The sequence below is a fragment of the Endobacterium cereale genome, from assembly GCF_009617585.1.
In the GTDB taxonomy this organism is placed as follows: Bacteria; Pseudomonadota; Alphaproteobacteria; order Rhizobiales; family Rhizobiaceae; genus Neorhizobium; species Neorhizobium cereale.
This window is the reverse complement of sequence record NZ_WIXI01000045.1, coordinates 55,133-109,292: the sequence shown is the minus strand read 5'-3', so window position 1 is coordinate 109,292 and position 54,160 is coordinate 55,133. Positions and strand designations below refer to the sequence as shown.

Genomic DNA, 54,160 nt, shown 5'->3' with positions numbered 1-54,160 from the left:
ACGACGGCCGGATGGCGGAAGGTGGCGTAGGCTTCATCGATCATCGCTTGCAGCTTGTCGGCCGCGATCTCGTCACCGACGAAACGGCTGATCACCGCGAAGGCGACCTCCTGATAGGTCTTGCCGCGCAGGGCCTTGATGTCTTTTTTGGAGAAGGTCGGCCATTCGCGCGGAACGTAAAGGCCACCGTCGCGGGCAAGGCCGGCCATGAGTGCGTCGCGAAAGCTGAGCGCGGGTGCTTCGCCGCGTGTCGAGATGTATTCCACGAAGTTCATTCCCCAGAAGAAAGTAAGGCGTATAAAAGTTCGGCCTTCAATACAGAAAGCTGTTGGGGATTGCGAGCCCGGATTGCACGCCAGCGGTTCGACTGCGCGAATTTCGCCGCATTCACATGTGTTTCAACGTGCAGATGATTTTCGTCTCATAACGGATCGATTTTTGATTTTGCCGCTGCTATAGACCTTGGCTTGAAGAGGTGCCGGAGGGTTCCGGGCGCGCCAGAGATCAAGTCAGGATCGGCCATGCGGCAGATCAGATATGCAAAAGGGTTGAGTAACGTGTTTGGAAAAACATCCCTGACCACGGCATCTTTCAAGACGGTTTTGCGCGCCTCCGCCGGCGTTGCCATCGTCGCCGCTCTCGTCGGCTGCAACACGCCCGACCTTGGCGCTGCCGGTCGCGCCGAGGCGCAGGCCAATGTGACGCCTGTCGTGCAGGCCTATTGCCCGCAGGTGGTGATCCGCACCGATACCGGCTTCCACCGCGCTTATGCCGGCAAGGCGGCCGAAGGCGACGACAGCAAGCTGATCTATCAGGCCTCCTTCGCCGACGTGACCCGCTCCTGCACGGCGAACGAATCCACACTCACCATCAACGTGATGGCTCAAGGGCGCATCGTGGCTGGCGCTGCCGGTAAGACCGGCGACGTGACGCTGCCGGTTCTGGTGGAAGTGGTGGATGGCAACGATGTCATCTATTCGCAGAAGGTCGCCTTCAACGCCGCCATCCCGCCGGAAGGCAGCGGCCAGTTCATCTTCCAAAAGCCTGACGTTTCGATCCCCAACGCAGCCGGTGGCGCTTCGCGCTTCACCACGGTGCGCATTGGGTTTGACACAGGCAAGGCTGCACCGAAAAAGCCTGCGCGCAGGGGTTAAGGTTAAAAAAATCAGGAAAAAGCCCGGCCTCACGCAAGCGAGGCTGGGCTTTTTTGTTTTTCAAGCCATTTCAACGACCTGATATTTTGCGTGGAGCCTGAAATATGTCCGACGCCGACCGCGTGAAAAAAGTGCTGCAAGCCAATTTTCGCGAGCAGCGAGATCATGTCGCTGAATGGATGTCCGAGCCGGCCAATCGCGCGCGAATGCATGACAGACGAGTTGAAAAAATTCTCGAACCCTTTCTGGCGGATGGTTCTCAGAGAAAGCTTGTTCCGGCTGCGATGCGCGATATCCGATACTGGCATCTGATGCAGGCAATGCAGCAAAGCTTCAATCATGGCCCGTATCCGGCTGAACAGATCGCGCTCGCGGGCCTGCATGCCTTCTGGCACCTCGAATGTGCTCATGCGATCATGGAATCCAACGATCCTGCCGGTTACACACTCTATCTCGAAGATTTCGACACCGTGTCGCTGATGCTGGCGCTGGGCTGGCCGGATCATGCCATTCGCCTTGCCGATACGCTGCTCGACCGATGGGACGAACAGGAGGGCGGGGCCGGCAACATCGCCTGGGAGGCCTTGCCGCAATATGTGCCCTGGCTGTCGATCAAACTCTACCGGGCGTGGAGCGGTGATGAGATCGACCTTTACGCCGAACCCGAGGACGACCAGCTTGACGGGTTTTCCGGGCTTGCCAAACATGTGCTGCACGAGGACCCGGCGGTGTTTGCTCAAGCGCTGCGGAATGCCGCCGATTTCCACGTTCTCGGCAGCGGTGTCAATGATGACGATCCGGTGCGTGAGTATAATCACTGGTTCCTGCCGGTGGAACTGCTGGCGGCATGCCGTATTCGCGAGCTGAAAGGGCTGGCACTGCCGGATCTAGCGCATCCGCTATTCGAAGCCAGCGCGTTGTGCCGGCTGCACCCGCCTGTCGCTGTGCCGGAGGATGCGCTTTTGGCGAAGGTTCTGCCTGCCTTCGCGAAGGTGACCGGTACGCTCGATCTGGAGGTGTAGAACACGATGCGGCACTACGATGACGAAGCCCATCCGCCATTCGAACTGCCCGTAAGCTTTTATTATGAAGGCAATCCGGTCGGTGCTTTCGAAGACGGTGTTATGCCGACCGTGCCCGGCACTTACAGGTATATGCCTTTTCGAGGTGTCGGAAACTTCTGGATGGGGCAGGCGCTGGGCGAGGGCCGGACGGTGTTCTGCACCTATCCGCAAGGGGCCTCGACCATCCGTTTCCAATTGATCGCCCGTCATGCAGATCGCACGCTCGTCCTCGACAACTTTTCCGCTGTGGATGGCGAATAGCGCCTTTTGCATCCGAACAGTTTCCTTCACCGCATTCCGGACCATATGTCGTCTTTATCAACCGACCATGTCGTTTTCGCAGGCGTTCGAATGCGCCCTCGCATGGTCTCATGAAAGAGCAGAACGCATGGAAGGTAGCGCGCCCGTCCGAGGAGGGATGGCCGTGCAAAAGGTTCAACCAGGGAGGAAATGGTATGAGCAGGAACCGAGGCGTCGTTTATCTGAAACCCGGCAAGGTGGAAGTCCGCGATATCGATGATCCGAAGCTGGAGGCGCCGGATGGTCGGCGCATCGAGCACGGTGTCATCCTCAAAGTCATTTCCACAAACATCTGCGGTTCCGACCAGCACATGGTACGCGGTCGCACCACCGCCATGCCCGGCCTCGTGCTCGGCCATGAAATCACCGGCGAGGTGATCGAAAAGGGCGTCGATGTCGAGATGCTGGAAATCGGCGATATCGTCTCGGTCCCCTTCAACGTCGCCTGCGGCCGCTGCCGTTGCTGCAAGAGCCAGGACACAGGTGTGTGCCTGACGGTGAACCCGTCGCGTGCCGGTGGTGCCTATGGTTATGTCGACATGGGCGGCTGGATCGGCGGGCAGGCGAAATACGTCACCATCCCTTACGCCGATTTCAACCTGCTAAAGTTCCCGGATCGCGACCGGGCGATGTCAAAGATCCGCGACCTCACCATGCTCTCCGACATTTTGCCGACCGGTTTTCACGGCGCGGTGAAGGCGGGCGTCGGTGTAGGCTCGACGGTGTATGTTGCGGGTGCCGGCCCGGTCGGCATGGCAGCTGCGGCGTCGGCGCGCATTCTCGGGGCTGCCGTCGTCATGGTCGGCGATTTCAACAAGGAGCGTCTGGAGCATGCCAGAAAGGTCGGGTTCGAGCCGATCGATCTCTCACAGTCTGACCGCCTCGGCGACATGATTGCGCAGGTCGTCGGCACCGATGAGGTGGACAGCGCTATCGATGCGGTCGGTTTCGAGGCGCGCGGCCATGCGGGCGGCGAACAGCCGGCGATCGTCCTCAACCAGATGATGGAGATTACCCGCGCCGCCGGCTCCATCGGTATTCCGGGGCTTTATGTGACGGAAGATCCGGGCGCCGTGGATGCGGCGGCCAAGCAGGGCAGTCTGTCACTGCGGTTTGGTCTCGGCTGGGCGAAGGCGCAGTCTTTCCACACCGGCCAGACGCCGGTCTTGAAATACAACCGCCAGCTCATGCAGGCCATCCTGCACGACCGCCTGCCGATCGCCGATATCGTCAATGCCAAGGTGATTTCGCTGGAGGATGCCGCGCAGGGTTATGAGAGTTTTGACCAGGGTGCGGCGACAAAGTTTGTGCTCGACCCACATGGGGCGCTGGGCAAGGTGGCTTGATCGCCGGAAACGCATAAGACCAGCCGCGCCGCTTGCGCGGCTGGTCTTTTCCTCGGCAGGTTATGCCTGTTTTCGAAGAGCGAATGCGCCGGTCGAAATGGGCGCGTAACAAATCCTTTACATTGCGAGTGCTTGACGCTTTGCCGCCAGCCGGATCAAAGGCGCCTCATGGTGGCCCTGACGCTCGACGTCGCGGCAAGGTGATTCTGCCTCAAAGGCCAGAGCGTGTTCAGGAGACGATAATGAAGGCATTTCAGCTCGGTGACCGTAAAGGTCTAGGTTCATTGACGGCCACGACCCGGCCAGATCCCGTTGCCGCACCCGGCGTCGCCATTGTTGCCCCGCGCCTTGTCAGCCTGATCAGCCGCGATCTGCAAATCCTGCGTGGTACTTATGGCGGCGACCAGCCTCAGGAGCGCATTCCAGTGTCGGAAGGGGTCGGCGAAGTGGTCGCGGTCGGCGAAGGCGTTACAGAGGTTCAGCCCGGCGACCGGGTGATCTGCGGCCATTTCGCCAAGTGGCTGGATGGCAAGTTTCGGCCCGACATCGTGTTCGGGTACGATATCGGCGTCAATCAGGATGGCTGGTTGGCCGAAAAGGTGGCATTGCCGGCCGCCTCCTTGATCAAGGTGCCCGATGCTCTGGCCGACAAGGATGTGGCGGCGCTTGCTTCCGCGGCGCTGACGGCATGGAACGCACTTGTTGAAATGTGCCATGTAAAGGCTGGTGATACTGTGCTCTGCCTCGGCACTGGCGGTGTTTCGATGGCCGGGCTGAAGATCGCCAAACTGCATGGCGCGCGGGTGGCGATCACCTCTTCGAGTGATGACAAGCTGGCCATCGCCCGCGAGCTGGGTGCGGATATCACCATCAATTACCGCAGGCATCCTGACTGGGCGGCCGAGCTGATGGCGCAGACCGGCGATGCCGGCGCCGATATCATCCTCGAAACGGGTGGCGAAGACACGATGGGCCAGTCGATTGCCGCCGCCGCAGTCAATGGACGTATCGTCGTCATCGGCGTGACGCCGGGCAAGGGCCCGGCCATTCCTGATTATGTCGCCTTCATCGCCAAGAACATCACGATCAGGGGCATCGCCAATGGCAGCCGCGCCATGTTTGTCGATCTTCTACGCGCCATCGAGGCGAATGGCATGGAAACGCCTGTCAGCAAGGTGTTCAAATTCGATGACGCGCCACAAGCCTATGCCTATTTTGCAGCAGCAGAACATGTCGGCAAGGTGATGATCGAATTCTGATCCGTAACGAAATCAGGCACAGCCCCATCTCGATGTCGGGGCCGTGCCGCCCTTCAGTCGCTCATCGGCCGTCGGGCATCATCCGTTCGGAATAATTTCACACCACTTCCCACTCGGCCAGTGCCGCCACCATGGCGGGCAGTTCGCTCATGCGGGAAATCACTGTTTCCGCGCCGGCATCGGTCAGCTTGTCGGCATGGCTCGGATAGGTGTGCGAGGCACCGGTAAAACCGATCACCCGCATGCCGGCCGCACGTGCGCCATGCACGCCATGCGACGAATCCTCGATGACAAGGCAGCGTTCCGGCGCGACGCCGAACTGTTTTGCGCCGTGCAGAAAGATGTCCGGCTTGGGTTTGACCCGATCCGGCCCGAGATCTTTCGCAGAGTAGATATGGTTCTCGAAATAGGGTTTCAGACCGACCTTGGTCAGCATCATGTCCAGTCGTGCCGACGACGAATTGGAGCAGATGCAGCGCTGTGTGGTCAGCCGCGCAAGCGCGAATTTCACACCCTCGATTACCTTCACGTCACGCGCCAGGCGAGCGTCGAGCAGCTTTTCCGACTTGTCGAGCAGCGAGGCCGACAGCGGGATATCGGCTTCCTTTTCCACCTGCAGAAGAATGTCGCGCCAGGTCAGGCCGGCAAAACGTTCGCCCATCTCTTCGGCGCTGATCGGGTAACCGGCTTCGGTCAGAAGCCGGGATTCCACCTGTGCTGCGATGATTTCCGAATCGACCAGAACGCCGTCGCAGTCGAAGATGATGAGGTCGAAACCGCTCATGAGCAAAATTCTCTCAAGGTGTGTTTGGGTAAGGCGGCTCTACACGAGGCAGGCCGGACGAACAATGCGAAACGGCTCAATCGACCGGAAAAACGGCCATAAAACGGCGTTCGCCCTCCGGCGTGAAGTCGATGATGCGGCTATCCGCCACTCTTCGCGCCCAACCATTGTCGATGAAATGGCCAAGCAGTGCCCTGCCGAGCGAGCCGGCCAGATGCGAGCGCCTTTCGCTCCAGTCGAGGCAGGATTTGCACAATGGGCGACGGGGCGAGTGCAGGCTTTCGACATCGATGCCGAGTGCGGACACGCGAGCGTGGCCGGCCTTGGTCAGCGTCAGTTTCTCGCCCTCGGCCGCAATCACGCCCTCGCACAAAAAACTGTCGAGCATGCGCACGCCAAAATCGCCGGCCAGATGATCATAGCAGATACGCGCCTTGCGCAGAGCCGGGTCTTTGGGGCCGGGCTTGTGGCGCAAATGGCCACGGCTGGCGGCAAAACCCATGAGGCTTTCCAGCATCGCACCTGTCGCCGTGTCGGCCAGCGCGAAATAGCGATGCCGGCCCTGCTTGCGTTGAGACAAGAGCCCGCCATCCTCCAGCTTGGAGAGGTGCGAACTGGCAGTCGGCAGCGACACGCCGGCGGCCTGTGCAAGCTCGCTCGCGGTCAAGGCCTGCCCGCCCATCAGCGCGGTCAGCATGTTGGCGCGGGCGGGGTCGCCGATCAGCGTGCCCAGGCGGGCGATATCCGGTCCTTCTTTCATGACGAGACTTCTAGCACACAATTTCCTTTCATGCTTCGATCTGGACCGAAGCATTGACGGAAATCGACATGGCAGAAGGAGGCGTGCCAACAGAAGGAAATGCCCGATGATTACTTGTTTCATCCGCTACGAGATCGATCCGTTCAAACGCGAAGAGTTTGCCGAATATTCGCGCAACTGGGGTCAATGCATCCCGCGCAACGGCGCCGACCTGATCGGTTATTTTGGCCCGCACGAAGGATCTGCGACGACGGCCTACGGCGTCTACAACATCGAAAACCTCGCCGCCTATGAGGCTTATCGTCAAAACCTTGCGGCTGACCCGCTGGGGCGGCAGAATTACGAATTCGCCAAACGCGAACGGTTCATCCTCAAGGAGGATCGCATCTTTCTGAAGAACCTGTCGCTGCCGCATGGATTGGGAGGAAAACCATGATCGCCGTCATCTTTGAAGTTTTGCCCTTCATGGGCGAACGCCATCATTATCTCGATATCGCGGGGGAACTGCGCAAGGAACTGGAGACGATCGACGGCTTTGTGTCGATCGAACGGTTCGAGAGCCTCACCAACCGCGGCAAGATCCTGTCCCTGTCCTTCTGGCGCGACGAGGCGGCGGTGAAACAATGGCGCAATCTCGAAAGCCACCGCGCCGCCCAGAAGGCGGGAAGGGGCGGGATTTTCGCCGACTACCGGCTGAGGGTGGCGCATGTGCTGCGCGATTACGGCATGAACGAGCGGGAGGAGGTGCCGGAGGATAGCAACGCGGTGCATGCGGGGTGATCAGGCAGGTCCGGCGCTCTGTTGAATCGCTTCGATGGCAATGCGCAATCTTGGTAGTTCGTCCTCGATTACCGCCCAGATGATTCTGTCCGACAGCCCATGGTATTCGTGCCGAAGCACATTGCCGATACCACGGACCTTGGGCCACGGGATTTCCGGCCGGGTGGAACGGAGATGCTCGGGAATGTGACGGCTGGCTTCCGAGATGATTTCAACGGCGCGCTCCAGTCCCAGCTTTAGCATCGTGTCGTTCTGATAATCCTCAAACGACTTGCCGGCAATTGCTGTCTCGATGGCGGTGATTGCGTAGATAATGTCGTGAAGGAAATGTCGAAACTCCCGCGCCATCAAAACACCTGAGTGGCGGAAGCTTCTATCCGGTCTCTCAGGAGCGGGTGAAGGCTATCACGTGTCGTTATGTCGACATCAAGTGCGAGTTCTTCCTCAAGAAAAAGCTTGATCCCAACCAGATCGAAAGCGCTGAAACGGCTCTGCGGATCATAATCGATAAACAGGTCCAGATCGCTCGCAGGCCCGGCTTCGTTGCGGGCCACCGAACCGAAAAGGTAAAGAGAAGTGGCTCCGAGCGCGCGGATTGCGTCGGATTGGCTTTTCAGCTTCTCGATGGCCTCATTACGCTTCATGGGAGGTATTCTACCGCATTTCGTTATCCGCCACCACGCCAATTCTTTTCCCGAAATCATCCGCCCGTTCAGTGTTTGGTAACCAAAATCAGTAACCATACCAGTCACTAAACACGTATTCGAGTAAGCGTAGAGGCGAGTATCAAAATGGCGTTTGTATTCCCGCTGGCCGACATCACATCGACCCGGCAGCAGCCAAAGAACTGGCTCAACTCCATCATCAAGGGCGATTGCGTCGCTGCTCTGAACGCTCTGCCGGATCATTCGGTTGACGCGATCTTCGCCGACCCGCCGTATAACCTGCAGCTCGGCGGCGTGCTTCACCGTCCCGACCATTCCGTCGTCGATGCCGTCGATGACGAATGGGACCAGTTCGCCTCCTTCGAAATGTACGACGCCTTTACCCGCGCCTGGCTGCTCGCCTGCCGCCGCGTGTTGAAGCCGAATGGCACGATCTGGGTCATCGGCTCCTACCACAACATCTTTCGCGTCGGCGCGATCATGCAGGACCTGAATTTCTGGCTCCTCAACGACATCGTCTGGCGCAAGACCAACCCGATGCCCAACTTCAAAGGCCGCCGGTTCCAGAATGCCCATGAAACGATGATCTGGGCCAGCCGCGACGCCAAGTCCAAGGGCTATACGTTCAATTACGATGCGCTCAAGGCATCCAACGACGACGTGCAGATGCGCTCCGATTGGCTGTTTCCGATCTGCTCGGGTGGCGAACGCCTGAAGGGCGATGACGGCAAGAAGGTGCATCCGACCCAGAAGCCGGAAGCGCTCTTGGCCCGCATCATCATGTCCTGCACCAAGCCGGGCGATATCATCCTCGATCCGTTCTTCGGTTCGGGCACGACCGGCGCCGTCGCAAAGCGTCTCGGCCGCAACTTTGTCGGCATCGAACGCGAGCAGGATTACATCGATGCGGCCTCCGCCCGTATCGAAGCCGTCGAGCCGCTCGGTGGCGCAGAACTGACCGTCATGACCGGCAAGAAGGCCGAACCACGCGTTGCCTTCAACACGCTGGTCGAAAGCGGCCTCATCCGTCCCGGCCAGGTTTTGACCGATGCCAAGCGCAAATGGAGCGCCATCGTGCGTGCCGATGGCACGCTGGCATCCGGCGGATCCGCCGGCTCCATCCACCGCCTTGGCGCCAAGGTGCAGGGGTTTGATGCCTGCAACGGCTGGACCTTCTGGCACTACGAGGAAGACGGCGTTTTGAAACCCATCGACGATCTTCGGACCGTCATCAGAAACGATATGGCAAAGGCAGGCTGATCCACCAGCGGCACAAGGCCACCGGATGAACCGGCGGCTGCCAGATCGCGAGATTCCTCTCCGGTTTTGTACCTCTAGTCCCGGAAGAGGATCCTTGACGCCCGGTTTCGTCCGAGACCGGGCGTCTTTTATTTGTGATTTCTACCCTCGATTTCAGAGCGTTGGCCGGATAGTTGCGAACGGCATGCGGATTTCGGCGAAAGCCGGCTGCAACGCTGCCGCAAATCTGTGATGGCGGCTTATGTTCTGATCGTTCATCCTTCTGGGATGTGGGGGAAATATGCGTTTTGTTTCGACTGTTCCAACCTTGATTTTCGGCGCCGTTGCCATTGTCGCGCTCGGCATCGTATTCGGCTCCTGGTGCACGATCGATCAGGGTGAACGTGGCGTCGTGCTGCGTTACGGCGCGATTGCCGGCACGGCCGAGCCGGGCCTCGGTTTCAAACTGCCGGTCATCGACAGCATTGTGCGCATTTCCGTGCAGTCGCAGGCCGTGGTTTATGACCGCATGGACGCCTATAGCCGCGACCAGCAGCCGGCGACGATGAAGCTTTCCGTCAATTACCGCATCCCGGTCGATCAGGTCGCCACCGTTTACGAACAGTTCGGTTCGGAAGCCGGTCTGTTGAGCCGTCTGGTCGAGCGTCGCGTTTTTGAGGAAACCAAAACCGTGTTTGGCCGCTTCAACGCCGTCACCGCCATTCAGGAGCGCGGCCGCCTCAACCAGGAAATCGCCGATGCCATTCAGGCCGGCGTCAAGGGGCCGGTGATCGTTGACAGCGTGCAGATCGAAAACATCGATTTTTCCGACGCTTACGAAGCGAGCATCGAGCAGCGCATGCTGGCCGAGGTCGAGGTGCAGCGCCTGCGCCAGAATGCCGAGCGTGAAAAAGTGCAGGCGGAAATCACCGTGACGCGCGCCAATGCAAACGCCGATGCCCGCCGCGCCGATGCGCAGGCGCAGGCAGATGCGGTGCGCCTGCAGGCTCAGGCCGATGCCGAGGCGATCCGTGTGCGCGGCGAGGCGGAAGCCGATGCCATCAAGGCGCGCGGTGATGCGCTGAAGGACAATCCCGGCCTCGTGTCGCTGACGCAGGCCGAACGCTGGAACGGCCAATTGCCCTATACGATGGTGCCGAATGGCGCCGTGCCGATGATCGATGTGTTGGGCGGCGCCGGTCGCGCCAACGCTGCAGTGGAGCAGTGACGATGACGCGGCAAACGGTTTTTTCGCTTGCGCTGCTGATTGGCTTTTTCTCGGCGGCAACCATGGCACATTCGGCGGAAGATGGCTGTAGCGCGCGGCTGGCGGCGATCGCCGCCAAGGTCTATCCGGGGGCCAAGGCGTTGCCGGATAATGCTTTCGAGGTCGATGGCAAGACGCTGACCCTGCCCGAACAAGGCAGTATGGGCGATGATCCCCATGCGATGCTCTGCCGTATCTGGCCCGCCCGGCCGGAACTGATGCTGGTGGCCGTGCCACTGGTGGATAATCCACGCCAGCAGGACGGCAACGAGGGAGATCTCGATATGCTCGTGCTCGATCGTCAAAGTCTCGACGTGAAGGGCAGGTATCGCGTCGAGGGGCTGATGAGCGATGATGCGATATTCATTACCGAACTTGCCTTCGATACGGCGTTCTATCAACTGGCGCCCGGAAACGTAGCGTTCGGACTGCGCAAGGCGACGCGCGGCAGTTCCAGCCCCAATCCCTATAATGATACGACCCTGTGGCTGTTCGCCATCGAGGGGCAGCAGTTGAAGCCGGTGCTTGAAAATCTTGTCGTCGCCAAATTTGGCGGCGAATGGGACATGAGCTGCAATGGTGAGTTCGACAGCGTGAACCGCACGCTGACCATGGCACCTACAAAATCACCGATGGCCGATATCATTGTGTCGGATACGCTGGTTCACCGTCTCAGCGAGGGGACGGCCGAGGTGTGCAAGGATACCGAAAAAACAACGACCGCAAAGCACCGCTTACGCTTCAAGAATGGCTCCTATGAGGTGCCGAAAGCGCTAAGCGGATTTTAAGGGGAGGGGCACCTTTGTTGGTGCCCCGATAGTCTCAGTAAGCCACGCCCAACGCGTCCAGATCCTTCTTCAGCGTCTCTACATCTACAAAATGCACCGCCTGCCAGCCGGCCTTTCGCGCACCTTCGACATTCGGAAAACTGTCGTCGATGAACAGGGTGGCTTCCGGCTTCAGGCCAAAGTCGGCAGCGTGTTTTTCATAGATCCGCACATCCGGCTTGATCATGAAAATATCGCCGGACACCGTCACGCCGCGCGGCTTTTTCAGGAACGGAAACAATTCCTGTGCATGGCGAAACGTGTCCGATGCAAAATTGGTGAGCATGGTCACGTCGCGGCCCTTGTCGATCAGGCTTTCCATGATGGCGACCGTGTCATAGGCATGCGGCACCATTTCGTGCCAATGCTTGCGGAAGGCGCGAATCTCTTCGGCATGATCGGGATGTTCGGCAATCAGCAGGTTTTCGGCCTCTTCCCAGCTACGGCCGCGATCCTGCTCCAGGTTCCATTCATGGGTGCAGACGTTGAGGAAAAACCACTGGCGCTCTTCCACGCCCGGAATGATGCGCTCGTAGGGAATGTTCGGGTCGTAATGGATCAGCACCTTGCCGATGTCGAAGACGATGTGGTCGATTTGAGCGGCCATGAAACCTTCCTGATATCAGTATTACAGTTTTGAAAACGCAAGCGGTATCGCCTGCACGATTGCCTTTTTCATGACGGTCGGCAATGCCTGAGCTTCGAGATTGGTGACCGGTTCCCACCAGTCGCCGCCCTCGGTGTCGATCTTTTCGTGGCTCAATCGGTAGACCGCAAGCCGCAGTTCGAAATGGGTGAAGACGTGGACGATCTGGCCGCAAGCCTGCCAGTCTCCGGGGAAGGGGGCGTGGTCCGGCGTCGTGCCGCCGTCGATGCGCGCCGTCCATGCCGTGGTCGGCACTTCCGTCATGCCGCCCAGCAGGCCGGTCTCGATGCGGCGACGTAGCAGGATTTCGCCATCCGGTGTTACCGCCACAAAAGCGGCTCCGACGCGCACGGGTTTTGTCTTTTTCGGCGCCTTGACCGGAAAACGCTCGGGGTCATCTTTTGCCAGCGCCAGACAGTGGCTGTTGAACGGACAGAGCGCGCAGGCGGGGCGTTTGGGCGTGCAGATGGTCGCGCCGAGATCCATCATCGCCTGCGCGAAATCGCCGGGACGGTCTGATGGCGTCAGTTCCGCCACTTTTGCCTTCATCTGCGGCTTGGAGCCGGGAAGCGGTGCGTCGATCGTGAACAGGCGGGAAATCACCCGCTCGACATTGCCGTCCATCACGGCTGCCTGCCGGTTGAAGGCGATCGCCGCAACGGCGGCGGCCGTGTAATCACCGATGCCGGGCAGTGCCTTCAGGCCTGCTTCCGTATCGGGAAAGATGCCACCATGCTCATTTGCCACGGCTTCGGCGCATTTTTTCAGGTTGCGGGCGCGGGCGTAATAACCGAGCCCCGCCCATGCGGCCATCACATCGCCGGATGGAGCCGCGGCCAGATCTTCCACCTTTGGCCACAGTGACAGGAATTTCGCGAAATAGGGTTTGACCGCCTGAACGGTTGTCTGCTGCAGCATGACTTCCGACAACCAGACGTGATAGGGATTCGCAAAAAAGCCTGCTTTGGCTGCCACGGGCGTGATGCGCCAAGGCAGTTCGCGATGGTGGCGATCGTACCAATGCAACAATGTGACGCTGTAATAATTGGATGTTTTCATGCTGCCGTGCAAGATGCCGCTTTCCGTGGAGAATCATTCTCCTATGTCTTCCGTGTAAAATCGATCGATGAAAAGAGCTGGAATGAAACTGCCGTCGATGCAACGGAACAATGTTGCCTGTCTCGCCATCGTCAGTGGAGCCGCCGGTATCGCCGGTTCGATCATCACCATACTCCTCGGTATCTCGATGGGGTGGGCGCTGATTTCGCTGGCGCTCAAACGGTTTCCTGCACGCTTTCAACGCAGTGATCTGTATATCATCGGGCCGGCCTGGCTTTATGTGTCGGTCATTCTGCTTGCGGCGGCGATCAATTATGATCCGGCGACGGCGGACAATCTCCTAAGTCGCTGCGTCGCGCTTCTGCCGTTCATCTTTTTTCCGCTGGTCCTGCCGCGTCTGCGCGTCGCTTCCACTTCGGCGCTGATCGATGCTTTCGTCGTCGGTGCCGCAGTCTGTGGCATTCTGGCTCTGCCGGTCGCCTATGTGCAGGTGGAATTCTACGATACGCGTGCTTTCGGCGGCATGGGCAATGCCCTGCCATTCAGCATGGTCTGTTCGATGCTGGCCTCGATTTCCTTGCTCAACACCGTGTCGCCCCGGCCGCGCCGGCAGGCACTTGGCTGGCTTGGTTTCGTTGCCGGCATTCTCTGTGTCCTCCTGTCCCAGTCGCGCGGCGTGCTGCCCATTCCGGTTATCGCGATGGTCATGTTGTTCGTGCTGTTTCCGCAGAAACTGCGCCGGTTCTACAATTGGAAAGGTGCATTGCTGCTGATCGTGGCCATCGGCGTGGTCGTTGTCATCGGTTTGAAGCATTCCGACCGGCTGATCGGCATGCTGGGTTATTTCGCCAATGACAGCGCAGTCGACGAATCCTACACGGCGCGCATGCAGTTGTGGCAATATGCGAGCGGGCTTTTCATCGAAAACCCCTGGCTGGGCTATGGCGTGCAGAACCGCCAGGAATTCATCACCAAGCTGGGTTACAGTTTCACGCATTTCCACAACGGTTTCATCACCGTGACATTTGATGCCGGGCTTGCCGGGCTGAGTGCCATGCTGTTGTTGCTGGTTTCGCCGCTTCTGTGTGTGCTGCGCAATCCGACCACGGTGGCGCGCCGCAAGCGGTTGTTCATCGCGCTTCTCATCCTGTTCGGTTATGTGATTGCCGGCTCCACCAACATCCTGTTCTTTCAGGATATCTATGATAACTTCTTCCTGTGGCTTGCACTGGTTGTGGCCATGCCGCTGTCGCAGAAGGTTATCTTGCTGCCGCCCACACGGGACACCGAAGACCAGCCATGAGCGAGACCAGCAAGAAGCCATTCATCCGCCGCGGCGCGCACCAGATCGCCGAGGTGGCGAACGGTATTATTGATCCGGTTCTGGCCAAGCGTGCCGGCATTTCCACCGCTCTGCTCGGCTCCTGGGATGAAATCGCCGGTGAGGATTTTGCCGAGTGCACGCGGCCCGAAAAGATCGCCTGGCCGCGTCGCGAGCCGGGCACGGATAGTGGTTATCAGGCCGGTACGCTGACGATTGCCTGCGAAGGCGCACGCGCCCTGTTCCTTTCCCACGCGCAGGGCGAGTTGATCGGCCGCATCAACGCGTTTTTCGGCTTTCCGGCCATACGCCAGATCCGCATCGTGCAGAAGCCGGTGGTGCAGGCGCCGCGCCATCGTCCAAAACCGCCGCCGCTGAAGGGCGAGGCGGCGCGTAAACTGGACGAGATGATGGAGGGCATCGACAACGATGCGCTGAGGAATGCCGTGACACGGCTCGGCACGGCGGTGATGCAGAAGAAGCGGACAATCCGTCGCTGACGATGGCTTCGGCATGGTCGCGGTATGGCTGCGGCCTTGCGTCCTCTTGCGGCCGACGCGTATCTTGTCCATTCCTCGTCACAATTGTTTGAAAAGAGTAGTGAAAGCCGCGCTTGTCGGACGACAAACGGCAGGCTACGGAAATCTCGACAGTTTTTTACTTCCTCGCAACAGGTGTCTTCATGACCATTCAGACGATGACCAACGAGACTTTTGCCGCAGCCCTCAGCCGCCGCGCGCTTCTCGCCGGATCCGCTTCCACCGCGCTGGGCCTCACGCTCGCAGCGTCGATGACCTCCGCACAGGCGCAGGAAAAGCCGGAATCCGGTGGTAAGGTCGATATGGCCGAAGTGCTGAAGCCCGGCCCGCTGCCGGACATGCAGCTCGGCAAGGATGACGCTCCGGTCACCATCGTCGAATATATGTCGATGACCTGCCCGCATTGCGCCGCTTTCCATGCCAACACATTCGATCCGATCAAGGAAAAGTATATCGACACCGGCAAGGTGCGCTTCATCGTCCGCGAGTTCCCGTTCGACCCTGCAGCGACGGCCGCCTTCATGCTGGCCCGCTGCAACCCGTCCAAGCCGGCCGAGCTTGCAACGGCCGACCAGTATTTCCCGATGATCTCGATGCTGTTCAAGCAGCAGCGCGCCTGGGCGGCTCCGGCCGACGGCAATGTTCGCAATGGCTTGACGCAGGCAGTTAAAATTGCTGGTTTTTCACAGGAAAGCTTCAACGCCTGCTTGACCAACCAGAAGCTTCTCGATGATGTGAACGCAACGATGCAGCGCGGCGCCAAGGACTTTGGTGTCAACTCGACGCCGACCTTCATCATCAACGGCGAAAAGTATGCTGGAGACCTGTCGGTTGAGCAAATGTCGGCGGTCATCGACGCTCTGCTCTAGGACCCATCGCGAAATGATCGCGGGCGGGATTTTTGGCGCGTCCGCGATCATTGCTGCTGACAACGGGCAGGGGGCACTGAATTGAAGTTCAATCGCCTCCGCGTCGTCGGTTTCAAATCCTTTGTCGAACCCACCGAATTCATCATCGAGCCCGGCCTGACCGGCGTTGTCGGCCCGAACGGCTGCGGCAAGTCCAATCTTGTCGAGGCGCTCCGTTGGGTGATGGGCGAAAACTCCTACAAGAACATGCGCGCGTCCGGCATGGACGACGTCATCTTCTCCGGTTCCGGCAACCGCCCGGCCCGCAACACTGCCGAAGTCGGCCTTTATCTCGACAATTCCGACCGCACTGCACCGGCCGCCTTTAACGATGCTGACGAGATCCAGGTGTCGCGCCGTATCGAGCGCGAGCAGGGCTCGGTCTACCGCATCAACGGCAAGGAAGCGCGGGCCAAGGACGTGCAGCTTCTGTTCGCCGATGCTTCTACCGGCGCGCGCTCGCCCTCCATGGTGGGGCAGGGGCGTATCGGCGAGCTGATCTCGGCAAAACCGCAAGCGCGTCGGCAATTGCTGGAAGAGGCCGCCGGCATTTCCGGCCTGCATTCCCGCCGCCATGAGGCGGAACTGCGCCTGCGTGCCGCCGAAGGCAATCTCGAGCGTCTCGAAGACGTTGTCGCGCAGCTGGAAAGCCAGATCGAAAGCCTGAAACGTCAGGCGCGTCAGGCCAACCGCTTCAAGAGCCTGTCTGCCGATATCCGCGCCCGCGAAGCGATGCTTCTGCATATCCGCTGGGTGCAGGCCAAGGAGGCCGAGGGCGAGGCGATCAGCACGCTCAATCAGGCCACCGCCATCGTTGCTGAAAAAGCGCAGGCGCAGATGGAAGCGGCCAAAAATCAGGCGATCGTTGCCCACAAGTTGCCGGAACTGCGCGAGGCCGAAGCCGCCGCCGGTGCCGCCTTGCAACGCCTGCAGATCGCCCGTGGCCAGCTGGAGGAAGAGGCAGGCCGTCTGCTGCGTCGCCGCGACGAGCTGACCCGGCGCTTAGCGCAGCTGGCTGAAGATATTCGCCGTGAGGAACGGCTGGTTTCCGAAAACGCCGAGGTTTTGGCACGGCTCGATGCGGAAGAGGCGGAACTGGCCGAACTGCTGGCCGAAAGCGGTTCTGAAGCCGAGGAACTGCGCGAAGCTTTTGAAGGTGCCGCCGCCAGCCTTGCCGACAGCGAGCGCGTGTTTGCGCAAGTGACCGCCGAGCGCGCCGAAGCCGCCGCCGGTCGTCAGCAGCTGGAACGCGTCATCCGCGATCTGGCTGATCGTCGTGGGCGTCTGGAGCGTTCGCTGGGTGAGGCGCAGTCCGAACTGTCCGGCATCGATGAACGTCTGTCCGGTCTCGCCGATCCGTCCGAACGCCGCGAAGCGGTCGAGGCGGCTGAAATCGCTGTCGAGGATATCGCGGTTCTGATCGAGGACGTCGAGGAGGCGCTTGGCCTTGCCCGCCGCAGGGAGACAGACGCGCGCGCGCCGGTGGTGGCTGCCCGTTCGCATCTGGGCGGGCTGGAAACCGAGAGCAAGACGATCCGCCGCATGCTGGCGGCAGGTGATACATCCGGCACTTATCCGCCGGTTGCTGAGGTAATCCGTGTCGATCGCGGGTATGAAACGGCCGTGGGTGCCGTGCTGGGCGATGATCTCGAAAGCGCGCTGGATTCTTCAGCGCCGTCCTATTGGTCGGGTACCGGTGATGCGGCCGCCGATCCGGCGCTTCCGGATGGCGTCGAGGTGATGATCGCGCATGTGATTGCGCCGCCGCAGCTTGCCCGCCGCCTGTCGCAGATCGGCGTGACCGATCTCGACACCGCCAATCGCCTGATGCCGCAATTGAAACCCGGCCAGCGGCTGGTGACGCGCGAAGGCGCGGTTTTCCGCTGGGATGGCCATGTCACCGGCTCGGAAGCGCCAAGCGCCGCCGCTCTTCGCCTTGCCCAGAAAAATCGTCTGTCGGAACTGGAAGCCGAGATCGACGAGGCGCAGATTGCGCTGTCCGAAGCCGAAACGCTGGCCGCCGCCGCCATCGATGCGATTGCCACCGAGGAACTGCGCCTTCACGATGCGCGTGAGCGCAGCCGCATCGCCCAGCGTCAATTGGCCGAAGCGCGCGAGGCTCTGGCCGCCGCCGAACGGGCGTCCGGTGATCTGATGCGTCGCCGCGATGTTGTTTCGGCCGCTCTCGATCAGCTGCGCGAGCAGATCGAGGAAGTCTCGGAGCAGGACGAAGCCGCCCGCACCGAGCTTGAAGACGCCCCCAATGTCGACGAAGTCGATGCCCGCCTGCGCGAACAGCAGGCGACCGTTGCCACCGATCGTGGCCTGCTGGCCGAAGCCCGCGCCCGTTACGAGGGGCTTTCGCGCGAAACCGATGCGCGCCGCCGCCGTGTTGCCGCCATCGGTCAGGAACGTGGTACATGGCAGGGTCGTGCCGCCAGCGCCGAAGATCACATCGCCTCGCTGCGCGAACGCGAGGAAGAGGCGCGTGAGGAAATGGTCGACCTCGATCTTGCGCCCGAAGAATTCGACGACAAACGCCGGGCGCTGCTCAACGAATTGCAGAAGGCGGAGGAGGCCCGCAAGGCCGCATCCGACATTCTGGTCGAGGCAGAAACCCGCCAGCGCGAGGCCGACCGTATCGCCACCATCGCGCTATCGGAGCTGGCCGAAACCCGCGAGCGCCGCGGCCGCGCCGAGGAACGTCTGGTTTCCGCTGCCGAGCGTCGCAACGAAACCGAAAACCGTATCCGCGAGGCGCTGAATTGCGAACCGCACGAGGCATGGCGCCTGACGGGGCTTGGTCACGAAGCACCGCCGCCGGATATCGCGCAGGTGGAGCGTGAACTGGACCGCCTGAAGATCGAGCGCGAGCGGCTCGGCGCCGTCAACCTGCGCGCCGATGAGGAGCAGAAAGAACTTTCCGAAAAGCTCGAAGCGCTGACCCGCGAACGCGACGACGTTATCGACGCCATCAAGAAACTGCGCGGCGCCATCCAGAGTTTGAACCGCGAAGGCCGCGAACGCCTGATCGCCGCCTTCGATGTGGTCAACACCCAGTTCCAGCGGCTGTTCACCCACCTGTTCAATGGCGGCACGGCGGAACTGCAACTGATCGAAAGCGACGATCCGCTCGAAGCCGGTCTGGAAATTCTCGCCCGCCCGCCGGGCAAGAAACCGCAGACGATGACGCTGCTTTCGGGCGGCGAACAGGCGCTGACGGCGATGGCGCTGATCTTTGCCGTCTTCCTCACCAATCCGGCGCCGATCTGCGTTCTGGACGAAGTGGACGCGCCGCTCGACGACCACAATGTCGAGCGTTACTGCAACCTGATGGACGAAATGGCGGCCTCGACCGCAACCCGCTTCGTCATCATCACCCACAATCCCATCACCATGGCCCGCATGAACCGCCTCTTCGGCGTGACCATGGCGGAGCAGGGCGTGAGCCAGCTGGTGTCGGTGGATCTGCAGGTCGCCGAGCAACTGGCCGAGGCGGTGTGAGGAGCTGCTGAATTTGCGGTTTCCAACTTGGAAACCGAGACTTGTTTCCAGATTGGGAATTTGTTATATAGGGGGCAGTTGTGAACGTTATCGCAAAGTCGGCTCTGGTCAGTTTCTGGAATTCACTGCCGAAAGGCATGCCCAGAGAAACAGCTGAAGCTGCGATGACGGAATGGCATGCTGCTGCATCCAAGGCAAGCTGGGGTAATTTCAGCGAGCTGAAGAAGACCTTTAATTCGGCCGACATGGTTTCCGGCAACAAGGTGGTCTTTGATGTCGGTGGCAACAAGTATCGCATTGTCGGGCTGGTGGCATTTCGAACGAAACGGATTTTCGTTCTCTTCGTCGGAACGCATACCCAGTATGATGCGATAGATGTGGCAAAGCTCTGAAAGAAGGAGATCGACATGTTGAATCTGCAAGCGTTTCGAACCCTTCAGAACGAAGAGGAATATCAGGCCACGCTGACGGCGATACGCCCTTACTTCGAGAATGAACCGGACGAAGGCACCGATGCGGCCGCGCATTTCGATGCGCTCGCACTTCTGATCGAGGAATATGAAGCGCGGAATTATCCGATCCCGGGGGCAAGCCCGGTCGAGGTGGTGAAGTCGGTCATGGTAGCGAACAATTACAGCCGCGCCGATCTCGTGGCGGTCATAGGGTCAAAGGCGCGTGCGGCGGATCTTCTCAACGGCAAGCGCGAGATCAATCTCGATCAGATTCGCAAGCTCAGCAAGGCCTGGAATATTCCCGCGGGTTCTCTGATCGCGGATGTTGCCTGAAGGTGGTGCAGCGTCCATGACGAAACGTTTCGCAACGCTTCTTCTCGTTTCGGCCTCCATGCTCTCGCCCGCTCCGTTGGCGCTCGCAGCATCCGATGCGTCCCCGTCTGCGCAATCAACTCAGCCCGCGGCCATCGGCAATCGCGCGCTCAACCACGTTGTCGCCACCTCGCCCGAACACAAGAAGTCGCTGGTGGCGCTTCTGCGTGGCCGGCGGGACCTGCCGGATTGGGTGCGCACGCTAATCACCAGCGCGCGTTATGTCACCGGCATGTCCCGCGTCGTCACGTTGCCGGAGGGCGAGTTCGAATTGTTCGGCGCCTGCGATCCGCGCGACTGCCCGAACAGCCATATCCGCATCCTGTTCTCGCCGGATGGGAAACGGGTCTGGGCGCGGCTGATCGATCCGGCGGCTGGTCCGCAACTTTTGGGTGAGCCGAGCGCCGATCAGCTGCGGGCGCTGATAGCGCCGGGCATCTGAGCCTTTGTTATTTATGACGTTTTCGTGGCAGTGCTTAGGGCGTCAAGCGAAATCGAAAAGGTAAATCTACCCAGTTTTTCCGAATGTTACCAAATATGGTTTTTTGATTTGCGTCGTTTCACCCATTTGTGGGAGGACGAAAAGCCGTTAGAGGTTTATTAATGATTTCAACAAGGGCGGACCACCGGAGCGCGAATGAAACGCAACCGGTCTTGTCTGTAAGAACCCCCCGACCGGGTTTTCCTGTCCTGGTCGGAAGGCTTTGCGGGGCCGGAGCAGGCGGCCCCGCAAAGCCTATTTTTTGGCCGGGCCGGCCGTTTCCAACATCATTCTTGAAAAGACATAGGGTTTTCGGCGGCGGTTCTTACAGTCCCGGTCAAACGGGCACCAGCCGCAGGCCCGTGCCCCACGGGTCGGTCACCTCAAACCCCCTGCCATCGGCAATTGCCTTTGGGGCAAACCCTGCCGCTTCGAACCGGCTGCGTTGCGCCTCCAGCGTCTCATGATCGCTCACGGCCAGTGAAAACCATGCAAGCCCGGTCTGTCCGCTTCGCCGCGCGCCCGCGCCTTTGCTGTGCCACATGTTCATCGCCACGTGGTGGTGGTAACCGCCGGAGGACAGGAAGGCCGCGTCCTCGCGCCCCTTTCGCGTATGCACCAGCCCCGCCGCCGCCACGTAAAATGCGTCTCCCTTCTGAAGATCGCCGACCTTCAGATGCATGTGCCCGATGCGCAGGAGATCCGGTGCCGCCGTGAACGTGTCTTTCTTTGTGTCCGCCAGTGCCAGAATGCCGTCGATATCGAGCGGTTCGCTGCCCATCGTCACCACGCCCTCGTTCCACTGCCAGTTTTCGCGCGGGCGATCGGAATAGACCTCGATGCCGTTGCCTTCCGGGTCCATCAGATAGACAGCCTCGCTGACATTGTGATCGGCAAAACCGCTGACCGGCACTTTTGTCATGGCGATATGCACCAGCCAGCGCGCCAGCTCAGCCCGGTTCGGCATCAGATAGGCGACATGATAGAGGCCGGCGCTGGTAACGGGTTCGATCTTCGCGTCCGGGGTGGTGATGAGATGCAGCAGCGGCGTCCCGGCAACGCCAAGCGTTGCGCCATCCTTCGTGCTCGACAGTTCGGCAAGCCCGAGAACCGCGCGGTAATAGGCGACCATGTTGTCGAGATGACGCACCCGGATTGCCACTTCGCCGCAATGGATCGGTGTGGTCAGCGCAAACGGCAGGGTGGCTTTTGTGGGCGTCGTATCGGTGATGCCTTCGGCAGCCAGCGCGCCGGGAAGAGCGGCAGCGGCAGTCGTCACGCCGGCGAGGGTCAGGATGTGTCGTCTCGTCACAGGCATGGAAGGCTTCCAGTTTGATCTTGCTGCCTTTGCCTAAGGGTTTCCCCTGTAAGAAGCATATCACATCCTCGTATTTGCACTGTGGCGGGATGTTTTTTCCATTGCGGCGCAGCAATCGATGCCGCGCCCTGCGTTTCCTCTTCAAGGAAAATGCTGTAAGCCTTTGGCAAAAGACAAGAACAGGCCCGCGTCGGGTGGAGAGCAGGCATGGCGAAATGGGTATACCGCTTCGGCGGTGGCACGGCGGAGGGGAGAGCCGCCGATAGTGCGCTTCTCGGCGGCAAGGGGGCCAACCTTGCCGAGATGGCGGCGCTTGGCCTGCCGGTGCCGCCCGGCATGACCATCGTCACCGACGTCTGCGGCTGGTATTACGGCAACGGCAAGACCCTTCCGGATGATCTGCGTAAACAGGTGCTTGATGGCCTTGCCGCCATGGAGGAGGAAACCGGCCGCACCTTTGGCGGCGATACGCGCCCGCTGCTCCTGTCGGTGCGCTCCGGCGCCCGCGCTTCCATGCCGGGCATGATGGATACGGTCCTCAATCTCGGCCTCAATGACGAGACGGTTCAGGCGCTTGGCCATGATGCCGGTGATGCGCGCTTTGCCTGGGATACCTATCGTCGTTTCATCCAGATGTATGCGGATGTGGTGATGGGCGTCGATCACGAGATTTTCGAGGAAATTCTGGAAGACGAAAAGGCCCAGTGCGGCCACGAATACGATACCGAAATGAGCGCCGTCGAATGGCAGCACGTCGTGTCGCGTTACAAGGAAATGATCGAGGAGGAATTTGGCGAGGTCTTTCCGCAGGATCCGCATGAGCAGCTGTGGAAGGCGATCGGGGCGGTGTTCGCCAGCTGGATGAACCCGCGCGCCGTCACCTTTCGCACCCTGCACAATATCCCGGCGGAGTGGGGCACGGCAGTCAGCGTGCAGGCCATGGTTTTTGGCAATCTCGGCTCCACCTCGGCCACTGGCGTGGCCTTTACCCGCAATCCCTCGACCGGCGAAAAATCGCTTTACGGCGAGTTTCTGGTGAATGCGCAGGGTGAGGATGTGGTGGCCGGCATCCGCACGCCGCAGTCGATCACCGAAGAGGGGCGCATTGCCACCGGCGGCGAAAAACCCTCGATGGAAAAGCTGATGCCGGAGGCGTTTGCAGAATTCAAAGCCGTCTGCACCACGCTGGAAGCGCATTTTCGCGACATGCAGGATATCGAGTTCACGGTGGAGCGCGGCAAGCTTTTCATGCTGCAGACCCGCAATGGCAAGCGCACCACCCGCGCCGCCATGAAGATCGCCGTCGACATGGTCGATGAAGGGGTGATTACCCACGAAGACGCCATCTGTCGTATCGAGCCGCCCTCGCTCGACCAGCTTTTGCACCCGACCATCGACCCGAAGGTGCAGCGCCGTGTCATCGGTTCCGGCCTGCCGGCCTCTCCGGGGGCGGCCAGCGGCGAGATCGTGTTTTCCTCGGAAGAGGCGATTGCTGCTGAAGCCGAAGGCCGCAAGGTCATTCTGGTGCGCACCGAAACCAGCCCGGAAGACATTCACGGCATGCATGCCGCCGAAGGCGTTCTGACCACGCGCGGCGGCATGACCAGCCATGCGGCTGTCGTGGCGCGGGGCATGGGTATTCCTTGCGTGGTCGGCGCCGGTTCGATCCGTGTCGATGCCCGCAACGACAAGCTGCTCGGCGTTGGTGGCGTCGTGCTGAAGCGCGGCGATATCATCACGCTGGATGGATCGGCGGGGCAGGTTCTGGCCGGCGTGGTGCCGATGATCCAGCCGGAGCTTTCCGGCGATTTCGGCCGTCTGATGGAATGGGCGGACAAGTGTCGGCGCATGGATGTGCGCACCAATGCCGATACGCCGCAGGATGCCCGCGCCGCCCGCGCTTTCGGGGCCGAGGGCATAGGTCTTTGCCGCACCGAGCACATGTTCTTTGAAGGCGAGCGCATCCATGTCATGCGCGAGATGATTTTGGCCGAAGACGAGGCCGGTCGGCGCGCCGCTCTCGACAAGCTGCTGCCGATGCAGCGCTCCGACTTTATCGAGCTGTTCTCGATCATGTCCGGCCTACCGGTGACGATCCGCCTGCTCGACCCCCCGCTGCACGAGTTTTTGCCGAAGACCGAAGCCGAGATCGCCGATGTGGCGGAAGCCATGGGCATGGAACCGGGCTTCCTTGCCCGCCGCATCGATGCCATCCACGAATTCAACCCGATGATGGGCCATCGCGGCTGTCGCTTGGCAATCTCTTATCCCGAGATCGCCGAAATGCAGGCCCGCGCCATCTTTGAAGCAGCCGATGCTGCCGCCGCCGAGACCGGCGCGCCGGTGGCCCTGGAAATCATGGTGCCGCTGGTCGGCCTGCGCGCCGAGCTGGATTACGTCAAGGGCGTGATCGATCGCGTCGCAGCATCCGTCGCCGAGGAAACGGGCAACGCAACCGCCTATTTGGCCGGTACGATGATCGAATTGCCGCGTGCCGCCCTGCGCGCCCATGTGATTGCCGAAACGGCGGAGTTTTTCTCCTTCGGCACCAACGATCTCACACAGACCACCTTCGGCATTTCGCGAGACGACGCCGCCACCTTCATACCGACCTATCAGCGAAAGGGTATCATCGAACACGATCCGTTCGTATCTCTCGATTTCGAAGGCGTGGGCGAACTGATCCAGCTTGCAGCGGAGCGCGGCAGGCGGACCCGTAGCGACCTGAAGCTGGGCATTTGCGGCGAACACGGCGGCGACCCGGCATCGATCAGCTTCTGCGAGGATGCGGGGCTGGATTACGTCTCCTGCTCACCGTTTCGCGTGCCGATCGCACGGCTTGCGGCGGCGCAGGCGGCGATCCGGGTGCGGGCCTCAACTTAAATGTTGCGGCCAGCGGCGGGAGGTATGGAGTATCGCAAGAATTTCGATGCGACCGTTGATGCGATAAAACGCAACATACGACGTTCCGGCAATCGTCAGTTTGCGCGTCGTTCCATCCGGCATCAAGCGGCCCAGCTTTGAGTGCCATGACAGAGTGGACACCGCGCCGACAATTCTGAAAATGACGGTTGCGGCAGCTGCGGGATTTTCTCGTGCAATGTAGGTGCCGATGGTCTCCAAGTCCGTCAAGGCTGTGTCCAGCCAGACGATCTCATCCATTGGGGACGAATTTTCGAATAACGGCCTTCACCGCGTCCGAAGAGGCAAAACGGCCTTCATCTGCTTCCCTGTGTCGCTGTTTCAGCTGCTCCATCTGCCACTCAAGAACATCCGCCGTCGGTTCGTCTTGAACCAATGAGATCGCTTCATCGAGAGTGATGGCTTCAGGTCGTGTCTTCATGGCGTAACAATAACATCAGCCGGCATGATTGTCACTGAAGAAAAGCAATCATTGGTTGTGTATTCACGGATTACCTCGGTCGCACCACGACCGGCTGCTGCACAATCACCGGACCATAAAAGCGGGGGCGGTTGTTGACCTCATCCTGCCATTGGCGCAGGTCCGCGCGGCGGTCGAGGTCGAGATCCAGCAGGCAGCGCGCCATGCCTTCCGTGCGCGGCTTGAAACCGTAATCAACGCATTTGCTCTCATTGGCCGCCCGCCGTTCTTCCGGTGTCATCGTCTGGCAGGAGGCGAGCGTGCCGGCAAGGGCGGTAAGAAGAACAAGGTGGTGGGGACGCATGAGGGGCACTCCGTGATGTTGTCGCCTGGCGACACAACGCCCGAGCGGTTGGTGGAGAATAACGCAAATCAGGGCCCGATGTGCAGTATTCCCCGATCAAATTGTCGCTCAAAGGTGCAAACATCGCTGCAATTGCGAATTGTCGGCAAATTCCGTATTCTACGGAAAAATGGAGATGCCCATGTCATCCAAGGTTACGGCCGCGACGGTCTCCAAGAATTTCGGAGCTTATCAGGATGCCGCCATTCGTGAACCGGTAATCATCACCAGGAATGGCCGCCCGAAAACGGTGCTCATGGCCTACGAAGATTATGTGCGTCTGATCAAACGCGACCGCCATGTGGAGTTGACCTCCAAGCTTGGCGCCGAAGACATTGCCGCCATCGAAGCTTCACAAATGACTCCGGGCAACGAGGATTTCGATACAGAACTGACGGCCGACAAGAATGCTGCCGGCTGAACCGAAGGTAGGCTGGATCTTTCGCTATTCCTACCTCTGGCATCGGCAGCATCTGCAGGGCCGCGAAGAGGGGGACAAGGATCGCCCGACACTGGTTCTGGCCATCGTTGCCACGCTGGCCGATGGCGTCCCGGTCGTGCGCGTTTTGCCCGTAACGCATACGCCGCCGACGGATGCGGATGACGCGATCGAGATTCCTTCGGCAACCAAACGACGCCTTGGATTGGATGACGAACGCTCATGGGTCGTGTTGACCGAAAGCAACCGTTTTGCCTGGCCGGGACCGGATATCCGCACTGTCGATAGCGACAGCGGTTATTACGGACCGCTGCCGCCGGCGCTGTTCGAGCAAATCAAAACGAAGTTCGTTGCTCTGGCGCGCGGACAAAAACATCGGGCAACTCCGCGCAGCCCGTGATTCCGGCCGATCAAGACTGGCCTCTACCCCTTCGCCGCCACATACGCCGCAAACCCGGCCACGAAATCGGCAAGCCGCTTGGCGATCGCCTCGTCGGTGATCTTTCCATCGGCATCGAACACCTTGGCAGCATTGCCGACCATCAGGCGCTTTCCCGACCACGCGTCGGCGCCGAGCGTGTGCAGTACGGTGAGCCATGCGTTTTGGCTCAAGAGCGTGCCAAAATTGCCCGGGGATGCGCCGGCGATGGCGAACGGGCGGCCTTTGAAGACGTCAGCGATCTCGGGATGTGGGCGCGAAACCCAGTCGATGGCATTCTTGAAGGTGCCGGGAATGGAATTGTTGTATTCCGGCGTGAACAGGATGACGCCGTCGGCTTCCGCCATCTGCCGTTTCAGCACGGTCACCGCTTCCGGAATGCCTTCGGCTGCTTCAAGGTCGCCGTCGTAAAGCGGGATGCCGGAAATCGTACCCTTTGTCAGCATCACGCCGTCCGGCAGGTGCTCCGATGCCGCATTCAAGAGCGAAGTGTTGAACGATCTGTTTCTGAGACTGCCCGAGATTCCGACAAGTTTGACCATGCGTCTTCGCTCCGATTGGTTATAACAACCGTCAAATAGAGAGACAGGAGGCGAGGGACAATGACCAGCGGCAAAAGCGGACTGCATCACATCACGGCGATCACCCGCAGCATTCAGGCCAATATCGATTTTTACGTCGGTTTTCTGGGCCTGCGGCTGGTCAAGCGCACGGCCGGTTTCGAGGATGCCACGCAGTTGCACCTGTTTTATGGCGATGCCATCTCCTCGCCCGGCTCGCTCGTCACCTTTCTCGCCTGGGAAGATGGTTCGCCCGGTCGTGTCGGCCATGGTGCGCCCTATGAAATCGGTCTGGCTGTCTCCTGCGATGCGATCGGTTTCTGGCTGACGCGCGCCCTGCAATTCGGCATTTCCACCCAAGGCCCGGCGCAGGAATTCGGCGAGCCGGTACTGCGCCTGAAAGATCCCGACGGCATCATCATCAAACTGATCGGTGTCGAGGATCTTTCCGTTTTCGGCGGCAAACCGTGGACGGGTGAGGGGGTCCCCGAAGAATATGCAATCGTGGCGCTGCGCAACGGCACCATCCTCACCGAAAAGCCGGCGGAAACCATTGCGTTTCTGACGACAAATTTCGGGCTGGAAACCGGACCGGTCGAGGGCAGCCAGACGCGGTTGACCTCAGCGACGGGCGGCGTTGTCGATGTCCGCGATGCGACCGGCTTCTGGACCGCCGCACCCGGCACCGGCACGATCGACCATATCGCGCTCAATGCACCGGATATCGACACCGTACACAGGGTGGCCGAGCGCATCGAGGCGGCGGACGGTTCGCCGACCAATGCGCATGACCGCAAATATTTCTATTCGCTCTACGCCCGCGAGCCGGGCGGTGCGCTGATCGAATTTGCGACGGACGAGCCGGGTTTCATGCTCGATGAAAGTGAAGAAGCGCTCGGCACGACGCTGTTCATTCCGCCGCATTGGCAGGATCGCGAGGCAGATAGCCGCGCCATGCTGCCGCAGTTCAGCCTGCCGGGAGAGCCGCGCATCCGTTACCGCGAACTGCCCTTCGTGCATCGCATCGTCATGCCCGAAACGCCGGACGACCAGACGCTGGTTCTGCTGCATGGCAGCGGTGGCAACGAAACCAGCCTTCTGCCATTTGCCCGCGTGGTGGCGCCCGATACGATGTTGCTGGCGGTGCGGGGGCGCGCCACCGAAGAGGGCGTACCGCGTTTCTTCCGCCGTTTCGAGGATGGTTCCTTCGACCAGAAGGATATCGCGTCGGAAGCCGAAGCCTTTGTTGAGATGGTCGGCCAGTTGAAACAGGCCTATGGCGTGGATCCGGAAAAGACGACCTTTGTCGGCCAGTCCAATGGCGCGAACTTTCTGGCCGCCGTGATGCTGCTGCATCCGGGTGTCATCCGCCGTGCCGTGCTGATGCGGCCGGTATTGGTATTAGGTGAGGTTCCGGCGGCGGATGTGTCGAATGCCGAAGCCGACGTGCTGATCGTTGCGGGCGACAAGGATTCGTATGCGGCGGAGGCCTTGAAGCTGATGGAAATCCTGGCGGCGCGGTCTGCGGACGTGACGATGATGACGGTCGATGCAGGGCACGATATCGTGGAAGCGGATCGTGGCGTGGTGGGCAAATGGCTGCGGACTGAAAAATGACCGCAGCCGATAGGGAGGCATGTCGATCCCACGCGCCTGTTGCTCGCCTGCGATTTCCTTGAAAGCCGGGATCGCTTATAAAGCCGACATGCCCGCAACCGGAAAGCCTGCATGACCGTCCGTTTCGTCCGCCCCGTTTCCCAGTCGGCCTTTGCTTCCCGGCGCATAGGTCTGGCGGCGCTTGTGCTGTTCCTGCTGGCTGTGATGGCGCACCGTTTCGGCCCGCTGACAGGGCCGGATTTCGCGGCCATCGTTCTGTTTTCCGCCGCGATCGCCATGGTCGCCGTGCTGTTTGCGGTGGTCGGCCTCATGCGTCTGTGGCAGGTGGGTGCGCAAGGCGGCGTTGCCGCGGCGCGGGCGCTGATCTATGCGGCACCGCCGATCATTCTGGTCGGTTTTGCCGCGAGCCTCTATTTCTCAACGCCGCCGCTTTATGATGTCGCGACCGATGTCGAGGATCCGCCGGTATGGATCCGCCAGCCGAGCGCCGAGCAGCAATGGCTGCAGCGCGCTTCGATGGTGACACCGAGCGACCGGCAATTGCAGTTGAGCGCCTATCCGGAACTGACCGGTCGTCGCTATGAAGGCGCTGCCGACCGCATCTACGAAGCCGTGGCCAAGGTTGCCAAATCGGAACGTATCACGCTCGATCGCCGCCATGGCATGGAGCTGGTGGAACCGGACATTACCGAAAAACCGGCGCCGAAGACGCGTGCTGAAACCGGCGCGGTGCCGGACAATATTCCGATCCCGCTGCCGCGCCCGGACCAGTTGCGGCCCGGCAAACCCATCGAGCCGGAAATAGGCCGACCCGGTGACGTGATCCTGCAGGGGCAGACGCGCACGCTGATCCTCGGCCTGCGTTTCGATGTGGTCATCCGGCTGCGCGAGGAAGCGGAAACCACCATGGTGGACCTGCGTGTCGCTTCGCGTTACGGCGGCCATGATCTCGGTTTGAGCGCCGATATCGCCCAGAGTTTTCTGCGCTCGCTGGATTCTGAATTGCTGGGTCTGGCGGTGGATTGAGGTTTTACGCCACCCGGTATTCGCCGATCAATGACGGCGGACCATCGGTGGCAACGAGACCCTTTTCGACGAGATCTTCAAGATGTGCCAGAACCGAAAGGGCGGCTGCGCCATGCAGGCGGATATCGGTGCGGGCGTAGATCACCTTCACCATGTCCGAGATCAGCCGGTCGCCGCCGCGGATGCGTTCCAGGATCGCCCGTTCGCGCATGCGCCGATGCGTGCGAAGCCCGCGCAGAAATGATTGTGGTTCCGTGACCGGGCCGCCATGGCCGGGGAAAAAGATGCGATCATCGCGCGAGAGCAGCTTTTCGACCGAGGCCATGAAATCGCCCATCGAGCCATCCGGCGGCGCAACGATGGTGGTGGCCCAGGCCATGACGTGATCGGCGGAAAAAAGGATGCCGGTGCCGTCCAGTGCGAAGGCGGCATGGTTGGCGGTGTGGCCGGGTGTGTGGACCGCTGTCAGCGACCAGCCGTCGCCTTCGATCGTGGCGCCATCGGCAAGGGCGATGTCGGGCACGAAATCCGTATCGGAGCTTTCGGCAAACGGGTTGACCTCGCCGGCATGCAGTGGCCGCGCTGCCCGGTGCGGCCCTTCCGCTACCATCAAAGCGCCGGTTGCATCCTTCACGCGCCGGGCAAGCGGGGAATGGTCGCGGTGGGTGTGACTGACAAGGATGTGCGAGAGTTTTCGGGGGCCGAGCGCGTTCATCAGCGCGTCGAAATGCGTCTCGTCCTGCGGGCCGGGGTCGATCATCGCGACGGTGGAACCGGTGCCGACGATATAGCTGTTGGTGCCGGTAAAGGTGAAGGGCGAGACATTGCCGCAGGTGATGCGCTGCACGCCCGCTGCCACGGTGACGGCGCTGCCATGGGCGGGCACGAATTCGCGGTCGAAGCTGACGTCGCCGGTATCTGCAGAGGTCTTGCCGTCCGTCCGGTTATCGTCCGCCATGGTTTTCTCCTTCATGCCTGATCTGCGGTCTAGCATGGCGGGATGGGGAGGGCGAGATGGTCAGGGCGAGGGTTGGGCGCGTGGCATCGGAACGCACAGGGCGTTGCAAAGAGGGAAGTTTTCCCCTGTCGACGCGGCGGACGCGCACGCTATCTACGCAGAGCCCGATCATCCATGAGGTCTTTTGATGCCGCCTGCCATTGCCAGTCATCCCTTCTTCGGCGAGGTGGTTTGCGAAGACTGGAACTTGCTTTTTCATCCGGCCGAGCTTCGCTCCGGTATGATTTGCAAGGCCATATTCGGTTGCGAACCATCCGCGCAGCATTTTCAGGCGCTGACACCGATCCTGCCGGCTTTTGAAGCGTTTTGCCGCAAGCTCGATGCCCATGACGCCACGGTTCGCCGTCATTTCCAAGCATGGCCGGCCTCCGCAGGCAAGTTTGCGCTTGTTGGCGCCATCATGGCCGGGGAAGGAGATTTGCCCTGGTCGGTGACCCCGGACTTTACGCAGGGTCAGCCCTTTGCCCTGCAATATCGCGCGCTCGACGAGGCGGCCTGGAACTATGCCGGTATCATGTTTTTTCCGCCGGTCTTTGCGGCGCTGTTCGATGCCGACGGGACGTTTCGCGGCATTGCGTATGAGGTCGAGAAGGGGCTGGGCAAGTTGCCAAAGAGCATTCCACAGCCAAAGGGCGGCAGTTGTCGCCATGCGTATTTCGGTCGCTTCAAGCCGGACGAGATAGCCCGACTTGCCACCACCACATCGGGCGGCCGAAAGATCCCGTTCGATCTCTTCATGGATGCGGCCGTTCTGGCCGAGTTCGAGCCGTCGATGCTGGACGGTTTCGTGCCGCTGGCCGAAACGCTGGAAGATCTGGATCGGACGGTGCGCCGGAGTTTTCCACCTGAACTGCGCGAGCAATGGCTGGAGGAGCGGCTCGAATATGGCAGCCCGACCTTGATGCTGGCGTTGGCCAAGGTTTTCCCGGATGCGACCCGGCCGGCGGATATTCCTCTCGAACGCTTTGCGGCGGCCCTCGTTCTCAGGCGAGGATGTTTCTCACTTTCCCCTGACCTGAGCGGCGGCGCGGCTTTGACGCTGGATTATACGATCCTGCCACCACGCATGGATGACGAACTGTTTGCTGCGAAATTCGCGTCTGATAGCACTCTTCTGTCGGTCGATATCGAGAGCTGAGCGGTGGTCTCGAAGGCCGGTCTCTTGGACGTCTGCCGCGGAATCAGCTAGGTCGTGATGGTCTTAAGATAAAAATGACAGGAAACGCCATGACCGCCAAGCATTCCACACTCGGCGTCAGTGATCGCGACCTTTCAGCCGATGACATGCGGGCCTGGTCACGCGATGGCCTGGCCGTTACGCTTAAAAACTGCACGCTGGATGGCGCCGATCTCGCCAGTCTCGATATGCCCGGCTGGAGTTTCGAAGACTGCCGGCTGGCGTCCACGGATTTTCGCAGTGCCGGTCTGGAAGGCGCAAGGTTTACCGGTTGCCGTGGCGCGAATGCGGATTTTGCCGGCGCCGACCTGACGGACGCAATATTTTCCGGCTGCGATTTCAACAATGCTTCCTTTGTCGAAGCGAAGGCCAATGACACGCGTTTCGAGGGCTGCAAGCTGACCGGCGCGGATTTTTCGCGCATCCGTCAACTCGGCCTGTCGTTTCGGGAAACCCTTCTTTCGGCAGCGCGCCTGCGCGGGCTTTCCTTCAACAACGAGCGGCTGGAAAAGCTCGATTTCGGCATGGCCGATCTGACCGGCTGCGATTTTCGCAAGGCGGTTTTTTCCGGTTGCAGTTTGCGGGATGCCGGGCTGGTGGATGCCCGTTTCGACGGCGCGGACCTGCGCGGTGCCGACCTCGGCGGCCTGCGGCTGATCGATGCCAAAAAGTTCAAGGGCGCGACGATTTCAAAGGATCAGGCGGGGCTGCTGCTGGCCGAACTGGGCTTGAAAGTGCGGTAAGGGCGGCGCCTGTCAGGCTGCGGCGCGTGGATCTGCGGGTCTGGCGAAACGCGTCATGGTTTTCGCCAGATGTTTTCCGTAGTCGCGAGCAGGTTTTTCGACGGCGATATGGATAAGCCATGCACACAGGATGGAGGCAAGAACAGTGCTGCCGGTGGCCAGCATGGCTGGCATGCCGACGTCAACGAGTGCCCGCATTAGAACATATCCCGCGATCGAATGAACGACATAAAGCGGATAGCTGATATCGGCGAGAAAACCGGTCAGTGCACCCGCTCTGAAACTTCGCCTGTAGCGGAAAGCCAAGGCGAAAATCAGGATCGCTATCGCGTAATTTATGAATGACGCGAATTCGCTGACCGCCGTATGTCTTAACGTTACTCCAGACAGCGCCAGCAGGCCGATCATGGGGATGACTGCGGCGTTTCGCGATATGCTGCCGACATGGACGTAATAGAACAACACGCCGCAGAACATGTAGGCAATATAGGCAAAACAGCGCGGCAAGCCCAGAAACAGAAAATAAAGGCTTCCGGCCGGCTTCACTGCTTCAGGAATGTTCCAGATCGCCATTCCGGCAAGGCACAGCACCACCGGCACGATGAAGATCGCCGGCGACAGACGGCGCAGAGGCCATGCACAGATGGCGAGGACGATGTAGAATTTCACCTCAATTTCCAGCGTCCATGAAATGCCGTCTATGGATCGCGACCACAGCAGGTCGCGCAGACCGGGGACATAGTGGATCGCAACTTCTGCGAAGGTGAACGGCCAGGGTTTGCCGAATGTACTTCCCGACCAGAAGATGGCGAGCAAGGTGATCGAGAAACCAACCATATAGACGGGCAGGATACGAAAAATGCGGCCCGTCAGAAACGCCGGAACACTATTCGAGCGCAGCGAAACCGGAATGACAAACCCGCTGATCAGGAAAAAGATGGCGACCCCCAGGGCGCCGGGCGCGATACCGGTATAGGCCATGGCTCGATTGACGAGCGAAATGACGAAGGGGGCCGAGTGCGTTTCGACCGGAAGGGGGATCGCATTGGTGAGAAAGGCAACAAAGGCGCGGTCTTTTTTATCCCAGAACATCAGAACGGTATGGGCTATCACGACCAGAAGAGCGGCAAGGCCGCGCAACGTGTTGGCAAATTCCAGTCTTTCCTGATTGGCTGCCATGCCGTCCACCTCGTGGGAGATGGCGGATTATTGACAAATGCTCGGAAAAATCAAACTTGCGCAGCAGGTGAAACGCTATTCTTTTTCAGAAAATATAGCTCTGTGGTTTTGGTGCTTCAGGTTGCGTATGGATGCGCACGTTCCCGCCTGCGTGGAATGGCGGTATGTTCCTATCGCTCGTTGCGCTTCCCCAGATGATCTTCCCAGGCGAGCGCCGTGCGGATGATGAAATCGAGATCGTCATGCACCGGTTTCCAGCCGAGTTCGTTGGCCGCCACCGAGGCGTCGGCGACAACGAAGGCGGCATCGCCCGGACGTCGGCCGACCGTTTCGACGGCAAGATCGCGGCCGGAAAGGCGGCGCACGCAGTCAACCACGTCAAGCACCGAAAAACCGCGACCATAACCGCAATTGGCGACAAGCGATTTCTCGCCGGCGCGCAGGCGCTGCAGGGCTTTCAGGTGGGCGTCGGTCAAGTCGCTGACATGGATGTAATCGCGGACGCAGGTACCATCCGGCGTGGGGTAGTCGTTGCCGAAAATCTGCAATTTGGAGCGGCGGCCCAAGGCCGTTTCGCAGGCGACCTTGATGAGGTGGGTGGCGCCCGCCGTCGACTGGCCGGTGCGGCCGCGCGGATCGGCGCCGGCGACGTTGAAATAACGCAGGGCCGTATAGGTGAAAGGGTGGGCGGCCGCCGTATCGCGCAGCATGATCTCGGTCATCAGCTTGGAGGAACCATAGGGCGATTCCGGCCTGAGTGGGGAATCCTCCAGAACCGGCGCGGCATCCTGCGGCGTGCCGTAGACGGCGGCAGTGGAGGAAAACACGAAATGCGGTACGCCGGCCTCGACGGCGGCAGAGATAAGCGCCTGCGATTTGACGGTGTTGTTTTCGTAATAGCTGAGCGGATCACGCACCGAATCCGGCACCACGACCGAGCCGGCGAAATGGATGATGGCGTCGATAGCGTGGGTTTCGAAGATTTTCCGAAGCAGCGTGCGGTCGGCGATATCGCCTTCGTAGAACTTTGCCTCGGGTGCCAAAGCCCAGCCAAAGCCGGTGGACAAACGATCGATGACGACCACGTCCTCGCCGTGGTCGAGCAGTGCCCAGACCATGTGGCTGCCGATATAACCCGCACCGCCGGTGACGAGAACCGCCATGCTTGCAAAACCCTTTTGCCGACCTTTTGGGGGCCTAGTGGAATATGTGGTGGTTTATACGTGCATTAGATTGATCGATTGTAAGCAAAACGGAGAAAAACTACCGATCCACCGCCGCCCTGCGATCCACTTCCTTAAGCGTATCGATAAAGGCCCTGAGCGGCGGCGGCACGTGGCGGTGGCCGGCGTAATAGAGCATCAGCCCGTCCATCCACGGACACCAGTCTTCCAGCGCGGGCAGAAGCGCGCCGCGTTCAAGATAGGGAGCGGCCACCAGTTGCGGCAGATAGGCGATGCCGAGGTTTCTGGTCGCCGCTTCCGCCATGGTTTCCAGATGGTCGAGTGTGAGCGCGCCCGGCACATCGATGACCACTTCCTGCCCGTGCCGTTCGAATTCCCAGCGAAAAAGTTTTCCGCTCGGCATGCGCAGGCGGATGCAGGAATGGTTCTTCAAATCGTCCGGGGTTTGCGGCGTGCCGCGCTTTTCAAGATATGCCGGTGAGGCCACCGTGACGAAGCGGGCGCGGCCGCCGAAGGGCACGCCGATCATGTCCTGCGGCACTGCATAACCGAGCCGTACGCCGGCATCGAAACCTTCGGCGACGATATCAGTGAAGCGGCCATCGGTGACGAGATCGAGGGCGATTTCCGGAAAACGCTCAAGAAACTCGGGCACGACGGTCTGGACCAGATAGCGGATGGCCGGTTCACCGCCGTTGATGCGCAACACGCCGCTCGGCCGGCTGCGAAAATCGTCGATCACGGCCAGTGCCCGATCAAGGCTCGACAGGGCCGGCCGCAATTGCGAGGCCAGCCGCTCACCGGCTTCGGTGGGGGCGACACTGCGGGTGGTGCGGTTCAGAAGCCGTACGCCGAGCGTGGTTTCCAGCCCGCGCATCATGTGGCTGAGCGTCGAGGGTGACAGACCGAGTTCGTCCGCAGCCTTGCGAAAACTGCGATGCGATACGATGGCCATAAAGGCGTCAAGATCGGAAAGGGACGGACGTTCAGGCATGGTGCTCATTCATGGGGAATTTTCACCGGTTCATGCAGGTTTGCGCGGATTATAACATCAATCACGAGGGTCTATCTATCCCTTGAAGGCGGCAATCACGTCGCAAACCAAGGATAAGATCATGACTGACATGAGCAAGACCGCGCAACGCACATGGTTCATCACCGGCACGTCCTCCGGCTTTGGCCGCATTCTGACCGAAAAACTGCTGGCGCGTGGCGATCGCGTGGCGGCCACGCTACGCAAGCCGGGCGTGCTGGACGATCTCAAGAACCGGTATGGCGACCGCCTGTGGATCGCTTCCATGGACCTGACGGATGTGACCGCCGTGAAGGCGACGGTGGATCGCGCCTTTACTGAGCTGGGGCATATCGACGTGGTGGTGAGCAATGCGGCCTACGGCCTGTTCTGCGCCGCGGAGGAAGCGAGCAGCGAGCAGATCCGCCACCAGATCGATACCAACCTGATTGGCTCGATCGAGCTGATCCGCGCGACCTTGCCGCATCTGCGCGGGCAGGGTGCGGGTCGCATTCTGCAAGTGTCGTCCGAGGGCGGGCAGATCGCCTATCCGAATTTCTCGCTCTATCACGCCACCAAATGGGGCATCGAGGGTTTTGTCGAATCCGTTGCGCAGGAAGTGGCGCCCTTCGGCATCGGCATCACGCTGGTTGAACCGGGGCCGACCAAGACAGATTTCGGCCGGGGCCTTGTGACGGCGCAGCCGATGGCGGTCTATGAGGATACGCCGGCGGGTGCCGTGCGCCGTGGCGTTTCCGACGGCAGTTTTGCCGTGACCGGCGACCCGGAGAAGATGGCCGATGCGATGATTGCAGTGGCCGGGCAGGAGAAGGCGCCGAAGCGGCTGGTGCTCGGTACCAGCAGCTATTTTGCGATCCGCGCGGCCCTGCAGGAAAGGCTCGAGGAACTGGAGGCGCAAAAGGCGGTGACGCTGGCGATGGAATAAGGGGGATAAAGTCCCCATCTGCTGTCGTTCCCATCGCCGTCCGGTGACGCTTTATGGTGTGGCCGCTGCGGCCGATGGCTCGACGGTAACGGAAGAGAAACCGGGATCGCCTTCGGGCAGTTTTATGTTTGCCGGAAAAATGAACGAGACAAAATCGACACTTTTCAGTTCAGCCGGAAACCGGGGAAATTCCTTGACGACACGATAGCGCCGTCGACCGGGGAGGTTTTGGTCGATGGGTTTGATCGACCCGTCCAGAAGCAGTTGCAGCATTCCGGCCTGCTGCGGCAGGACCTGATATCGTTCCGCCCGGCCCTGGGAAACGACCTGTGAGGGGTCGATATCGGCGATGCCTCCGGGACTGATACTCTGGAGAAAGGTCAGTGCAGGCTCGAGATCTTTTCCGTCGGTCGGTTGCCGTAATCCTTCAAGGGTGAAGTTCGGTGGGGCCTGGCCTTCCATGGCGATTTTGCTGTTTCGCTCCATAAAATCGTCCGGCAGGCTCAGGTGATCAGATCTGTGACTCGATACAATGCCTTCAGGCTCATTTCCGAAAAGTTCGGACATGCGTCGGATGCTGGCTTTTGGCGGGGTCATGCCGCCGTAGAAAAAGCATGGCCGGTCGTTGACCAGCGTGACTTTGTCTTTCGCGATGCCGGTGACGCCGACGCCATCGCTCGCCGACCCGAATAATCGGGCGACGCGGTCGGTTCGACCGGTAATGCGCCATATCATTGCGATCTGGGACGACACGGCAAGGTAGATGGGGTGGTCGCCATCGGCGATGTCGATGGTGGTGGTTTGCGTCTCCATGTCCTGTCCGGCAACGGAGGTGTTGGATAAGGTGCCGCTATCACGGGTGGAGACGACGTACAGTCTCTGATTGGCTTCGAGCTTCGGTGGGGTGCAACGTAGGTCCGCAGCCGGGTTCGAGGGGGCGGCCATGAAGTCGGCGTGGGCTGCCGCGCCGCGTTCCTGCTTGGTGACGATGCCGTCGCCGTCTTTGTCGACCTTGGCGAAGGATGCGAGCGCCAGAGCCTCCAGTTCATCAACCGTGAGCTTGCCATCCTTGTTCGGGTCAAGCGCCAGAAGCTGCCGGATGGCGACTGTGCTGTGCGCTGCCGAGGCATGCTCCAAAGCGGGCGTTTCGAGAAAATTGCTGGCCTCGATCAGGCTGATCATGCCGTCGCCGTCCGTATCCGCCGCCATGGTGTTGACGAGTAGGGAAGTGGTCGCCTCCGGCGGCGGCGTTTGCCGTTCTTGCCTCTCGAGCATGTTGTTACCGTTGAGATCGAGCATGAAGAAAGCGGTGAGAAGCTCTGCCTTGCGTGCGCCGCGCGTGCGGGCGGCCAGACGGTCGATATCGGCTTGGGTCAGCGTTTGTCGATCGGCGGCAGTGGACCTGAGCAGTTGCAGGATCGCCGAGACATGCGCTTCACGATAATCAAGCTCCACGCGCAGCGGATCGGCCGGCGATCTGATGGGTGGGGCGGGGCGGGGATTGGTTGCTGTGGGCTGAATGGACGACTGTGCACAAGCGATGCCGACGCTGGCCAGCATGATGACGCCCGCATAAGCAAGCCCGCGTAAAACCATGGTCTTTCCCCACCCAGAATATGCCGTCGCACGGCCATGTTTCCATGCCCGCAAGATCGCGTCGAGAGTGTGACAATCGAAAAGAAAAAACAATCCTGACGTGTCGCCAGCGTCGTGGTGCGACATCATGTCCGGCCAACCGCGGCTGCGTTACCCGCCGCCGCTTTGCGGCTTCAACGCCGCCAGTTCCTCTTGCGTCAGCGCCCGCACAGCGCCCTTCTCCAGTTCGCCGAGCAGCAGCTCGCCGATCGCCACGCGCACCAGCCTCAACGTCGAGATGTCGAGACTTTCCAGCATGCGGCGGATCTGGCGGTTTTTGCCCTCAATGAGTTCGATCTCCAGCCATGCGTTCCTGTCGCCCTCGCGCAGAAGCTCGACGCGGCGGGCGGAGAGGAACTCGCCGTCATGGGTGACGCCCTCGCGCAGCGCTTCCAGTGTTGCGGCGTCGGGCAGGCGGTCGATCTGCACGTGATAGGTCTTTGCCACATGGGTTTTCGGATCGAGCAGGGCGTTGGCGAATTGTGTGTCGTTGGAAAAGAGGAGCAGGCCCTCGCTTGCCTTGTCCAGCCGACCGACCGGCGAGAGGTGGGCGTTGTCGTGGTCCTTGAGGCAGTCATACACGGTTGGGCGGCCCTGCGGATCGTGGCGCGTGGTGACGAGGCCGCGGGGTTTGTTGAGCATGAGGTAGACGAATGTTTCCGCCGCCACCGCTTTGCCATCGACGCTGATTTTTGCGGTGGCGAGATCGATCCAGGCTTCCGTGTCGGTGATCGTCTTGCCACCGACCGCGACATGGCCGTTGCGGATCAGTTCCTCGGCTTGGGTGCGCGAACAGTAGCCGAGTTTGGAGAGGGCGCGGGGGAGCGTGACGCGCTGGCCGTCCGGTTTTTTGGCCGGGGCTTTCGCGGCGGGTCCTGGCGCCGGGTTTCGCTGCGGTCTCTGCCCTGATTTCGCTGCCGGTTTTGTGCCGGGACGGCGGCTGTTCTTCATGCGCTTTTATCCAAAATCCCGATCATAGGGCCGTCACAGGTTAGATCACCGGTTACATCACTCGTGGCAGTTTCGGTTGACCTTGCGGCCCTTGCCATTCTAATGCCGGTTCCGTCCAGCCTCCAATGGCGAAGGACGAGAAAACATTTGTCATTCCCCAACGAGAGACCGCGCTACCATGGCCGACATCACAACAGAACTCGTGACGCTGCGCGATTACTGGCGCTATGCGATCTCCCGCTTCAATGCCGCCGAGCTTGGGTTCGGCCATGGCACGACGACCGCCGGTGACGATGCCGCCTTCCTTCTGCTCGACAGTCTGAACCTGCCGATCGACACGCTCGATCCGTTTCTCGATGCCCGGGTTCTGCCGCATGAACGGCAATTGCTGGCCGAGCGCATCGATCTGCGCGTCACGAGCCGCAAGCCGACCTCCTACATCACCAATCACGCCTATATCCAGGGCGTGCGTTTCTTCGTCGACGAGCGGGTGATCGTGCCGCGTTCGCATATCGGCGAAATCCTGTTTTCCGAATATCTCGGCGAAAACGGCTCGTCCTTCCTGCCCGATCCGTTCCAGGTGACGAGCGCGGTGGATATCTGCACCGGTTCAGGCTGCCTTGCGGTGCTTGCCGCAAAATTTTTCCCGAATGCGGAAGTGGATGCCGTCGATCTTTCAAGCGAGGCGCTGGAAGTCGCCAAGATCAACGTGACCGATCACGAAGTGGCCGAGCAGGTATCGCTCTACAAGGGTGATCTTTTCGCGCCGCTGGCCGGCAAGACCTATGACCTGATCATCACCAACCCGCCCTATGTCGACCATGCCTCGATGGCTGGTTTCCCGGCCGAACATCAGGCCGAACCGGCGATGGCGCATGATGGCGGTGAGGATGGTCTCGATCTGGTTCGAAAAATCCTCGATGACGCGGCCAATTACCTCAATCCCGAGGGAGGCATGCTGTGCGAGATCGGCTCGGGCCGCGAAATCCTCGAGGAAGAATATCCGCATCTGGACTTCTTCTGGGTGGAGACGGCGGAATCGCAGGATGCGGTTTTCTGGATTTCCGCTGAAGCACTCGGCGTCGAATAAACATCACTTAAAAACGGCTCCATTAGGAGCCGTTTTCGTATCCTGTTCAAGCATCTCAAGCCTGTTCAAAAACCATCGAATGGCCGTTGATGCAGTAACGCAGACCGGTCGGCGGCGGGCCGTCCGGGAAAACGTGGCCGAGATGGCCGTTGCAATTGGCGCAACGGATCTCTGTGCGCACCATGCCATGCGAAGTATCGCGAAGCTCGATGACAGCATCGTCCTTCACCGGTGCAAAGTAACTCGGCCAGCCGCATCCGCTGTCGAACTTGGTATCGGAGATGAAGAGCGGCTCATCGCAGGCGGCGCAGCGATAAAGACCCTTTTCCTTGCTGTCCCAATAGGGGCCGGTAAACGGGCGTTCTGTGCCCGCCTGACGCAGGATGTAATATTGTTCCGGCGTCAGCTGCTCGCGCCATTCCGCCTCGCTTTTCTCAACTTTTCCGCCTTTGACATCGGACATGCCGGTTCCTTTCGTTTTGACTTTAGATAGGAACGGCAGGCGCTGTGGAAAAGTGCAGGCTGATGTTTGCTGTCAAGAAAATGCACCGCGCTGAAATGGCGCGCCCCGGCTGGCCGGGGAAAAGTGTCGAAAAATGGTGCATGTCTTTGCCGAATCAGTCACGTTTGAGCGGGGTAGGACGGCGTCTCGGGGAGAGTAAGGGCGCCCGTGGGAGTGGTTGCGCGCCTTTCGCATTGATTAATCACGATATTAAGCGAATTAACCAGAATTAATCGCGCCAATAGGACAGAATTTCGCCGCATTTCTATTGCTGGCGAATACGTGGTCATGTCTTTCTTTCAGTAAAGCCTAAAAAAACGAAGGATGACTTGGTTTGTAGTCAAAATTTGCAAAATGCAATTGGACTTCTCAAAAAACAGTGCTACTTCCTTCGTCAGTAGAGCGCTGAATTTGATTTAACTCTCGATTGCCCTCAGTATATTCGGATTATTACCGTTGTCTTTCTCGGATGGGCCGGTGATCTTCTACTCTGAAGGGAAAATCTGAGACATTGTCAATTTCAGGTGGCATGGCTTTATTGCCTGTTGGAGATCTAGGGGTGGATCTCAGTCCTTGCGGACACGGCATGCAATAACAAGCGGCCATCGCGTTCTACGAAGGCAGTTCGCTTGTCGCGGCTGTCTATGGATGGAACAGGAGACTAGTATGACAGAAACCCTATCCGACAAGGGCCAGGATCTTCTCGTGGAATTGACCGCGGATATCGTCTCGGCCTACGTCAGCAATCATGTTGTTCAGGTTGGTGATCTCACCGGTCTGATCACGGACGTGCATTCTGCTTTGAGCAACACGTCTTCGCCGGCACCCGTTGCTGCTGCGGTCGAAAAGCCGAAGCCGCCGGTTCCGATCAGGAAGTCTATCGAAGACGATTACCTGATCTGCCTGGAAGACGGCCAGAAGTTCAAGTCGCTGAAGCGTCACCTGATGACGCATTACAACATGACGCCGGAAGAATACCGCGAAAAGTGGGGCCTGCCGGCAGACTATCCGATGGTTGCACCGGCCTATGCCGAAGCGCGTTCGCGCCTCGCCAAGGAAATGGGCCTCGGACAGCGCCGCAAGCGCGCCAAATAAGACGCAATAAGCCTGTTGCGGGTTCGTGATCGCTGGGGTGCGATCCGGCCTGTGAGTTGCCTTTTGCATTTTTGCAGACAAGAACATGCCGGGCAGGATCCAACGATCCGAGCCCGGTTTTTTATTGACCAGAACTTTTATGAGGAAAATAATCCTTTATTTTTTATCGGAAATAGAAATATCCTAGGCAGATCAAAGGATGCGGTCAGAATCGTAGAATTTGCCTTTTTACGATTGCCTGTTATAGATATGTGAATATATTCCTATGTGTTGATGGGAGCTATTCATGCAGACGGAATTTTCCATTCGCATCACCGGCACATGCCCGGTTCAAACCCCTTTGCCGCCGCCAAGTTCGGCGTGGGTCGGGGTGTCGTTCAAGCGCATCTGCCGCGGCGTGCGCCTTCTGGTGTGGGAGGCGCTGGTGCTGGCGAGCGGCCAGATGGCGGAACTGCGCGACAGGAGGCGGATCGCCTGCCATGTGCGTCAGATCGCCATGTATGTGTGCCATGTGGCGCTGCGCATGCCGATGGGCGGTATCGCCGATGCCTGCGGGCGGGACCGCTCGACCGTCAGCCATGCATGCCATCTGACCGAGGACCGCCGCGACGATCCGTTGTTCGACGCGTTTGTCGCCTGTGTGGAGCGCATGGCGCTGGCGGCTTTCGGGCGCATGGAGGAGGTGGCTTATGCCTGATCATACGGAGAAAACGGGCGAAAAAGCCGGCCGAAAGGCGCTTTTGAAACTGTTGCGCATGCTGTTGCGCGGTGAGTGCCGGATCGTGGCCGAGAACATGAGGGCGGTGCGGCTTGAACGGCAGGGTGAGGGGGCGGATTTCAATCCCGCCATGCTGGCTTTTGGCGTGTCGCGCGGGCTGGTTATGCGCCGCGACCAAACCATTGCGGCAACACCTGCTGCCTCGGCGTTTCTGCGCCGGGCGCTCGCGGATGGCGAGGCGGAGTTTGCCGGCCAGCATCGCGACATGGTGGAAGAGACGGCGCTGGTGGAAGGAGCGCGGCAGAGGGTGAGCCGCAACCTGAAGGAATCGCCGCTGGCACCTCTGGCAAGGTTGAAGGATCGCGGCGGCGAGCCGTTCCTGTCCGTTGCAGCGTTTGATGCGGGCGAACGGCTGGCCGCCGACTTCACCCGCGCGCAGATGCAGCCACGGATCACCGCCTCCTGGGAGCCGCGGCTGGAGACCGGCGGTGGTAGGCGCGGGGCAGGCGGGACCGAGATCAGCGATAGCGCCATGGCCGCGCGTGACCGCTTTGCCCGGGCGGTGGAGGCGATGGGGCCGGAGCTTTCCGGCGTCGCGATGGATGTCTGCTGTTTTTCGAAAGGGCTGGAAGTGGTGGAGCGTGAAAGGTCTTGGCCGGCGCGGTCTGCCAAGCTGATGCTGAGGGCGGCGTTACTGGCACTTGCCCGGCACTACGCGCCGCCGGTGGCGGAGGGCAGGCGACGGCATCATTGGGGCGATGGCGATTTTCGGCCGCGGATGTGAGGTGATTGCTTCCCTGCGCATACGGCAAGCTATGGGCATGTAGATCCTTCTGCCCATTTGATGGGGGAGATGGTGTCAACACTCGGGTGGGAGACGGCGTATTGCCTACGATCTCGCCCCTTGGGGGGATTCGACCGAAAGGTGAGAGAGGGGATGAGCGATGGTGCGGCTGAGATGAGACAAGCGACATTTGCGCCAGGGGCCTCCGCTCTGTCCTGTCGGACTGGAGCCACGGGTCTCCACCCGCTCTTCGCGTCCCCTCAAGGGGGGAGGCCGGCTGGGTGCTCCCTCGCGGTTCCATATGCGGTAGCTTTGCGCTTGTAGGGGAGCTTTATTTCAATGCAATCGCCCTGCCGCACGCGTGAGGATAGGCGCTATCTCAAACCCCGCCTCAAGCGGGGGCCAGCGCCAAAGCTTCTTCCCGAATGCGCTTGACCATGGAGCGCAATCCGTTGGCGCGCTGGGAGGAGAGGTTTTCGACAAGGCCGATGCGGTCAAAGATTTCGATCGCGTCGGTTTTGGAAATCTCCGATGCTTTTTTGCCGGAATAGACGGCCAGCACGATGGCGACGAGGCCGCGCACGATATGGGCGTCGCTGTCGCCCTCGAAGGTCATGACCGGGTCTGCGGCATCATCGGCGACATGGCTGACGAGCCAGACCTGGCTGGCGCAGCCGTTGACCTTGTAACGGGCGTCGCGCTTCTCCTCGGGCAGGTCCGGCAGCGCCTTGCCGAGTTCGATGACGTAGCGGTAACGGTCTTCCCAATCGTCGAGAAAGGCAAAGTCGTCGATGATGGTTTCGAGGCTGGCCATATGCGCTCCTGCTTTTGACCGCTTCATATAGGGATGATCGGCGCCCGGCAAAGCCAAAATGGGCAAAACCAGGATGAGCCAAACCTGAATGCGGTTTTGGATGCCTGGCATGCGTGGTTGCGAAAGCCACGGCATTTCCCATATTCGGGAGAGCCGATCGATCGCGCCGGAGGTTTTTCATGTTCCATTTCGACAACAGCTATACCCGCCTGCCGGAACGGTTTTACGCCTCCGTTTATCCCGAAGCGGTGGAAGGGCCAAAGCTTCTGAAATTCAACGAGGATCTGGCGCGCGAGCTGCGGCTGGATGACGAGAGTTTTGGAGCCGGTGCCGATGAAAACCGGCTGGCGGCGATCTTTGGCGGCAATGTCCTGCCTCAGGGCGCCGAGCCGATCGCCATGGCTTATGCCGGCCACCAGTTCGGCAATTTCGTGCCGCAGCTGGGCGACGGACGCGCGATCCTGCTGGGCGAAGTGATCGACGTGAACGGCAAACGCCGCGACATCCAGCTGAAGGGCGCGGGGCCGACACCGTTTTCACGGCGGGGTGACGGGCGTGCGGCGCTTGGGCCGGTGCTCAGGGAATATATCGTTTCCGAAGCATTTGCGGCACTCGGCATTCCGGCAACACGGGCGCTGGCAGCGGTGGCGACCGGCGAGGCTGTCTATCGCGAGACGCCGCAGCAGGGCGCGGTTTTCGTGCGCGTGGCGGCGAGCCATGTGCGCATCGGCACGTTCCAATATCTTGCCGCGCGAGGTGACACGGACGGCATCAAGGTTTTGGCCGATTATGTGATCGAGCGGCATTATCCGGACCTGAAAACGCAGGAGAACCCGTATCTTGCGCTTTTGCAGCAGGTGGCGATCCGGCAGGCGCAGCTTGTGGCGCGTTGGCTCGGTGTCGGTTTTATCCATGGGGTGATGAACACCGACAACATGACGATCTCGGGCGAAACGATCGATTTCGGGCCTTGTGCCTTTCTCGACGAATATGACCCGACGAAAGTGTTTTCCTCGATCGATGCGCAGGGGCGATATGCCTATCGCAACCAGCCGGGCATCGCCCAGTGGAATATCGCGCGGCTGGCCGAATGCCTGCTGCCATTGCTGGATGCCGACGAGGAGAAGGCGGTGGAGGCCGCCAATGATATGCTGAAGGATTTTGGCGAACGGTTTCAGGCCGCGTGGCTTGCCGAGTTTTCAGAGAAGATCGGTTTGTCGGGCCACGAGGAAGGTGATGGCGAACTGGTGCAGGGGCTGCTTGCCGTCATGCACAAGGGCGAAGCGGATTTTACGCTGGCGTTTCGACGGCTGGCCGATGCGGTGACGCCGGAAGGTGATGCGGCGTTTCTGGATGGTTTTTCGGATGCGCCGATGGAGGCCGGTGTGACGGTCAAGGCGTCAGCAGTGGCATGGCTGGTGCAATGGCGGCAGAGGCTGGAGCGGGATGGGCGTGGTACGGAGACGCAGCGGGCGGCGATGCGCGCGAAAAACCCGGCGATCATTGCCCGTAACCACCGGATCGAAGAAGCGATCGCGGCGGGCAATTACGGCGATTTCAGCTTTTTCGAGCGGCTGACCAAGGCGTTGGAAAAGCCCTATGAGGACCAGCCGGAATTTGCCGACCTGATGGCGCCGCCGACTGTGGATCAGCGGGTGTTGCGGACGTTTTGCGGGACGTGAGTATTTCGCCGATCGATGCTTTGCGCGGCTTCGCGTTTGGTGGCGGTACATTGGTCGATTATGCGATCGATGACGCCATCATGATGCTTTCGACCGAAGTTCTGGCGCTGAACCAGCCGGATGCTGACTTGTGCCGGTTTGGTGATGTGCAACTGGGTATGCGCATTGCGATTGCGCTGGATGCGGGCGGTGTTGCGCCACCGTTCAGCGGTTTTGCTGCGGGGCAGGATGGCGAAATTTCACGTCTGGGGCCGAGTGGGACTGACTGCGATGTTTGGGAACTGGCGTTTTTCCTGCACGATTTTCGCGATGTCGGTCGCCAGAAGTTTGTCGTGCTGTCGTTTCGGCCGTTAGCGATCAGCGTGATGCCTACCGGTGTTGCGATCTCCGATTGATATTGCCAGTCGCACAGATGCGTCCGATCTGGAAACCTTCGAGGGTGCGGGCCTCACCCGAACCGAACTTGCCCGTCGTCTGGGCAAGGATGAAAAGCAGGTCCGCAGAATTCTGGACCCTATGCATGGCACCGATATTGCCACGCTTGAAGCCGCAATATCGGCGATGGGCAACCGGCTCGTCATCGGTCTTGAGGCCGCCGGATGAACGGGAGATCGCAGTCAGAACTGCAGTCTCCCGTCATGCTCTCTACCGCAGCCTTTTCCCATCCGCGCCGATCACCTCTTCCCCATCCTCTTTCGAAAACGGCCCCTTGTGGGTGTCCGGCAAAATATCCAGCACCAGCTCGGAGGGGCGGGCGAGGCGTGTGCCCAGCTCCGTCACCACGAAGGGGCGGTTGATGAGGATCGGGTTTTGCAGCATGGCGTCGAGAAGGGCATCGTCGGAGAGGACCGGGTCGCCGAGGCCGAGATCGGCATAGGGCGTGCCCTTTTCGCGGATCGCTTCGCGCACTGAAAGGCCGGCGTTCCAGATCATCTCCATCAGTTCGGCACGGGTCGGTGGCGTCTGCAGATATTCGATGATCTCGGGTTCGATGCCGGCATTGCGGATCAGCGCCAGCGTGTTGCGCGAGGTGCCGCAGGCCGGGTTGTGGTAGATTCTGGCGTGCATGGGTGTGTTTTCGCTCAAAAGGGTTTGTTTCACCGTTCCGGCAGGGCGGCGATCGCCTTTTCGATCTCCGGCAGGAGCGTGTCGGGCAGGGGAAGGATGGGGCGCGGTGGCCGGGCTTTGGTGAGGCCGAGAAGGTTGGCGGCGGCATAGATGACACGCAGGCTGCCATGCGCGCGAAACAGCACCCAGAGCGGTTCGAACATGGCATAGATGCGGGCGGTTTCGGCCTCGTTCCCTGCGAGCGCCGCCTTGGTGAGAGCGGCGGCCGGATGCGGCAACAGACCACCGACCACGCTGAACCAGGCATCGGCACCGGCAAGCAGGGCCGAGCCGGCGTGCCAGTCGCCGCTGTAACCGATCGCGAAATCCTCTTTCGCCTTTTCGCGCAGGCTCGTGATTTCGGCTGCGAAGGCAAGGTCCTTGGCCACCGGCATTTTCACCGCCTTTATGGTGCCGATCTTCGACAGGCGGGCAAGCAGATCTTCGCTGAAGCTGAAATGCGTGGTGGACGGGTTGTTGTAGATGCAAAGCGGAAGGTCGGTGGTGGCGGCGACCGTGGCGTAGTGCTGATACGCCTCTTCCTCCGTCAGCGGTGTATAGGAAACGGGGGCGAGAAGCAGCGCGTCGGCCCCGGCCTCTGCCGCATCCCGGGCAAGCGCCTGCACCGCGTCAGTGCGAATTGCGCCGATACCGGCAATGATCGGCAGTTTGCCGGAGACGGCTTCAACGGCGGCCGAAATGGCGCGGCGGCGTTCTTCACGGGTAAGATAGGCATAAACGCCGGTGCTGCCGAGAAGGCCGATGGAATTCGCCTTGCCATCAATGATACGGGCGAGAAGGGCCTGAAGGGCATCCGTATCGACGCGACCCGCTTCATCCGCAGGCGTGAGCGGGAAGGCGGAAAGGCCGGTAAACAGCGGCAGCGGCTTTGGCATGGGCGGCACCTTTTGCGGCGGAGACGAGGGCGAAGCAGGCAGGTGCGGCCACTATGCGGGATTGGGCGCGATGTGCAAGCGGCGGAAATCGAGGTGCCAGCCGTCAAAGGCTCGCGCTTCCACGCCTTTCAGGCAGCTTAATCCAGCAAGGACAGACAGGTGAGTGGACACGATCCGACGAAAAGACCAAGCAGAGCGCCGACGGGTGCAAAAGTCAGGGCGCCGAGCGGGCCGGCGAGTGCGAACCCGAGAAACAGGCCGCCGGCGAGACCCAGGGTGCTGAGGATGGTCGCCAGAATTGTCCTCGCTTTTTCCATGATCTGGATGTGTGCAGCGCGGTTTGGCTCTGCAAGGGGCGATGTATGGCGAGTGACAAAATAGAGCCGATAGGAAAATAATCCTTGACGGCGTGACGGTCGTTTGATAGGGTTTGTGCATGGTCGGAGAGTTGCGGTTTTGCACTCTCCGGCAGAAGAATTCCGGTTTTTGATGGGTTTGTGGGCGCTGGTCTTTTGGCCGGCGCGGAGGACGTTTGGCATGTCCGGTGATTTCCAGAGTTTCGATGTGAGCCTGTTCGGTACCTGGGGCGATGCGGATGACGCGTCGCTGCCGGAGGCGGCGCGCGGCGTGATGCTTGAGGTCAAATCGGCTGAAGCACGGCAGACGGAGGTGCAGACGGCGAGCGACATGCGGACGATCCTCAACGAGGCGACGCTGGAACTGCGCCAGCAGTTCGAGACGTTTCGCGGGCTTCGTACCGCGGCCGAAGGCATGCTGGCCGACGGCGACGAGGCGGCGCAGAAACTGGCCCGCGCAGACATCAAGGCGGCGATCGATGCCATGTCGCTGATCGTGCGCACGCTGGAAAAGATCGACACGCTGCAGCGGCAGTTTGCCCGCGACCGGCAGGCCGAGGCCGAGCGGGTGGCGGATGAGGGCGGGTATCAGGAGGCGTTGCTTGAAGTCGAGCGGCTTATCGATGAGCGGGCCGAGGAAAAGGCCGATGCGCGGTATCGCGAGCGGTGTCGCGTTGCCGGTCTTGATCCTGACGAGCCGGGCGGTGCGGGAGGGGATGGAGCGCGGCCGCCCGACACGGGCTGAGGAGCAGGTTGCTTCCACGGTTGCTGAATTCAAGGATGGCATCACGGTGATCAGGGAAACTCGGCGTGAGGTCGTGGCAGAAATCGGCGGTGCGCTGAACAGTGCGTCTGAATTCGGGAAGGAATTGGAGGCGGGGCAGGGCGCTTTGCGGGATGAGGCGGCGTTGGATATTTCACTTGTGGAGCCAACCCCCTCTGTCGCCTCTGGCGACATCTCCCCCGCAAGCGGAGAGACCAACCCGGGATGTCCCTCGACCTCCCCTCTGGCGGGGGAGATGGCCGGCAGTCCGGACGGGGATAAGGCTGGACGCTCTTCAGATATTGCCGACAACAATCTGCTGACGCCGCATATCCACGCGCTGGGGCGCGAGTGGCGGATCAGCGGTCGCGCCGCGCAAACACCGCCTTCGGGCGACTGGCGCACGTGGTTGATCATGGGCGGGCGTGGTTCCGGCAAGACGCGGGCAGGCGCCGAATGGGTGCATGCTTTGGCCTCTGCGGCTCCACGATGCGATCTCAGGATCGCGCTGGTGGCGGAAACGCTGGGGGATGCGCGTGAGGTGATGGTGGATGGCGCGTCCGGAATCTGCCGGATTGCGCGTGCCAATGTGCCGGATTTCGAGGTGACGCGGCGTCGGCTGGTGTGGCCGAACGGTGCGGTGGCGCAGATCTTTTCCTCGGAGGATCCTGAAAGTTTGCGCGGGCCGCAGTTTCATTTCGCCTGGTGCGACGAGCTGGCCAAGTGGAAGCATGCGCAGGAGACGTTTGACATGTTGCAGTTCGGTCTGCGGCTGGGGACCGATCCGCGTCAGCTGGTGACGACGACGCCAAGGCCGGTGCCGGTGCTGAAGGCTCTGATTACCGATCCGACGACGTATCTGGTGCGCATGTCGACGGCGGCGAACGCGAAAAATCTGGCGCCGGGTTTCATGGCCGTGCTGGAAAGCCGTTATGGCGGCACGCGGCTGGGGCGGCAGGAGATTGCCGGCGAGCTGATCGAGGACCGCGCCGACGCACTTTGGAAACGCACCGATCTGGAGGCCTGCGTGACGCGGGCTTATGGGCCGCTGAAACGCATCGTGGTGGCGGTGGACCCGCCATCCGGTTCTGGCGAGGAATCGTGCTGCGGTATCGTGGTGGCCGGCATCGAGGAGAATGCGCTGTCTTCGGGTGGCTTCGGGCGAGTGGTGGTTCTGGCCGATTGTTCGGTGGAAGGGATGACGCCCGCAGGCTGGGCGCAGGCGGTGGCAAAAGCCTATGCGCGTTTTGCTGCCGACCGGGTGGTGGCCGAGGTGAACCAGGGCGGTGACATGGTTCTGGCAATGCTGAAAAGCGTCGATGCCGGTCTGCCGGTGACGATGGTACGGGCGACACGCGGCAAATTTCTGCGGGCCGAGCCGGTGGCAGCACTCTACGAACAGGGGCGCGTTCTGCATGCCGGCACATTCGTCGAACTGGAAGACCAGATGTGCGATTTTGGGCCGGACGGGCTGTCATCAGGTCGTTCGCCGGACCGGCTGGATGCACTGGTCTGGGCGCTGACGGCGCTGGTTCTGGATGGGCAGGGGGAGCCGCGGGTGCGGGGAATTTGAGGCCGGCTAGAGGTTTCAGACCACCGGCACAAAACGTCCCGCATCGACAAGCGTGCGGGACGGAAGGGGATCAGCGCTTGGTGGTGACCGGCGCGGGGGCACTTTCGCGGACCTGACGCCACTCGGATTCGAGGCGCTCCGCAACATGCTGGGGGATCGGCTGCTTCACGGTCGCGGCAGAAGCTTGCTGGTGCATCATCATGATCTCCTTCGTTCAAAACCGACGTCCAACGCCTGATGACCCAGTTGGTTCCATATCCCAAACAGAAAGTAAATCGGGCGGTAAACCGTTAAAACGATTTAGTTTTTCTAAACCGATTGAAACTTGTCATTTAATTCGGGCGAGGCTTTGGCATGGCTGTGGACAGAGTGCGATTTTTCGAGCGGGTGCGGAAAAATCCATGCGGCGGCAGACTTTACGGCGCCCAGGTGACGGGCATGGAAGCCATTCTCGATCACTGGGGCCTGCATTCGAAAGCGGCGGATTCCTCGCTGGCCTACGTGCTGGCAACGGCTTTTCACGAAACGGCCGCAACTATGCAGCCGGTGCGCGAAACGCTGGCGAAAAGCGATGGCGAGGCGGTGGTGCGGCTGGACCGGGCCTTTGCGAGCGGCCGGCTGCCTACAGTGAAGACGCCGTATTGGCGGCCGGATGGTGAGGGCAAAAGCTGGTTGGGGCGCGGTTTCGTGCAACTGACTCACAGGCGCAATTACGAGGCGATGTCCGACCTGACGGGTGAGGATCTGGTGACCGATCCGGGTCTGGCGATGCGCATCGACATCGCCGCCAAAATCCTGATCGAGGGCATGCGGGTGGGGTTGTTTACCGGCTGGCGGCTGGGCTTCTTTTTCGGTCGCGACAAGGCGGATTGGGTCGGCGCGCGAAAAATCGTCAACGGCACGGACAGGGCGGAATTGGTGGCGGGTTATGGCAGAGCGTTTGCGGCGGCGTTGGGGTGAAGGTGGGCGGGGCGGTTGAGCTTGCCGGCGTGCACTCAAAAGCCGAATGCGCTGGTCTCGACATGGAGCAGGCAGGAGTCTGCCTTGCATTGTTGAGTGGCGTTGACCTGCATGCGCTTGCCATTCCACATGCCGCTGCAAATCGTATCGGGTTCGACGTCGAGCTGGTCGGCGCGCGGCTGATCCAGGCCGATATTTGCGCAGGCTTTTTTGAGCGCCGGGATCGGATCTGTGGCATCTGCGGCCATGGGGATCGCCTGCCGGGACATTTCGGGCATCGGGCCGTCCGGGTTGATAAATTCAATTTCGCCTTTGTGTGACTGTTTAAAACCGGCTTCTGTCACGAGACGATCGAGAAGATTGGTGCTGTCGGCACCGACGATGATGGTGAACCACAGGATGCCTGCCACGACCGGAGCGATGGCGGCGGCGAGGATTGCCAGCGTCATGAGGATGAGCGGGTATTTTTTGCCTGTTGTCTGCACGTGCTGTTTCGATCCTGCGGGTGCGGCTCGATATAGGCTGGCAGTGCCGGCGTTCAACGGTGTTCGCGGCAATGCCCGGTTCGTTGAACAGGGCTGGTTCGCGTGATAGCGAAACAGCGTTCGACATGCACATGCCCGCGGAGTTTTCGATGATACGCCATATCGTGTTTTTTACGGCCAAGCCCGAAAACCTCGACGACGTGCGGGCGGGGCTTTCGTTGCTGACAGCCAATCCGCATGCGCAGCTTTTGGAAATCGGCAGCAATGTGAAGACCGACCAGTGGGGCACCGAGATCGATCTGGTGGTGTATGGCGAATTTGAGGATGAGGCAGCGCTGGCAGCCTACAAGGCGCATCCGATCTATCAGCAGTCGATCGATGTGGTGAAGCCGATACGGGAAATGCGGATCGCGGCGGATTATGATGTGGGGACTGCGGTGACGACGCCGCTTCGATAAGCGCCGGGCGGTTTCGGCCAAACACAAGGATTTTCCAGGATGAAATCTCCTTTTCGCCTGCCGCGCTTTTTCGCGGGGGAAGGCAAGGCCGTGTCCGCTTCAGCGGTCGTCGAGGCAAAGGCCGTGGCTGGTGCGGGCGCGGGTTTTGCGGTGATTTCCGGTGAAGGGGCGGCGCATTGGTCCGGGCGTAATTATGCGGCCTTGGCGCGGGCGGGGTTCATGAAAAACCCGGTGGCGCACAGGGCGGTGCGGATGATCGCCGAGGCTGCGGCTGCGGTGCCATGGCTGGCTTATGAGGGCCGCGCCGAGGTGACGGATCATGCGGCGCTTTCGCTGCTGGCACGGCCGAACGGGCGGCAGGGCGGGGCAGATTTTCTTGAGGCGCTTTACGGGCATCTGCTGCTTTCCGGCAATGCTTATGTGGAGCCGCTGATCGTTGGCGGGAGAGTGCGCGAACTGCATCTTCTGCGGCCCGACCGCGTGGCGATCGTTGAGGGGCGGGATGGCTGGCCGGTGGCTTATGATTACCGTGCCGGGGGCGTGACGCGGCGTTTGCCGGCGGAAGTGGAGGGCGGTGGCCAGGGGGACGGCAGGCTGGCCGTGCTGCATATAAAGCTGTTTCATCCGCTGGATGACCATTCCGGCCTGTCGCCGCTTGTCGCGGCAGGTGCCGCACTCGATCTTTCCAATGCGGCTTCCGGCTGGAACAAGGCGCTGCTCGACAACTCGGCGCGGCCTTCCGGTGCGCTGGTCTATCAGCCCAAGGATGGCGGCAATCTTTCGCCAAACCAATATGACCGGCTGAAGGAACAGCTGGAGGAGGGATATGCGGGTGCGGTGAATGCCGGGCGACCGCTCATTCTGGAAGGCGGTCTGGACTGGAAGGCGATGGCGCTTTCACCCAAGGACATGGATTTCATGGAAGCGAAAAACGGGGCTGCGCGCGACATTGCGCTTGGTCTCGGTGTGCCACCGATGCTGCTCGGCATTCCCGGCGACAATACCTATGCCAATTACCAGGAGGCGCACCGGGCCTTTTATCGGCTGACCGTGCTGCCGATGATTTTTCGCATTGCCGGCAGTTTTTCCGCCTGGCTGGGCGGGGTGTTTGGCGAAAAATTACGTCTGGAGCCGGATCTCGATCGCATCGCGGGCCTTGCGACCGAGCGCGAGGCGCTTTG

General features: G+C 60.6%; 62 protein-coding genes (2 of these 62 cut by a window edge). 37 read left to right on the top strand and 25 right to left on the bottom strand.

Translation table 11 applies throughout. The features are described 5' to 3' along the window. On the bottom strand, positions 1-275 hold the beginning of the coding sequence (gene thrC, locus GAO09_RS15915; protein ID WP_153354997.1) for a threonine synthase. The gene continues 1,132 nt to the left of window position 1, outside the view; the window shows 275 of its 1,407 coding nt (coding positions 1-275); the start codon lies at positions 273-275; its stop codon lies beyond the left edge, outside the window. A 246-nt stretch (positions 276-521) separates the two neighbouring features. On the opposite strand from thrC, the gene GAO09_RS15910 reads away from it, so the two are divergent. After that, positions 522-1,154 carry a PilZ domain-containing protein gene (locus GAO09_RS15910; protein ID WP_235938205.1) on the top strand — a complete coding sequence of 211 codons (633 nt, stop codon included), beginning with the start codon at positions 522-524 and terminating at the stop codon, positions 1,152-1,154. A 29-nt stretch (positions 1,155-1,183) separates the two neighbouring features. On the opposite strand, the gene GAO09_RS15905 is transcribed toward GAO09_RS15910, so the two are convergent. After that, positions 1,184-1,564 (bottom strand): hypothetical protein, encoded by a 381-nt coding sequence (locus GAO09_RS15905; protein WP_153354996.1) that lies wholly within the window; start codon positions 1,562-1,564, stop codon positions 1,184-1,186. A gap of 6 nt (positions 1,565-1,570) precedes the next feature. Between GAO09_RS15905 and GAO09_RS15900 the strand changes: the two genes are divergently transcribed. The 4 genes from GAO09_RS15900 to GAO09_RS15885 all read left to right on the top strand — a co-directional run bounded on the left by GAO09_RS15900 (position 1,571) and on the right by GAO09_RS15885 (position 5,123). Further along, positions 1,571-2,176, top strand: a complete 606-nt coding sequence (locus GAO09_RS15900; RefSeq protein WP_153354995.1) for a hypothetical protein — start codon at positions 1,571-1,573, stop codon at positions 2,174-2,176. Positions 2,177-2,182: 6 nt separating this feature from the next. Further along, a complete protein-coding gene (locus GAO09_RS15895; protein ID WP_153354994.1) occupies positions 2,183-2,479 on the top strand; it encodes a hypothetical protein in 297 nt (98 codons plus the stop codon). 194 nt (positions 2,480-2,673) lie between these two features. Beyond that, positions 2,674-3,864 carry a formaldehyde dehydrogenase, glutathione-independent gene (fdhA, locus tag GAO09_RS15890; RefSeq protein WP_153354993.1) on the top strand — a complete coding sequence of 397 codons (1,191 nt, stop codon included), beginning with the start codon at positions 2,674-2,676 and terminating at the stop codon, positions 3,862-3,864. 242 nt (positions 3,865-4,106) lie between these two features. Further along, positions 4,107-5,123 (top strand): zinc-dependent alcohol dehydrogenase family protein, encoded by a 1,017-nt coding sequence (locus GAO09_RS15885; protein WP_153354992.1) that lies wholly within the window; start codon positions 4,107-4,109, stop codon positions 5,121-5,123. A gap of 97 nt (positions 5,124-5,220) precedes the next feature. Here GAO09_RS15885 and GAO09_RS15880 read toward each other — a convergent pair whose 3' ends face one another. Both GAO09_RS15880 and GAO09_RS15875 read right to left on the bottom strand, forming a co-directional pair. Continuing rightward, entirely contained in the window at positions 5,221-5,907 is a 687-nt protein-coding gene (locus tag GAO09_RS15880) for an HAD family hydrolase (protein ID WP_153354991.1), read from the bottom strand. 76 nt (positions 5,908-5,983) lie between these two features. Continuing rightward, the gene (locus tag GAO09_RS15875) at positions 5,984-6,667 is read right to left on the bottom strand and encodes an ArsR/SmtB family transcription factor (protein ID WP_153354990.1); all 684 of its coding nucleotides are present in this window, start codon (positions 6,665-6,667) and stop codon (positions 5,984-5,986) included. Between the two features lie 106 nt (positions 6,668-6,773). Here GAO09_RS15875 and GAO09_RS15870 point away from each other — a divergent pair, with 106 nt between their 5' ends. Both GAO09_RS15870 and GAO09_RS15865 read left to right on the top strand, forming a co-directional pair. Beyond that, positions 6,774-7,103, top strand: coding sequence for an NIPSNAP family protein (locus GAO09_RS15870; RefSeq protein ID WP_153354989.1), 330 nt, complete (start codon positions 6,774-6,776; stop codon positions 7,101-7,103). Then, positions 7,100-7,447, top strand: coding sequence for an antibiotic biosynthesis monooxygenase family protein (locus GAO09_RS15865; RefSeq protein ID WP_153354988.1), 348 nt, complete (start codon positions 7,100-7,102; stop codon positions 7,445-7,447). Before GAO09_RS15870 ends, GAO09_RS15865 begins: the two co-directional genes overlap by 4 nt. On the opposite strand, the gene GAO09_RS15860 is transcribed toward GAO09_RS15865, so the two are convergent. Together GAO09_RS15860 and GAO09_RS15855 are read right to left on the bottom strand one after the other, a co-directional pair. Further along, entirely contained in the window at positions 7,448-7,795 is a 348-nt protein-coding gene (locus GAO09_RS15860; protein ID WP_209018731.1) for a HepT-like ribonuclease domain-containing protein, read from the bottom strand. It abuts the gene before it with no gap. After that, positions 7,795-8,091, bottom strand: coding sequence for a nucleotidyltransferase family protein (locus GAO09_RS15855; protein ID WP_153354986.1), 297 nt, complete (start codon positions 8,089-8,091; stop codon positions 7,795-7,797). Before GAO09_RS15855 ends, GAO09_RS15860 begins: the two co-directional genes overlap by 1 nt. 147 nt (positions 8,092-8,238) lie before the next feature. Here GAO09_RS15855 and GAO09_RS15850 point away from each other — a divergent pair, with 147 nt between their 5' ends. The 3 genes from GAO09_RS15850 to GAO09_RS15840 all read left to right on the top strand — a co-directional run bounded on the left by GAO09_RS15850 (position 8,239) and on the right by GAO09_RS15840 (position 11,406). Next, complete coding sequence (locus GAO09_RS15850; RefSeq protein WP_153354985.1) at positions 8,239-9,372, top strand: site-specific DNA-methyltransferase; 1,134 nt, start codon at positions 8,239-8,241, stop codon at positions 9,370-9,372. A 280-nt stretch (positions 9,373-9,652) separates the two neighbouring features. Further along, on the top strand, positions 9,653-10,579 hold the full coding sequence (locus GAO09_RS15845; RefSeq protein ID WP_153354984.1) for a prohibitin family protein: 927 nt from the start codon (positions 9,653-9,655) through the stop codon (positions 10,577-10,579). Between the two features lie 2 nt (positions 10,580-10,581). Continuing rightward, positions 10,582-11,406 carry a PA3715 family protein gene (locus GAO09_RS15840; protein ID WP_153354983.1) on the top strand — a complete coding sequence of 275 codons (825 nt, stop codon included), beginning with the start codon at positions 10,582-10,584 and terminating at the stop codon, positions 11,404-11,406. A 34-nt stretch (positions 11,407-11,440) separates the two neighbouring features. Here the strand turns inward: GAO09_RS15840 and GAO09_RS15835 are convergent, their stop codons facing one another. Both GAO09_RS15835 and mutY read right to left on the bottom strand, forming a co-directional pair. After that, on the bottom strand, positions 11,441-12,052 hold the full coding sequence (locus tag GAO09_RS15835; protein WP_153354982.1) for an HAD family hydrolase: 612 nt from the start codon (positions 12,050-12,052) through the stop codon (positions 11,441-11,443). Positions 12,053-12,073: 21 nt separating this feature from the next. Next, positions 12,074-13,150, bottom strand: a complete 1,077-nt coding sequence (gene mutY / locus GAO09_RS15830; protein ID WP_153354981.1) for an A/G-specific adenine glycosylase — start codon at positions 13,148-13,150, stop codon at positions 12,074-12,076. Positions 13,151-13,247: 97 nt separating this feature from the next. On the opposite strand from mutY, the gene GAO09_RS15825 reads away from it, so the two are divergent. The 7 genes from GAO09_RS15825 (at position 13,248) to GAO09_RS15795 (ending at position 20,688) form a co-directional block, all read left to right on the top strand. Then, positions 13,248-14,453, top strand: coding sequence for an O-antigen ligase family protein (locus tag GAO09_RS15825; protein ID WP_209018730.1), 1,206 nt, complete (start codon positions 13,248-13,250; stop codon positions 14,451-14,453). Beyond that, on the top strand, positions 14,450-14,971 hold the full coding sequence (locus tag GAO09_RS15820) for a DUF721 domain-containing protein (RefSeq protein WP_153354979.1): 522 nt from the start codon (positions 14,450-14,452) through the stop codon (positions 14,969-14,971). The genes GAO09_RS15825 and GAO09_RS15820 overlap by 4 nt, the downstream gene beginning before the upstream one ends. Positions 14,972-15,153: 182 nt before the next feature. Next, entirely contained in the window at positions 15,154-15,879 is a 726-nt protein-coding gene (locus GAO09_RS15815) for a DsbA family protein (protein ID WP_235938199.1), read from the top strand. 81 nt (positions 15,880-15,960) lie between these two features. After that, positions 15,961-19,422 carry a chromosome segregation SMC family protein gene (locus tag GAO09_RS15810; protein ID WP_153354978.1) on the top strand — a complete coding sequence of 1,154 codons (3,462 nt, stop codon included), beginning with the start codon at positions 15,961-15,963 and terminating at the stop codon, positions 19,420-19,422. Between the two features lie 80 nt (positions 19,423-19,502). Further along, positions 19,503-19,814, top strand: a complete 312-nt coding sequence (locus GAO09_RS15805; RefSeq protein ID WP_324185440.1) for a type II toxin-antitoxin system HigB family toxin — start codon at positions 19,503-19,505, stop codon at positions 19,812-19,814. 15 nt (positions 19,815-19,829) lie between these two features. Further along, complete coding sequence (locus tag GAO09_RS15800) at positions 19,830-20,207, top strand: helix-turn-helix domain-containing protein (protein ID WP_153354977.1); 378 nt, start codon at positions 19,830-19,832, stop codon at positions 20,205-20,207. A 16-nt stretch (positions 20,208-20,223) separates the two neighbouring features. Continuing rightward, positions 20,224-20,688, top strand: coding sequence for an Ivy family c-type lysozyme inhibitor (locus tag GAO09_RS15795; protein WP_209018729.1), 465 nt, complete (start codon positions 20,224-20,226; stop codon positions 20,686-20,688). Between the two features lie 376 nt (positions 20,689-21,064). Here the strand turns inward: GAO09_RS15795 and GAO09_RS15790 are convergent, their stop codons facing one another. Continuing rightward, positions 21,065-22,045 (bottom strand): VOC family protein, encoded by a 981-nt coding sequence (locus tag GAO09_RS15790; RefSeq protein WP_153354975.1) that lies wholly within the window; start codon positions 22,043-22,045, stop codon positions 21,065-21,067. A 207-nt stretch (positions 22,046-22,252) separates the two neighbouring features. On the opposite strand from GAO09_RS15790, the gene ppdK reads away from it, so the two are divergent. Continuing rightward, positions 22,253-24,928, top strand: a complete 2,676-nt coding sequence (gene ppdK / locus GAO09_RS15785; protein WP_153354974.1) for a pyruvate, phosphate dikinase — start codon at positions 22,253-22,255, stop codon at positions 24,926-24,928. Here ppdK and GAO09_RS15780 read toward each other — a convergent pair. Next, positions 24,920-25,207 carry a type II toxin-antitoxin system RelE/ParE family toxin gene (locus GAO09_RS15780; RefSeq protein ID WP_153354973.1) on the bottom strand — a complete coding sequence of 96 codons (288 nt, stop codon included), beginning with the start codon at positions 25,205-25,207 and terminating at the stop codon, positions 24,920-24,922. The two genes, ppdK and GAO09_RS15780, sit on opposite strands and share 9 nt — an antisense overlap. Positions 25,208-25,458: 251 nt before the next feature. Continuing rightward, the gene (locus GAO09_RS15775) at positions 25,459-25,731 is read right to left on the bottom strand and encodes a hypothetical protein (protein WP_153354972.1); all 273 of its coding nucleotides are present in this window, start codon (positions 25,729-25,731) and stop codon (positions 25,459-25,461) included. A 181-nt stretch (positions 25,732-25,912) separates the two neighbouring features. Between GAO09_RS15775 and GAO09_RS15770 the strand changes: the two genes are divergently transcribed. Together GAO09_RS15770 and GAO09_RS15765 are read left to right on the top strand one after the other, a co-directional pair. Then, positions 25,913-26,191, top strand: coding sequence for a type II toxin-antitoxin system Phd/YefM family antitoxin (locus GAO09_RS15770; protein ID WP_153354971.1), 279 nt, complete (start codon positions 25,913-25,915; stop codon positions 26,189-26,191). After that, a complete protein-coding gene (locus GAO09_RS15765) occupies positions 26,178-26,609 on the top strand; it encodes a plasmid maintenance toxin (PemK-like) (RefSeq protein ID WP_153354970.1) in 432 nt (143 codons plus the stop codon). Before GAO09_RS15770 ends, GAO09_RS15765 begins: the two co-directional genes overlap by 14 nt. A gap of 23 nt (positions 26,610-26,632) precedes the next feature. Here the strand turns inward: GAO09_RS15765 and GAO09_RS15760 are convergent, their stop codons facing one another. Next, on the bottom strand, positions 26,633-27,190 hold the full coding sequence (locus GAO09_RS15760) for an NADPH-dependent FMN reductase (RefSeq protein ID WP_153354969.1): 558 nt from the start codon (positions 27,188-27,190) through the stop codon (positions 26,633-26,635). A 60-nt stretch (positions 27,191-27,250) separates the two neighbouring features. On the opposite strand from GAO09_RS15760, the gene GAO09_RS15755 reads away from it, so the two are divergent. Both GAO09_RS15755 and GAO09_RS15750 read left to right on the top strand, forming a co-directional pair. After that, a complete protein-coding gene (locus GAO09_RS15755; RefSeq protein ID WP_153354968.1) occupies positions 27,251-28,825 on the top strand; it encodes a VOC family protein in 1,575 nt (524 codons plus the stop codon). 111 nt (positions 28,826-28,936) lie between these two features. Then, positions 28,937-29,851: a DUF1499 domain-containing protein gene (locus tag GAO09_RS15750; RefSeq protein WP_153354967.1), complete on the top strand. Its 915-nt coding sequence runs from the start codon at positions 28,937-28,939 to the stop codon at positions 29,849-29,851. Positions 29,852-29,855: 4 nt separating this feature from the next. Here GAO09_RS15750 and GAO09_RS15745 read toward each other — a convergent pair whose 3' ends face one another. Next, positions 29,856-30,809 (bottom strand): MBL fold metallo-hydrolase, encoded by a 954-nt coding sequence (locus GAO09_RS15745; RefSeq protein WP_153354966.1) that lies wholly within the window; start codon positions 30,807-30,809, stop codon positions 29,856-29,858. Positions 30,810-30,996: 187 nt separating this feature from the next. Between GAO09_RS15745 and GAO09_RS15740 the strand changes: the two genes are divergently transcribed. Further along, positions 30,997-32,007, top strand: coding sequence for a hypothetical protein (locus tag GAO09_RS15740; protein WP_153354965.1), 1,011 nt, complete (start codon positions 30,997-30,999; stop codon positions 32,005-32,007). An 89-nt stretch (positions 32,008-32,096) separates the two neighbouring features. Beyond that, on the top strand, positions 32,097-32,789 hold the full coding sequence (locus GAO09_RS15735) for a pentapeptide repeat-containing protein (RefSeq protein ID WP_235938198.1): 693 nt from the start codon (positions 32,097-32,099) through the stop codon (positions 32,787-32,789). Between the two features lie 12 nt (positions 32,790-32,801). On the opposite strand, the gene GAO09_RS15730 is transcribed toward GAO09_RS15735, so the two are convergent. The 3 genes from GAO09_RS15730 to GAO09_RS15720 all read right to left on the bottom strand — a co-directional run bounded on the left by GAO09_RS15730 (position 32,802) and on the right by GAO09_RS15720 (position 36,146). Beyond that, positions 32,802-33,968, bottom strand: coding sequence for an acyltransferase family protein (locus GAO09_RS15730; protein ID WP_153354964.1), 1,167 nt, complete (start codon positions 33,966-33,968; stop codon positions 32,802-32,804). Between the two features lie 170 nt (positions 33,969-34,138). Beyond that, positions 34,139-35,131, bottom strand: a complete 993-nt coding sequence (gene galE / locus GAO09_RS15725) for a UDP-glucose 4-epimerase GalE (RefSeq protein WP_153354963.1) — start codon at positions 35,129-35,131, stop codon at positions 34,139-34,141. 100 nt (positions 35,132-35,231) lie between these two features. Further along, positions 35,232-36,146, bottom strand: a complete 915-nt coding sequence (locus tag GAO09_RS15720; RefSeq protein WP_153355212.1) for a LysR family transcriptional regulator — start codon at positions 36,144-36,146, stop codon at positions 35,232-35,234. A 121-nt stretch (positions 36,147-36,267) separates the two neighbouring features. Here GAO09_RS15720 and GAO09_RS15715 point away from each other — a divergent pair, with 121 nt between their 5' ends. Continuing rightward, complete coding sequence (locus GAO09_RS15715; protein ID WP_410768920.1) at positions 36,268-37,110, top strand: SDR family oxidoreductase; 843 nt, start codon at positions 36,268-36,270, stop codon at positions 37,108-37,110. Between the two features lie 51 nt (positions 37,111-37,161). Here the strand turns inward: GAO09_RS15715 and GAO09_RS15710 are convergent, their stop codons facing one another. Together GAO09_RS15710 and GAO09_RS15705 are read right to left on the bottom strand one after the other, a co-directional pair. After that, the gene (locus tag GAO09_RS15710) at positions 37,162-38,706 is read right to left on the bottom strand and encodes an EF-hand domain-containing protein (RefSeq protein WP_209018728.1); all 1,545 of its coding nucleotides are present in this window, start codon (positions 38,704-38,706) and stop codon (positions 37,162-37,164) included. A gap of 150 nt (positions 38,707-38,856) precedes the next feature. Beyond that, positions 38,857-39,696: a pseudouridine synthase gene (locus tag GAO09_RS15705; protein WP_153354961.1), complete on the bottom strand. Its 840-nt coding sequence runs from the start codon at positions 39,694-39,696 to the stop codon at positions 38,857-38,859. 178 nt (positions 39,697-39,874) lie between these two features. Here GAO09_RS15705 and prmB point away from each other — a divergent pair, with 178 nt between their 5' ends. After that, positions 39,875-40,786, top strand: coding sequence for a 50S ribosomal protein L3 N(5)-glutamine methyltransferase (gene prmB / locus GAO09_RS15700; protein ID WP_153354960.1), 912 nt, complete (start codon positions 39,875-39,877; stop codon positions 40,784-40,786). A gap of 55 nt (positions 40,787-40,841) precedes the next feature. Here the strand turns inward: prmB and msrB are convergent, their stop codons facing one another. Further along, positions 40,842-41,249, bottom strand: coding sequence for a peptide-methionine (R)-S-oxide reductase MsrB (msrB, locus tag GAO09_RS15695; protein WP_153354959.1), 408 nt, complete (start codon positions 41,247-41,249; stop codon positions 40,842-40,844). A 705-nt stretch (positions 41,250-41,954) separates the two neighbouring features. Between msrB and GAO09_RS15690 the strand changes: the two genes are divergently transcribed. From GAO09_RS15690 to GAO09_RS15680, 3 genes are all read left to right on the top strand, one after another. After that, a complete protein-coding gene (locus GAO09_RS15690) occupies positions 41,955-42,383 on the top strand; it encodes a Ros/MucR family transcriptional regulator (RefSeq protein WP_153354958.1) in 429 nt (142 codons plus the stop codon). Between the two features lie 286 nt (positions 42,384-42,669). Next, the gene (locus GAO09_RS30090) at positions 42,670-43,080 is read left to right on the top strand and encodes a helix-turn-helix domain-containing protein (RefSeq protein WP_153354957.1); all 411 of its coding nucleotides are present in this window, start codon (positions 42,670-42,672) and stop codon (positions 43,078-43,080) included. Then, complete coding sequence (locus GAO09_RS15680; protein ID WP_153354956.1) at positions 43,073-43,885, top strand: DUF6456 domain-containing protein; 813 nt, start codon at positions 43,073-43,075, stop codon at positions 43,883-43,885. Before GAO09_RS30090 ends, GAO09_RS15680 begins: the two co-directional genes overlap by 8 nt. 391 nt (positions 43,886-44,276) lie before the next feature. Here GAO09_RS15680 and GAO09_RS15675 read toward each other — a convergent pair whose 3' ends face one another. Next, positions 44,277-44,699: a SufE family protein gene (locus GAO09_RS15675; protein ID WP_153354955.1), complete on the bottom strand. Its 423-nt coding sequence runs from the start codon at positions 44,697-44,699 to the stop codon at positions 44,277-44,279. Between the two features lie 179 nt (positions 44,700-44,878). Between GAO09_RS15675 and GAO09_RS15670 the strand changes: the two genes are divergently transcribed. The 3 genes from GAO09_RS15670 to GAO09_RS15660 are packed head-to-tail and all read left to right on the top strand — an operon-like array spanning position 44,879 to position 46,984. Then, positions 44,879-46,381 carry a protein adenylyltransferase SelO gene (locus tag GAO09_RS15670; protein WP_153354954.1) on the top strand — a complete coding sequence of 501 codons (1,503 nt, stop codon included), beginning with the start codon at positions 44,879-44,881 and terminating at the stop codon, positions 46,379-46,381. After that, the gene (locus GAO09_RS15665) at positions 46,378-46,776 is read left to right on the top strand and encodes a hypothetical protein (RefSeq protein WP_153354953.1); all 399 of its coding nucleotides are present in this window, start codon (positions 46,378-46,380) and stop codon (positions 46,774-46,776) included. The genes GAO09_RS15670 and GAO09_RS15665 overlap by 4 nt, the downstream gene beginning before the upstream one ends. Further along, on the top strand, positions 46,760-46,984 hold the full coding sequence (locus tag GAO09_RS15660) for a hypothetical protein (protein ID WP_153354952.1): 225 nt from the start codon (positions 46,760-46,762) through the stop codon (positions 46,982-46,984). Before GAO09_RS15665 ends, GAO09_RS15660 begins: the two co-directional genes overlap by 17 nt. 42 nt (positions 46,985-47,026) lie before the next feature. Here the strand turns inward: GAO09_RS15660 and arsC are convergent, their stop codons facing one another. From arsC to GAO09_RS15645, 3 genes are all read right to left on the bottom strand, one after another. Further along, positions 47,027-47,449, bottom strand: coding sequence for an arsenate reductase (glutaredoxin) (gene arsC, locus GAO09_RS15655; RefSeq protein WP_153354951.1), 423 nt, complete (start codon positions 47,447-47,449; stop codon positions 47,027-47,029). A gap of 29 nt (positions 47,450-47,478) precedes the next feature. Continuing rightward, entirely contained in the window at positions 47,479-48,384 is a 906-nt protein-coding gene (locus GAO09_RS15650; RefSeq protein ID WP_153354950.1) for a dihydrodipicolinate synthase family protein, read from the bottom strand. 137 nt (positions 48,385-48,521) lie between these two features. Continuing rightward, positions 48,522-48,701, bottom strand: a complete 180-nt coding sequence (locus GAO09_RS15645; protein ID WP_153354949.1) for a hypothetical protein — start codon at positions 48,699-48,701, stop codon at positions 48,522-48,524. 220 nt (positions 48,702-48,921) lie between these two features. On the opposite strand from GAO09_RS15645, the gene GAO09_RS15640 reads away from it, so the two are divergent. Next, positions 48,922-49,485, top strand: a complete 564-nt coding sequence (locus tag GAO09_RS15640) for a hypothetical protein (protein ID WP_209018727.1) — start codon at positions 48,922-48,924, stop codon at positions 49,483-49,485. 274 nt (positions 49,486-49,759) lie between these two features. Further along, positions 49,760-51,076 carry a DNA-packaging protein gene (locus GAO09_RS15635; protein ID WP_153355210.1) on the top strand — a complete coding sequence of 439 codons (1,317 nt, stop codon included), beginning with the start codon at positions 49,760-49,762 and terminating at the stop codon, positions 51,074-51,076. A 70-nt stretch (positions 51,077-51,146) separates the two neighbouring features. On the opposite strand, the gene GAO09_RS30250 is transcribed toward GAO09_RS15635, so the two are convergent. Next, on the bottom strand, positions 51,147-51,278 hold the full coding sequence (locus GAO09_RS30250; RefSeq protein ID WP_274379766.1) for a hypothetical protein: 132 nt from the start codon (positions 51,276-51,278) through the stop codon (positions 51,147-51,149). A 152-nt stretch (positions 51,279-51,430) separates the two neighbouring features. Between GAO09_RS30250 and GAO09_RS15630 the strand changes: the two genes are divergently transcribed. After that, a complete protein-coding gene (locus GAO09_RS15630; protein WP_153354948.1) occupies positions 51,431-52,036 on the top strand; it encodes a hypothetical protein in 606 nt (201 codons plus the stop codon). 35 nt (positions 52,037-52,071) lie between these two features. On the opposite strand, the gene GAO09_RS15625 is transcribed toward GAO09_RS15630, so the two are convergent. Continuing rightward, positions 52,072-52,521, bottom strand: a complete 450-nt coding sequence (locus GAO09_RS15625; protein ID WP_153354947.1) for a hypothetical protein — start codon at positions 52,519-52,521, stop codon at positions 52,072-52,074. A 149-nt stretch (positions 52,522-52,670) separates the two neighbouring features. Here GAO09_RS15625 and GAO09_RS15620 point away from each other — a divergent pair, with 149 nt between their 5' ends. Then, on the top strand, positions 52,671-52,979 hold the full coding sequence (locus tag GAO09_RS15620) for a Dabb family protein (protein ID WP_153354946.1): 309 nt from the start codon (positions 52,671-52,673) through the stop codon (positions 52,977-52,979). Positions 52,980-53,018: 39 nt separating this feature from the next. Continuing rightward, positions 53,019-54,160 carry the 5' portion of a phage portal protein gene (locus GAO09_RS15615; RefSeq protein ID WP_153354945.1) on the top strand. The gene runs 64 nt beyond the window's last position, so 1,142 of the gene's 1,206 nt are visible here — the first part of the coding sequence; the start codon lies at positions 53,019-53,021; its stop codon lies beyond the right edge, outside the window.

Coding starts and splice junctions, on each gene's coding strand:
- GAO09_RS15755 (WP_153354968.1), top strand. CDS start 27,251: ATGACCAGCGGCAAAAGCGGACTGCATCACATCACGGCGATCACCCGC.
- GAO09_RS15690 (WP_153354958.1), top strand. CDS start 41,955: ATGACAGAAACCCTATCCGACAAGGGCCAGGATCTTCTCGTGGAATTG.
- GAO09_RS15675 (WP_153354955.1), bottom strand. CDS start 44,699: ATGGCCAGCCTCGAAACCATCATCGACGACTTTGCCTTTCTCGACGAT.
- GAO09_RS15680 (WP_153354956.1), top strand. CDS start 43,073: ATGCCTGATCATACGGAGAAAACGGGCGAAAAAGCCGGCCGAAAGGCG.
- GAO09_RS15760 (WP_153354969.1), bottom strand. CDS start 27,190: ATGGTCAAACTTGTCGGAATCTCGGGCAGTCTCAGAAACAGATCGTTC.
- GAO09_RS15860 (WP_209018731.1), bottom strand. CDS start 7,795: ATGGCGCGGGAGTTTCGACATTTCCTTCACGACATTATCTACGCAATC.
- fdhA (WP_153354993.1), top strand. CDS start 2,674: ATGAGCAGGAACCGAGGCGTCGTTTATCTGAAACCCGGCAAGGTGGAA.
- GAO09_RS15800 (WP_153354977.1), top strand. CDS start 19,830: ATGTTGAATCTGCAAGCGTTTCGAACCCTTCAGAACGAAGAGGAATAT.
- GAO09_RS15740 (WP_153354965.1), top strand. CDS start 30,997: ATGCCGCCTGCCATTGCCAGTCATCCCTTCTTCGGCGAGGTGGTTTGC.
- GAO09_RS15835 (WP_153354982.1), bottom strand. CDS start 12,052: ATGGCCGCTCAAATCGACCACATCGTCTTCGACATCGGCAAGGTGCTG.
- mutY (WP_153354981.1), bottom strand. CDS start 13,150: ATGAAAACATCCAATTATTACAGCGTCACATTGTTGCATTGGTACGAT.
- GAO09_RS15710 (WP_209018728.1), bottom strand. CDS start 38,706: ATGGTTTTACGCGGGCTTGCTTATGCGGGCGTCATCATGCTGGCCAGC.
- GAO09_RS15640 (WP_209018727.1), top strand. CDS start 48,922: ATGTCCGGTGATTTCCAGAGTTTCGATGTGAGCCTGTTCGGTACCTGG.
- GAO09_RS15795 (WP_209018729.1), top strand. CDS start 20,224: ATGACGAAACGTTTCGCAACGCTTCTTCTCGTTTCGGCCTCCATGCTC.
- GAO09_RS15885 (WP_153354992.1), top strand. CDS start 4,107: ATGAAGGCATTTCAGCTCGGTGACCGTAAAGGTCTAGGTTCATTGACG.
- GAO09_RS15895 (WP_153354994.1), top strand. CDS start 2,183: ATGCGGCACTACGATGACGAAGCCCATCCGCCATTCGAACTGCCCGTA.
- GAO09_RS15730 (WP_153354964.1), bottom strand. CDS start 33,968: ATGGCAGCCAATCAGGAAAGACTGGAATTTGCCAACACGTTGCGCGGC.
- GAO09_RS15815 (WP_235938199.1), top strand. CDS start 15,154: ATGACCATTCAGACGATGACCAACGAGACTTTTGCCGCAGCCCTCAGC.
- GAO09_RS15775 (WP_153354972.1), bottom strand. CDS start 25,731: ATGCGTCCCCACCACCTTGTTCTTCTTACCGCCCTTGCCGGCACGCTC.
- GAO09_RS15865 (WP_153354988.1), top strand. CDS start 7,100: ATGATCGCCGTCATCTTTGAAGTTTTGCCCTTCATGGGCGAACGCCAT.
- GAO09_RS15745 (WP_153354966.1), bottom strand. CDS start 30,809: ATGGCGGACGATAACCGGACGGACGGCAAGACCTCTGCAGATACCGGC.
- GAO09_RS15715 (WP_410768920.1), top strand. CDS start 36,268: ATGACTGACATGAGCAAGACCGCGCAACGCACATGGTTCATCACCGGC.
- prmB (WP_153354960.1), top strand. CDS start 39,875: ATGGCCGACATCACAACAGAACTCGTGACGCTGCGCGATTACTGGCGC.
- GAO09_RS15840 (WP_153354983.1), top strand. CDS start 10,582: ATGACGCGGCAAACGGTTTTTTCGCTTGCGCTGCTGATTGGCTTTTTC.
- GAO09_RS15870 (WP_153354989.1), top strand. CDS start 6,774: ATGATTACTTGTTTCATCCGCTACGAGATCGATCCGTTCAAACGCGAA.
- GAO09_RS15820 (WP_153354979.1), top strand. CDS start 14,450: ATGAGCGAGACCAGCAAGAAGCCATTCATCCGCCGCGGCGCGCACCAG.
- GAO09_RS15630 (WP_153354948.1), top strand. CDS start 51,431: ATGGCTGTGGACAGAGTGCGATTTTTCGAGCGGGTGCGGAAAAATCCA.
- GAO09_RS15880 (WP_153354991.1), bottom strand. CDS start 5,907: ATGAGCGGTTTCGACCTCATCATCTTCGACTGCGACGGCGTTCTGGTC.
- GAO09_RS15620 (WP_153354946.1), top strand. CDS start 52,671: ATGATACGCCATATCGTGTTTTTTACGGCCAAGCCCGAAAACCTCGAC.
- GAO09_RS30250 (WP_274379766.1), bottom strand. CDS start 51,278: ATGATGATGCACCAGCAAGCTTCTGCCGCGACCGTGAAGCAGCCGATC.
- galE (WP_153354963.1), bottom strand. CDS start 35,131: ATGGCGGTTCTCGTCACCGGCGGTGCGGGTTATATCGGCAGCCACATG.
- msrB (WP_153354959.1), bottom strand. CDS start 41,249: ATGTCCGATGTCAAAGGCGGAAAAGTTGAGAAAAGCGAGGCGGAATGG.
- GAO09_RS15910 (WP_235938205.1), top strand. CDS start 522: ATGCGGCAGATCAGATATGCAAAAGGGTTGAGTAACGTGTTTGGAAAA.
- GAO09_RS15875 (WP_153354990.1), bottom strand. CDS start 6,667: ATGAAAGAAGGACCGGATATCGCCCGCCTGGGCACGCTGATCGGCGAC.
- arsC (WP_153354951.1), bottom strand. CDS start 47,449: ATGCACGCCAGAATCTACCACAACCCGGCCTGCGGCACCTCGCGCAAC.
- GAO09_RS15855 (WP_153354986.1), bottom strand. CDS start 8,091: ATGAAGCGTAATGAGGCCATCGAGAAGCTGAAAAGCCAATCCGACGCA.
- GAO09_RS15900 (WP_153354995.1), top strand. CDS start 1,571: ATGGAATCCAACGATCCTGCCGGTTACACACTCTATCTCGAAGATTTC.
- GAO09_RS15765 (WP_153354970.1), top strand. CDS start 26,178: ATGCTGCCGGCTGAACCGAAGGTAGGCTGGATCTTTCGCTATTCCTAC.
- GAO09_RS30090 (WP_153354957.1), top strand. CDS start 42,670: ATGCAGACGGAATTTTCCATTCGCATCACCGGCACATGCCCGGTTCAA.
- GAO09_RS15720 (WP_153355212.1), bottom strand. CDS start 36,146: ATGCCTGAACGTCCGTCCCTTTCCGATCTTGACGCCTTTATGGCCATC.
- GAO09_RS15650 (WP_153354950.1), bottom strand. CDS start 48,384: ATGCCAAAGCCGCTGCCGCTGTTTACCGGCCTTTCCGCCTTCCCGCTC.
- GAO09_RS15750 (WP_153354967.1), top strand. CDS start 28,937: ATGACCGTCCGTTTCGTCCGCCCCGTTTCCCAGTCGGCCTTTGCTTCC.
- ppdK (WP_153354974.1), top strand. CDS start 22,253: ATGGCGAAATGGGTATACCGCTTCGGCGGTGGCACGGCGGAGGGGAGA.
- GAO09_RS15780 (WP_153354973.1), bottom strand. CDS start 25,207: ATGGATGAGATCGTCTGGCTGGACACAGCCTTGACGGACTTGGAGACC.
- GAO09_RS15845 (WP_153354984.1), top strand. CDS start 9,653: ATGCGTTTTGTTTCGACTGTTCCAACCTTGATTTTCGGCGCCGTTGCC.
- GAO09_RS15645 (WP_153354949.1), bottom strand. CDS start 48,701: ATGGAAAAAGCGAGGACAATTCTGGCGACCATCCTCAGCACCCTGGGT.
- GAO09_RS15905 (WP_153354996.1), bottom strand. CDS start 1,564: ATGAGCACATTCGAGGTGCCAGAAGGCATGCAGGCCCGCGAGCGCGAT.
- GAO09_RS15705 (WP_153354961.1), bottom strand. CDS start 39,696: ATGAAGAACAGCCGCCGTCCCGGCACAAAACCGGCAGCGAAATCAGGG.
- GAO09_RS15670 (WP_153354954.1), top strand. CDS start 44,879: ATGTTCCATTTCGACAACAGCTATACCCGCCTGCCGGAACGGTTTTAC.
- GAO09_RS15635 (WP_153355210.1), top strand. CDS start 49,760: ATGGCCGGCAGTCCGGACGGGGATAAGGCTGGACGCTCTTCAGATATT.
- GAO09_RS15850 (WP_153354985.1), top strand. CDS start 8,239: ATGGCGTTTGTATTCCCGCTGGCCGACATCACATCGACCCGGCAGCAG.
- GAO09_RS15735 (WP_235938198.1), top strand. CDS start 32,097: ATGACCGCCAAGCATTCCACACTCGGCGTCAGTGATCGCGACCTTTCA.
- GAO09_RS15770 (WP_153354971.1), top strand. CDS start 25,913: ATGTCATCCAAGGTTACGGCCGCGACGGTCTCCAAGAATTTCGGAGCT.
- GAO09_RS15825 (WP_209018730.1), top strand. CDS start 13,248: ATGCAACGGAACAATGTTGCCTGTCTCGCCATCGTCAGTGGAGCCGCC.
- GAO09_RS15790 (WP_153354975.1), bottom strand. CDS start 22,045: ATGCCTGTGACGAGACGACACATCCTGACCCTCGCCGGCGTGACGACT.